Source organism: Rathayibacter sp. AY1F3 (assembly GCF_002931975.1).
GTDB lineage: Bacteria > Actinomycetota > Actinomycetes > Actinomycetales > Microbacteriaceae > Rathayibacter.
The window spans coordinates 1-52,090 of the sequence record NZ_PSVF01000023.1 but is presented as its reverse complement, the minus strand read 5'-3'; the positions used below and the strand labels follow the sequence as shown (position 1 = coordinate 52,090).

Here is a 52,090-nt window from a genome sequence, read left to right as displayed (position 1 = left end):
CCGACCAGTTCGTCATGGCTGCCGGGCGGCCCCTCAAGTGTCGCTGGGCGTGTGGTGGCACCGCGTCCGGACTCCGACCTCCGCCGCGAGCCCGTGTCGCGGAGGTCCGAGTCCGAGCGCGGGTCCACTCCACCCCCGGCCACCCTCGAGGCGTCGACCGGAACGCGTGCCGAGCGTGTCGGACGCGCCGATCGCTCCCCGCTCTCCAAGTACCCGGCCGGTCTCTGAGCCGACCGCGCCACGCCGCGCGGGGAGCGGCGTGGCCGACATCACGCTGAGGTCGCTCTACTTCGCGACCTTCGCCGCGATGTCGCTCCGATACAGCCCGCCGTCGAGGTGGATCAGGTCGAGCGCGCGGTACGCCCGCTCCCGCGCCTCGGCGAAGTCGGCACCGCGTGCGACGACGTTGAGCACGCGGCCGCCGGTGGCGACGAAGCTCCCGTCGACCAGCTGGGTCGCCGCGTGGGCGATGGTGACGCCGGGGACGTCCGCCGCCGCGTCGAGTCCGGTGATGGTCCGTCCGGTGACGGCGTTCTCGGGGTAGCCCTCGCTCGCGAGGACGACGGTGACGGCGACCTCGTCCGTGAACGCGGGCCACGGGACGGAGGCGAGCGCGCCGGTGGCCGCCGCGTGCAGCAGCGCGGACAGCGGGGAGGCGAGGCGGGGGAGGACGACCTGGGTCTCGGGGTCTCCGAAGCGGGCGTTGAACTCGATCACGCGCAGGCCCGCGTCGGTCACGATGAGGCCGCAGTAGAGGAGTCCGACGAAGGGGGTGCGCTCGCGCTCGAGCTGGCGGATGGTCGGGATGGCGACCGTGTCGATCACCTCGTCGACGAAGGCGCGCTCGCTCTCCCAGCGGTCGGCGAGCCAGGGGAGCGGGGAGTAGGCGCCCATGCCGCCGGTGTTCGGCCCCTCGTCGCCGTCGCTCAGGCGCTTGAAGTCCTGCGCGGGGGAGAGGGGGACGACGTCGTGGCCGTCGGAGAGGAGGAAGAGGGAGACCTCCTGGCCGGCGAGGAACTCCTCGATGAGGACGTCGCCGGACTGCAGCCAGAACTCGGCGTGCGCGATCGCGGCGCTGCGCGACTCCGTCACCAGGACGCCCTTGCCCGCGGCGAGGCCGTCGGCCTTGACGACCGAGGGGAGTCCGTACTCGTCGATGGCGCGGGTGGCGTCGACCAGGGTGGAGACGCGGGTCGCGCGGCCGGTGGGCACGCGGGCCATGTCCATCACGCGCTTCGCGAAGGTCTTCGAGCCCTCGAGCGCGGCGGCGGCCCGGTCGGGGCCGAAGGTGGGGATGCGGCGCTTGCGGAGCGCGTCGGCGACTCCGGCGACCAGGGGAGCCTCGGGGCCGATGACGACGAGCTCGATGCCCTGCTCCACCGCGAAGTCGCTGACCAGCCGGGGGCTGTTCGTGTCGAAGTGGATGACCTCGACGTCGCGCGCGATGCCGGCGTTGCCGGGCGCCGCGATGATCTCGTGGTGCTCCTCCTCCGCGAGGAGAGCCGTGATGATGGCGTGCTCACGGGCACCCGAACCGAGGACGAGGATCTTCACCCTGACAGGATAGGGCGCCCCGCGCCGGGGCTGGTCCCTGTGACGTCCTCCTCCGCAGGGCGGCGCTGCGGACGCCGACACGCCGGGCGGAGCCCCGCGGAGGCCTCCGGGAGCGAGCGGCGGCGGCAGGATGGGTGGATGGCCAAGGGCAGGATCGACGAGGCGAGCGGGCAGTCCGCGGTGCGGGCGGCGCTCGCCGGAGGAGCGGACCGGAACACGACGGCGACGGCGGTGCGGTTCCTCCTGCAGATCATCGAGACGAACGTCCCCGGACGCAGCGTCGAGGTGCGCGTTCCGCCGTTCGGCGCGGCCCAGTGCGTCGAGGGACCGGGCCACACCCGCGGGACTCCGCCGAACGTGATCGAGATGGACGCGGCGACCTGGCTGCCGCTCGCGACCGGCTCCCTGCCGTGGAGCGAGGGCCTCGCGAGCGGGCGGATCCACGCCTCCGGAGTGCGCGCGGACCTCACGCCGTTCCTCCCCGTCCTGCGCGTCGGCTGAGCGTCGGCGAGTTAACTTCTCGTAAACGCGGCGGCGAGCCGTCGTCGGATCGTTTGACCTGGGGTCCGCCGTCGGGTTGTCTGGGAATAACCCCCTCACGCGGCACGAATCCTCTCCGGATCCACCGCTCGATGCTTGGAGTCCCCTTCACGATGCGCAGTACTTCCCCGGGCCGACGCGGCCTCACCCGACTCCTCTCCGCGACCGCCGTCGGCGCCGTCGCCGGAGCGGCCCTCCTCGGCGCCACGCCCGCCGTGGCGGCCGAGGGCGATGTCGCCATCGACATCCTCTCGATCAACGACTTCCACGGGCGGCTCGCCGCCGACCGCGCCGTCGCCGGAGCCGCCGTGCTCGCCGGCGCCGTCGACTCCTACCGCGCCGCCAACCCGAACACGCTGTTCGTCTCGGCCGGCGACAACATCGGCGCCTCGACCTTCGTGTCGAAGGTGCAGGGCGACATCCCCACGCTCGACTCGCTCAACGCGATGGGTCTGGACGTCAGCACGCTGGGCAACCACGAGTTCGACCAGGGCCGCGCCGATGTCGACGGCCGCGTCGTGGACGCCTCGGCGTTCCCCTACGTGAACGCGAACCTCTACGACACCGCGACCGGCGAGCGCGCCTACTCCCCGTACGTGATCACCGAGCAGGACGGCGTCTCCGTCGCCTTCATCGGCGCGATCACCGAGGACCTCGGCAAGCTCGTCAGCCCCGCCACGATCTCGACGCTCTCCGTCGAGCCGATCGCCGAGAACGTCAACGAGGTCGCCGCGCAGCTCCAGGACGGCGACGCCGCCAACGACGAGGCCGACGTGGTCGTCCTGCTCCTGCACGAGGGAGCCGACGCCGACGCGGCCGAGCTGAACACTCCGGAGGCGGACCCCAAGTTCGGCGCGATCGTCAACGCGGTCGCCCCGAACGTCGACGCGATCGTCTCGGGCCACAGCCACCAGGAGTACGACGCGGGCATCGACGCGGGCCGGGCCTTCCCGACCGTCGTGTCGCAGACCGGCAGCTACGCCGAGAACATCGGCCGCATGTCCCTGACCGTCGACCCGGCGACCAAGCAGCTCACGTCGCTCACCAGCGAGGTCGTGCCGCTGACGAAGGTCGTCGACGACCCGACCTCCGACGACCCGGCCAAGACGATCGTCGTCGGCGCCTTCGAGCCCGACCCCGAGGTCGAGACCATCGTCGCCGACGCCCAGGCCGTCGCCGTCCGCGAGGGCAGCGTGAAGGTCGGCACCATCACCGAGGACATCTCGCGCGCCTACCGCCCGGACGGCACCACGACCAACCGCGGCTCGGAGTCGACCCTCGGCAACCTCGTCTCGGACGCCCAGCTCTGGGCCACCCGTGAGCTCGGCACGCAGATCGCCTTCTCGAACGCGGGCGGCCTGCGCGACGACCTGTCCTACACCGCGACTCCGGACCAGCCCGGCGACGCGGACGGCGTGGTCACCTACGCCGAGGCCTCCGACGCCCAGCCCTTCGCGAACACCCTGGTGACCCTGCAGCTGACCGGCGAGCAGATCTCCGACCTGCTCGAGGAGCAGTGGGTGGGCAGCTCCAGCCACCCGCAGCTGAACCTCTCCACCTCGAAGGACCTCACCTACGTCTTCGACGCCACGGCGCCCGAGGGCTCGCGCATCTCGCAGGTGTTCTTCCAGAACGAGCCGATCGACCCGGCCGCGACCTTCACCGTCGTGACCAGCAGCTTCCTCGCGAGCGGCGGCGACGGCTTCAGCACCTTCACCGAGGGCACCGGCACGGCCGACTCCGGCCGCATCGACCTGGACGCCTTCGTCGGCTACATCCAGGACCTCGGCACCGTCAGCCCCGACCCCGTTCAGCGCACGATCGGCCTGACCGACAACGTCCCGGACTCGGGCGAGTACGCGGTCGGCGACACCATGACCGTCGACCTCTCCTCGCTCCTGTTCAGCACCGGAGCCGCGGCCGACACCACCGTGACCGCGAGCGTCGACGGCACCGTCGTCGGCACCGCGACGATCGATCCGACCCGGGCCGTCACCGACGACTCGACCGGCCGCGCCTCGTTCTCGGTCCCGATCGACGAGAGCCTGGCGGGCGGCGCGCACACCGCGACGTTCGCGCTCGACACCACCGGCACCGAGATCAGCGTCGGCTTCGCCGTCGCTGCCGGCGCCGGAGCGGGCACCCCGACTCCCGGACCGACCACGGAGCCGACGCCCGCGCCGACCACGCCGCCCACCACGGGCCCCGCGCCGACGCCGACCACTGCTCCGGTCGCCGGCTCGCACCACCTCGCCGAGACCGGAGTGGACGCGACCCCCGCGTTCGCCGCCGGGATCGCCGCTCTGCTGCTCGGTCTGGGCATGACGGTCGCGCGCCTGCGCCGCCGCACCGCCGCGAAGTAGCCGCACCGCGCGCACGACGGGCCCTCGACTCCGGTCGGGGGCCCGTCGTCGTGTGCGGGGCGAGCCGATGGTCGACCCCCGGGAGCCGTGGCGGGCGGGCGCTCCCTGAGGAGCGGCACCAGCCCCCGGAGACGCGAGAACGCCGCCTCCCGGTCGGGAGACGGCGTCGGAACGCGATGAGGTGCTGTCGCGGAGCGGCGGGGCTCAGTGCTGCGCGGGGACCTGACGGTAGCCGTCGCGGCTGGCGACGAGCACCGTCGACACCGTGCCCCATGCGGCGAGGCCACTGAGGACGACGAGGATTGCGATGCTCATGAGTGTTCTGCCTTTCGTTGCGGCGGCTTCTGATCCATCCGCCGGGATGCTGTGTACAACGTCCAGTGTCCGGCCCCGTGTTCCGTAGGACAATCGAACTGTTCTTGCCCTGACGTGTAGTTTCTCTACATGGACGTGCGACGGCTGGAACTGCTCCGCGAGCTCTCGATGCGCCGCTCGATCACGGCCGTGGCGGAGGCGACGCACCGCACGCCCTCCGCGGTCTCGCAGCAGCTCAAGGTGCTCGAGCGCGAGGCCGGCGTGCCGCTGATCGAGCGCTCCGGCCGCGGCGTGGTGCTCACGGCCGCGGGACGCGAGCTCGCCCGGAGCGCCACCGAGATCGCGATCGCGCTCGAGCGGGCCGACGCCGTCTGGCAGACGTTCAAGAACAACCCGATCGGCGAGGTCACCATCGCGACCTTCCCCACTGCGGGCCAGATGCTCCTCCCGAACGCGCTGGTCGCGCTCCGCAGCGTCGAGGGACTCGTCGTGCAGTGCGAGGACGCGGACCCCGGCACCGACGAGTTCGCCGACCTGACCGCCGACTTCGACATCGTGCTCGCCCACTCGCCCACCGGCAGAAGCGCCTGGGCCGGTCGCGGCCTCGCGATGGCGGAGCTGATGATCGAGCCCCTCGACATCGGCCTGCCGGCCGGGCACCGCCTCGCGGACCGGGCGACGGTGTCGGCGGCGGATCTGGTCGGCGAGACCTGGATCGGCGTCCCGGACGGGTTCCCGTTCGAGCGCGTGATGCAGGACATCGAGACCGCGTCCGGCGAGGCGGTGCGGGTGGAGCAGCGCTTCGCGTCGACCCGCGTGACGGAGGCGTTCGTCGCGGCGGGCCTGGGCATCGCGGTGCTCCCGCGCTACACGGCGGGCGGCGCGGGAGTGGTGGTGAAGCCGCTCCGCGGGGTGAACTCCGTGCGGCACATCGTCGCGCTGATGCGGCCGGACCGGGCGGAGCGGCTCTCGGTCCGCACTGTCGTCCGCGAGCTGCGCGCGCAGGCGGGCCGGCTCGTGCACGCGCTCTGAGCGATCACGGTGCCGTGCCCTCGCCCGCGCGGGGGAGAATGGAGGCATGAGCGATCCCGCCCGCCCCGAGGTCACCCGCGAAGAGGTCGACGTCCGCCGCTCCCCGCGCGTCTGGCGCATCCTGACCCTCGGCGTCGGGCTCGGAGCGATCGCGGCCTTCGTGCTGACCTTCGCGCTGCCCGAGACGCAGGGCTTCTCCCGCGGGCAGGTCTTCGGCTTCAGCCTGCTGCTCTTCGTGACGCTGTTCGGCGCTCTCGCGGGGCTCGTCGTGGTGCTGCTCGACCGGGTCGTCGGCCGGAAGGTCGTCCGGACCACCGCCGAGCGGATCGTCGAGCGCGAGGACGCGGCCGAGGAGCCCGTGGCCGAGGAGGCCCTGCCCGACGCGCGGACGACGTCCGACGAGGACGACCCGCAGACGGGGTCCGACCGGGTCTAGCAGGCGGAGGCGGGCCGCCCTGCGGCCGCTGCACTCCGCCCTGCGCTGAGGGTCCCGCCCGCGGCTCGCGCTCGCGGACGGGACCGCGGCGTCAGCGTCCCCGGCGCGACGAGGAGCGGCGGCTGCTGCTCGCGCTGGACGTCGGGCGCTTGGCGGCGGCGCGCTTGGCCTTCTGCGACTTCGAGATCTTCTTGGCCACGAAGGTGAGCAGGAACGGAAGGATTCGGTAGATCACGGGGGACTCCTCGGGTGCATGCGCGCGGGGCCGCGCACCCTCCGATCATGGAGCGGCGCACGGATCCGCGGCACCCGTTGCGCCGCGCCCGGCGCTGTGCAGAGCTCAGCTCAGCTGCGTGCGCTCCACCCAGTCGAGGTACTCCGGGGTGACGGTGCCCGTGACGTACTCGCCGGTGAAGCAGCTGGTCTCGAGGTCGGTGACGTCCGAGCCCTCGAGGATCGCCGCCTTCATGTCGGCGACCTCCTGGTAGATCAGCTGGTCGGCGCCGATCGCCTCCGAGATCTCCGGGATGCGGCGGTTGTGGGCCACGAGCTCCTGGCGCGAGGGCATGTTGATCCCGTACACGTGCGGGTAGCGCACGGGAGGCGCGGCGGACGCGAAGGTGACCGTGTTCGCGCCGGCCGCGCGGGCCATGTCGACGATCTCCTTGGAGGTGGTGCCGCGGACGATCGAGTCGTCGACGATCAGGACGTTCTTGCCCTTGAACTCGCTCGACATCGCGTTGAGCTTCTGCCGCACCGACTTCTTGCGGACCGCCTGCCCGGGCATGATGAACGTCCGGCCGACGTAGCGGTTCTTGTAGAAGCCCTCGCGGTACTCGATCCCGAGCTTCTGCGCGACCTGCATCGCGGCGGGGCGGGAGGAGTCGGGGATCGGCATGACGACGTCGATCGCTCCGCCCGGGGTGTACTGCGCGATGGTGTCGGCGAGGCGGTCGCCCAGGCGCAGGCGCGCCTCGTAGACCGAGATGCCCGACATCACGGAGTCGGGGCGGGCGAGGTAGACGTACTCGAACGAGCACGGGATGAGTCGCGGATCCTTCGCGCACTGGCGGCTGGCCATCCGGCCGTCGGGGGTGATGAAGACCGCCTCGCCGGGAGCGACGTCGCGGACGATCTCGAAGCCCTGCGCCTCGAGCACGAGCGACTCGGAGGCGACGACCCAGTCGTCCGGCGCTCCGGTGTTGCTGCGGCGGCCGACGATGAGCGGGCGGATCCCGAAGGGGTCACGGAACGCCAGCAGCCCGACGCCGGCGATCAGCGCGATGGTGGCGTAGGAGCCCTCGACGCGCTCGTGCACGCGGGCGACGGCGTCGAACACCTCGTCGGCGTCGAGGTCGCGGCCCGACATCGAGGCCTGCAGCTCGTTCGCCAGCACGTTGACCAGCAGCTCCGTGTCGGAGGTGGTGTTGAGGTGGCGGCGGTCGATGCGGAAGAGCTCCTCGGTGAGCTCGCGCGTGTTCGTGAGGTTGCCGTTGTGGACGAGGATGATGCCGTACGGCGCGTTCACGTAGAACGGCTGGGCCTCCTCCTCGCGCTCGGCGTTGCCCTTCGTCGCGTAGCGCACGTGGCCGAGGCCCATGGATCCGAGCAGCGAGCGCATGTCGCGGGTGCGGAACGCCTCGCGGACCTGTCCCGCGGCCTTCTTGATGTGCAGGGTGCTGCCGTCGGCGGTCGCGATGCCGGTCGAGTCCTGGCCGCGGTGCTGCAGGAGGGAGAGGCTGTCGTAGATGGACTGGTTGACCGGTCCGGAGGACACGATCCCAACGATTCCGCACATGCCGGAGGGGCTCCCAAGGGGATAGCAGGGGGGTTTGACGGTCCATCCTGGCACGCGGGGGACTCATCCCCTAATGGTTCGCCGTGGGCGGATCCGTGGTCGCGGGAGTGCTCGGGGTGGCGTCGACCGGCGGATCGGCCGGGCGGAAGATCGGGGCGCCGCGCGGCCCCTCAGCTGCTCGGAGCCGTCCAGGCTCCCGCGAGGCTGCGGTCCAGGACGCGGCGCCAGCCCTGCGGAGCCGCGGACTCGCGGCTGGTCGTGCCCGCCATCCAGAGCAGGGCCATCAGGTCGTCGTGGGTGAAGTCGGGGGAGAGGGATCCGTCGCGGTGGGCGGCCTCGACGAGATCCCGGCCGAGCTCGATCGAGCGGTCGCAGGCCTCGATGAGGGCGACTGCGTCGGGGAAGCGGCGCAGCATCGCGTCGTTGAGGGCGGGGTCCTCCAGCTGGAGGTCGATCATCCCGGAGACGAAGCGCTCCAGGCGTCCGCGGGAGGACCGCTCGGCGAGAGCGCGCTCGGTCAGGCCCTTCAGCTTCTCGCCGGCGACGGCCGGGACGACGGCGTCGATGAGCTCCTCACGGGAGCCGACGCGGTTGTAGAGGGTGCCGATGCTCACGCCGGCGTGACGGGCGATGTCCTCGAGGGGGGCGGCCAGGCCGCGGGAGCCGAAGACCTCGAGGGCGGCGGCGTGCAGCTTCTCGACGTTCCGCTGCGCGTCCCGGCGCAGGGCCTTCTGCTCGTCCACGTGATCCTCCCGATGATCTTGAGGTGCCACTCAACTTATGATCCAATGAGTGTTGAGGCTGACCTCAACTTAGCAGCCCCGCTCATCGCGCCCCGGGGCGCACGACGACAGGACCTCCCATGCCCCTTCTCACCGTCATCGGCGCGGGCCCCGGCCTCGGCCTCGAGATCGCCCGCGTCTTCGGCCGGGCCGGCTTCACCGTCGCCCTCGTCTCGCGGAACCAGGAGAAGCTGGACGGCCTGGCCGCCCGCCTCGCCGAGGAGGGCATCGAGGCGACGGGGTTCGCCGCCGACATCGCGCAGCCCGAGACCCTGACCGCCGCGCTGCGGGCGATCCGTGCCGACCTCGGTCCGATCGACGTCCTCGAGTTCTCCCCCGCCGACTCCGCTCTCACCCCGGTCGGCGTCCTGGACGTCACGCCCGAGAACCTGCAGCCGCAGATCGACTTCTACCTCGGCGGCGCGCTCCGCGCCGTCGGCGAGGTGGTTCCGGACATGATCGCCGCCGGCAGCGGGACGATCCTCGTCACCACCGGCGGCGGCTCCGTCGCCCCGCACGCGGCGCTGGCGAACATCAACATCGCCGCCGCGGGCCTGCGGAACTGGGTCCTCAACCTCCACTCCGCGCTCGAGCCCCGGGGCGTCTACGCCGCCCACGTGGCGATCACCGCGCTCATCGACGGCGGCCACCCGGACGCGGCGGCCGAGGTCATCGCCCGGTCCTACCTCGACCTCCACCGCAGCCGCGACCGCGCCGAGCTGCACTACGTCGCCTGGGACGCGTGACCGCGGGCGCGGAGCGGGAGCCGCCGGTGCGGCGGACCCGGATCCGCGCCGCGGCGGGAGAGGGCAGTCGGTAGGGTCGTCGCGTGAGTGATGAGACGAGCAGCTACGCCCGCGCAGGAGTCGACACGGCGGCGGGGGACCTCGCCGTCGAGCTGATGAAGTCGGCGGTGTCGGCGACGCACGACAGCCGGGTCCTCGGCGGGGTCGGCGGCTTCGCGGGCCTCTACGACGTCTCCTTCCTCCGCGACTTCCGAGCCCCCCTCCTCGCGACCTCGACCGACGGCGTCGGCACCAAGGTCGCGCTCGCCCAGGCGATCGACAAGCACGACACCATCGGGCAGGACCTCGTCGGCATGGTCGTCGACGACATCGTCGTGGTCGGCGCCCGCCCCTTCTTCATGACCGACTACATCGCGTGCGGCAAGGTGGTCCCGGCCCGCATCGCCGACATCGTCGCCGGCATCGCGCGCGCCTGCTCCGAGACGGGCACCGCGCTCGTCGGCGGCGAGACGGCCGAGCACCCGGGCCTGCTCGGACCCGACGACTACGACGTGGCGGGCGCGGCGGTCGGCGCGATCGAGGCCGACCAGGTGCGCGGCGCCGACCGCGTGCGCGACGGCGACGTCGTGGTGGCGATGGCCTCCTCCGGACTGCACTCGAACGGCTACTCGCTCGTGCGCCACATCCTCGCCGAGCGCGGCATCGGCTTCACCGACCGCTCCGAGGAGCTGGGCGGCGTGGTCGGCGAGGTGCTGCTGGAGCCGACCCGCCTCTACACCCGGCCCCTCCTCGACCTGCTCGACGACGCCGAGCTCGGCCCGGCCGTCCACTCCATCAGCCACGTCACCGGCGGCGGGATCGCGGCGAACCTCGCCCGGGTGCTGCCGCGCGGCTCCTGGGTCGAGGTCGAGCGGGCGAGCTGGAGCCCGTCCGACGTGTTCCGCGCGCTCGCCGGGATGTCCGGCGCGACGCTCGAGAGCACCGAGGGCACCTGGAACCTCGGCATCGGCATGTTCGCCGTCGTCGCGGCGGAGGCGGCCGACGGCGTGATCGCGCGCCTCGAGCGCTCGGGCGTCCCGTCGTGGGTCGCGGGCCGCGTCTCGACCGCCGCGCGCGCATTCGAGGGCTTCGAGCAGGGCGCGAAGGGCGTCGACGGCGGAGCGGTCCGCCTGGTCGGGTCCTACGCGGGCTGATCCCCGGAGGCGCCGCGGATCAGCGCGGTGCGGCGTGCGCGCGCTCCCAGGAGTGCTCGTGCCGGGTCAGCAGCCACGAGCCCGCCGCGCAGAGGGCGCAGGCGGCCGCGGTGGCGAGCAGGGCGGTCGCCCAGGTCGGGGCGTCGCGGCTGACGAGCAGGTTCGCGGAGGCGACCAGCACGCCGAGACCGGCGCCCGCGCTGGTGCCGAGCACGAACGGGCCGTCGCGGCGGCTCGCGACGCGCACCGCGACCATGCCGGCGACCGCTCCCGCGCCTCCGACGACTCCGATGCCCGCGCCGGAGGCCGCTCCCATGAGCAGGCCGAAGCTCACCAGCCCGGGCGGTCCGTCGGCGGCGAGGACGCCGGGCAGGTAGAGGACCAGGGCGACGGCGGCGCCGACCGCGCCGCCCACCAGGATCGCGCCGACCAGCAGGGCGGCGGTGACGTAGCCGACCCGCGCGACAGGCCGCGCGGATCCTCCGGGTTCGAACATTCGCGGCTCCATCGACGCGGCCCGCGGGGCAGCGGGCGGTCCTCGGACAGTACGCCCGAACGCCCCTCGGCGGAACCGTCGTCGGGGATCGGCGGGGCTAGCGCCGGAGGGTCTCGCTCGGGAGCTCGCCGAACCGCGTCGCGTAGTGCTGGGCGAAGCGGCCGCCGCTGATGAACCCCCAGCGTGCGGCGACGTCGCCGACCACCAGCGAGCCGATCGATCCGGCCGAGAGCTCCTCGTGCGCGCGCTCGAGGCGGACGTCGCGCAGGTAGTGCCGCGGGGTCTCGCCGAAGGCGCGCTGGAACGCCAGCTGCACGCCGCGGACCGTGAGCCCGGCCGCGTCGGCGATGTCGGCCACTCCGAGGGGCAGGTCGGCATTGGCCTGCACGAACTCCACGGCCCTGCGGAGGCGCCGCGCGCTGACCGAGGGCGGCACGGCCGGCAGCGGGGCGATGCGGTGGGCGAAGGTCTGCAGGGCGGCGAGCGCGGCGATGCGGGCGACGCCGTCGCGCTGCAGCGCGGTGGGCGTGTGCGCGGAGGCGAGGGTGTCGCGCAGGAGGCGGATCGCCGCCCACCAGGCGGTCGTGTCGCGCGCCACGGGGGCGAACCGCAGCGGGCCGGGCTCGGTGCCGTGCAGCTCGGCGGCGATCGCCTCGAGGTGGGCGGCCTCGAAGTGCACGAGCGCGTCGCGGTACTCGAGGGCCTCGAAGCCGAAGGGCCGGCCGCTCGGGAACATGGCCGGGCGCCCGACGACGAGGCGGTGCTCGTCGCGCCCCAGGTCGAGGGAGGCGCGCCCCGCGGTCAGCCAGAGGGCGACGTAGACGTCGCTCGGGGCCACCGTGCCGCGCACCCGGCCGAGGAAGGAGGCGGAGTGGAGGCTCACGGGCCCGGGCCCGGTCGTCGTGTAGCGGAACGCGAACGGCACGACCGAGCGCTCGGCCCGGAAGCCGGAGCCGTTGTACGAGCCGGCGTAGAACTCGCGCGCCTCGTCGAGGTCGCTCCCGCGACGCTCCGACTGCCACACGGGCAGCCGTGCGGGCGGGGAAGTGCTCATCCGGTCAGTGTCCCAGGGGGCACCGACATTCTGCACTCAGTGGCGGAAAGCGGGAGAACGTGCTCAGCCGAGCGACCCGCGCTCCAGGTGGAAGAGGGCGAGCGCGGCCACCGCGGCCGTCTCGACGATCGCCCCGGAGCGGACCATCTCCGCGATCTCCGCATCGGGGAACCACTGCTGCCGCATGTCCTGCTCGGTGTCCTCGCGCTCGTGCTCGCCGTGCTCGAGACCCTCGGCGAGGAAGACGTCCACGGACTGCGCGACGAAGCCGTACGCCTCCGCGAGCCTGCCCAGGTGCGTCAGGCGCTCGGCCCGGAGGCCCGTCTCCTCGCGCAGCTCGGCACGGGCGAGAGCCTCGGGGTCGCCGCCGGCCGAGCCGTGCGGCCAGCCGCCGGCGGGGAACTCCCACGCGCGGCGGCCGATCGGGTACCGGTACTGCTCGACCAGCCAGAACCCGCCGCGCTCCCGCGGGAGCACGAGGGCGTAGTCGTCGCGCTCGACGACCGAGTAGACGCCGCGCGTCCCGCCCGGCCAGAGCACCTCGTCCTCGCGGACGCGGATCCACGGGGTCTCGTAGGCGACCCGCGTCGACAGCTGCCGGACGGCGACGTCGGCGGGGGCTGCGCGGAGCGGCTCCTCGACCTCGGGTCGCTCGCCCGCCGGATCACCGCCCGCACGCGAAACGGGGCCGCCCCGAGGGAGCGGCCCCGATTCACGGGAGGAGTCACGCACGCTTCTGGTGCGGCTCCTCGACGAGGTCCGTGTCGTCGCCGTCGTCCTCGGCGTCGATCCACTTCGAGTAGTCCGGCTCGTCCGGGTGGCTGAGCTCGCGCTCGAGCGCACTGTAATCGACCGCCGGGCTGAACGACTTCAGCTCACGGGCGATCTTGGTGTTCTTCGCCTTCTGACGGCCGCGCCCCATGGGTGACCCCCTCACGATGACAGGCCAGACGGGCAGTGAGCCGGCTGGGGAAAAGAGCAGACAGGGAAAGTTGAAATCTACGCGGTAGTTTAGCAGACGGGGGACACGCCACCCCGGGCCTCGATCTGCCGGACGGCCGCCCATCCTCGACCGCGTCAGGAGCACCGTGGACAGCGTCGCCCCACCGCGTCCCGTCGTGGTGATCGGCGCGGGTCAGGCGGGTCTGTCCGTGGCCTACTACCTGCGCCGTCTCGGCCTCGTCCCCGGGCGCGACCTGATCGTCCTCGACCGCGGTCCGGAGCCCGGCGGGGCCTGGCAGTTCCGCTGGGAGGCCCTGCGGCTCGGCTCCGCGCACCGCGTGCACGATCTCCCGGGCATGGAGCGGATGGGGCTCTCGTTCCGCACGGCCGATCACCGGCGACCGGCACGGGACGTGGTCCGCGAGTACTACGGGCGCTACGAGGAGGAGCTCGGTCTCGAGATCCGCCGTCCGGAGTCGGTGCGGCGCGTCACGAGTGCGACGCCGCACGACACGAGGTCGCCGCTCGTCGTCGAGTCCGACCGCGCGGTCGAGCGCGCGAGTCTGCTCGTCAACGCGACCGGCACCTGGGGATCGCCCTTCGTCCCGCACTACCCCGGGCGCGACCGCTTCCGCGGCGTGCAGATCGACCCGACCGAGTACGTCCGCGCCGAGGACTTCGCCGGGAAGCAGGTGCTCGTGGTCGGCGGCGGCACCTCGGCGATCGGCTTCCTGCTGGAGCTCGAGCGGGTGGCGCGCTCGCTGACGTGGGCGACGCGGCGACCGGTGGTCTACCACGACGGCGAGCAGCTGGCGATGGAGTCGGCGGTGGAGGCGGTGGCCGAGCAGGACCGCGCCGCCCGCGCCGGGCTGCCCCTCCCGAGCATCGTCGGCGGCACGGGCGTGCAGCGCACCCGCCGGGTGGTCGCCGGGATCGAGCGCGGGCTCCTGCACGAGCGGGGCATGTTCTCGTCGATCGAGGAGGAGGGCGTGCGCTGGCCGGACGGCTCCTTCACGCGCGCCGACGCGATCATCTGGGCGACGGGCTTCCGGCCGGAGCTGCGCCACCTCGCTCCGCTCGGGCTGCGCGAGCGCGAGGGCGGCATCGCGGTCGCCGACGGAGCCTCGCTGACGGATCCGCGCGTCTTCTTCGCCGGCTACGGCCCGACGGCCTCGACCATCGGGGCGAACCGCTCGGGCCGGCGCATCGCGCGCGCGGTCGTGGCGCGTCTGCCCTGAGCGCGCCTGCCCTGAGCCGGCCTGATCTGAGCCGGTCCGCCCTGAGCGGCGCGGCGCCTCAGATCCTGCCGTCCCAGTCCACCGGCACGACGGAGCCGCGGTAGCGGATCCCGTCCACGCGGATCGGCCCGGCGAGCGCGGGCGAGAGCGGCGCGACGACCAGGGTGTCGCCTCCGGGAGCGAGCCCCAGCGCCGCCGACAGCACGGCGACGGAGGCGGCCGCCGACCAGGCCTGCGGTCGGCAGGCCGCCGGGTACGGCACCGGCGCGTGCACCTCGGCGGCGGGGTCGCCCGAGTGCAGCTCGGGCATCCGGTAGCCGAAGCCCTCGGCCGCGGCGATCAGTCCGCGCGAGAGGGTCGTCGCCTCCGCCCCGAAGCCCTCCCGGGCGAGCCCGGTGACGGCGATCGCGGTGTCGTGGGCCCAGACGGAGCCGCCGTGGTACGACAGCGGCCAGTAGCCGCCCGAGCCGGTGTCCAGGGTGCGCAGGCCGAAGCCCGAGTCGAGCCCGGGGGAGACCAGCAGCTCGGCGACCCGGGCGGCGTGCTCGGGGGAGAGGATGCCGGTGCCGAGGAGGTGGCCGAGGTTGCTGGTGATCGTGTCGACCGGGCGCCCGGCCGCGTCGAGCGCGATCGCCGGGTAGCCGCCGTCGGCGTCGTCGATCCAGAACGCCTCCGCGAAGCGCGCCTTCAGCGTCGACGCCGCCTCGCGCCACTCCGAGCCGTCACGGCCGAGGTGCTCGAGCAGCGCCGCTCCGCCGACCATGGCCTCGTGGGCGTAGGCCTGCACCTCGCAGAGCGCGATCGGACCCTCCGCGAGCGTGCCGTCGCGCCACTGGATCGAGTCGCCCGAGTCCTTCCAGCCCTGGTTGGCGAGGCCGTGCCCCGTGGTGTCGACGTACTCGAGGAACCCGTCGCCGTCGGAGTCGCCGTCGTCGCGGAGCCAGCGCAGCGCCGCCTCCAGAGCGGGCAGCAGCTCCTCGACCTCGTCGTCCGGGAGCCCCCAGCGCCAGGCGTCGTGGAGGAGGCAGACCCAGAGCGCGGTGGCGTCGACCGTGCCGAAGTAGAGCGGGGGCAGCGAGACGCCCTCGCCGGGGATCTCGAGGGTCGTGGCGCGCAGCTCGTGCATGATCCTGCCCGGCTGCTCGGCGGTGTCCGCGACGTGGCGGGTGCCCTGCAGGCCGGCCAGGACGCGGAGGGTGGAGGCGGCGATCCCGGTCCCGAGGGGGAGGAGCATCCGCGCCGCCCAGATCGAGTCGCGGCCGAAGAGGGTGAAGAACCACGGCGCTCCCGCGGCGAGGAACGGCTCGCCGGGGCGCTCCACGGTGACCATGCGCAGGGCGTCGAGGTCGTCGAGCGCGGCGCGGCACCAGGAGGCGAGGCGGGAGTCGCCGGTCTCGAGCGCGGTCCCCGCCCATTCGGCCGGTCCGGACGCGGCGGCGACCACGGCGGAGGCGTCCTCCGCGGCGACGCTCCACACGACCTCGACGCTCCCGCGGGCCGGGACCACGACGCTCCAGGTGAGCACCGTGCCCGAGATCGAGGCGCCGGGCGCGCGCAGCTCGGCGCGGACCCGGCCGTGGGTCCAGTCGAGGCCCCCGTCCACCGGTGCGGTCGCGAAGGAGGGCTCGTCGCGGAGCCCCGCCTTCACCACGTGCACGAGCGAGAAGTCGGGGTCGAGGGTCAGCTCGACGGTGGTCGCGACCTCGTCGGGCAGCGCCGACTCGAGGCGGATGCTCTCGCGGACGCCGCCGGCGGAGACCTCCCGCGAGCGGACCACGCGGATCCGCGGGTCCGCGGCGGCGTCGTCGAGATGGCGGGCGAGCGCGGTGAAGCGGGCGGAGGAGGCGCCGTCGCGGCCGGTCGCGATCGCCTCGAGCGCCGCGCCGCCCACCCGGAGGGAGGCGCCCGCGAGCACGCGCACGTCGCCGAGGTAGAGCCCGTGCACGGGGCGGGAGCCGACCTCGCCCGCCTCGTCCGACCACAGCTGCACGGGTGCGCGGAGCAGGACGAGGGAGTCGTGGAGGAGGGGCTGGCGGGGCGGGGTCTGTCGGTCGTCGCGCTCGGTCGTCACGGTCGACTCCTCACTGGATCGTCGGTGCTGGGGGCGTGCCGCCGATCGTCCTCCGCCGGCCCCGGGAGTGCCGGAGCGTGGCGGACGGTTGACAGCGGCGTCGTCGGAGGTAACCTTACCGAAGGATTTGATCGATCAAACCGGTATATTCCGCCGGGTTGGAACGATCAAGAGCACGTCGAGGAGGACGCATGGCACTGCCGACCGTCGAGGACGTCGCCCGTGCCGCCGGCGTCTCGCGCCAGACCGTGTCGAACGTGCTCAACAGCCCGCACATCGTCCGTGACAGCACCCGCGAGCGCGTCGAGAAGGCGATCGGCGACCTCAACTACCGGCCGCACGCCTCCGCCCGCCGCCTCCGCACCCGCAAGTCCGGGACCATCGGCGTCCGGATGGACCGCGTGCTCGACGGCATCTCCGGCAGCCTGCTCGACCGCTTCCTCCACGCCGTCACCGAGCAGGCCGACGCGCGGGGCATGCGCATCCTCCTCTACACGGCGAAGAGCCCGGAGGAGGAGATCGAGCGGATCGGGCGCCTCCGCGACGGAGCCGACGTCGACGCCTTCGTGCTCACCTCCACCTTCTACGGCGACCCCCGGACCGCCTGGCTGATCGAGCAGGCCGTGCCCTTCGTCACCTTCGGCCGTCCCTGGGGCGTCGACGACCGCAACGACCCGCAGCACCTCTGGGTCGACGTCGACGGCGCCGCTGGGCTCGCCCAGGCCACGGCGCACCTCGCCGACAGCGGCTGCTCCCGCATCGGCTTCCTCGGCTGGCCGAGCGGATCCGCGACCGGCGATGACCGCCGCAGCGGCTGGGAGCGGGTGCACCGCGAGCGGTTCCGCGACGCGCCACTGCTCGCCGCCTCCTCCGAGGACGACGTCCAGCAGGCCCGGATCGCGGCCATCGAGTTCCTCCGCGCGACCCCGGAGCTCGACGGGCTGGTCTGCGTCTCCGACTCGCTCGCGCTCGGCGCCTCGATGGCCGCCGTGGCCGTCGGCCGGCCCTCCCTCCCGATCGTCGGCTTCGACAACACCCCCGTCGCCGCGGCCGTCGGCCTGCCGAGCATCGAGCAGGACCTCGACGCGGTGGCCGCGGGCGCGCTCGAGCTCCTGCTGGGCGAGCGCGGCGACGACGTCGTCCACCGCTCGCTCGCGCCGGGCGAGGCCCACCGCCTGATCGAGCCCCACCTCGTGCTCCGCACACCGCTCCACCACCCCGCCGACTGAGGCGCCGTCACTCCGACCGGCGCCCCTCCCCACGAAAGGCCAGACCATGACACCCACCCACCGCGCGGCACGCTGGGGTGCCGCGATCCTCGCCGGAGGCCTGCTGCTCCCGCTCGCCGCCTGCTCGAGCGGCTCCGACTCCGGTGACGCGGGCGGCGACTCCGCCCTCACCGTGATGATCGGCTCGTCCGGCGACGCCGAGACGACCGCCGTCACCGACGCCGTGAACGCCTGGGGCGAGCAGAACAGCACAACGGTCGACGTGGTCGCCGCCAGCGACCTGACGCAGCAGCTCGGCCAGGGCTTCTCCGGCGGCAACCCGCCCGACCTCTTCTACATGAGCTGGGACCAGTTCCAGACCTACGCGAGCAACCGCTACCTGGAGCCGTACGCCCAGGACGCCGGGAACGCCGACGCCTTCTACCCGGCGCTGCGCGACGCGTTCAGCTACGACGACCGGTTCTACTGCGAGCCCAAGGACTTCTCCACGCTCGGCCTCGTGATCAACACGGACCTCTGGGCGGCGGCCGGCCTCACCGACGCGGACGTCCCCACCGATTGGGCCTCGCTCGAGTCGGCGGCGACGAAGCTGACCGCGAACGGAGTGACCGGGCTCTCCTTCGGCGCCGAGTACGCGCGCATCGGCACCTTCATGAACCAGGCCGGCGGATCGCTCCTCTCGGAGGACGGCACCACCGTCACCGCGGACACCCCTGAGAACGTCGCGGGCCTGACCGAGGTGAAGACGCTGCTCACCGACGGCGTGCTGAAGTTCCCGGCCGCGCTCGACTCCGGCTGGTCCGGCGAGGCGTTCGGCAAGGGCGCGGCGGCGATGGTCATCGAGGGCCCGTGGATCAACGGAGCGCTCGCGGCCGACTACCCCGACGTGAACTACCGCGTCGCCGAGCTCCCCGCCGGCCCCGGCGGGAAGTCGACTTTCACCTTCAGCAACTGCTGGGGCATCCCCGTCGGCAGCGCCACGGCCGAGAAGACGGAGTCGCTCGTGTCGGCCCTGACCTCGGACGAGCAGCAGCTCGCCTTCTCGGACGCCTTCGGAGTCATCCCCTCCACCGAGACCGGAGCCGCCGAGTACGCGACGAAGTACCCCGAGAACGCCGCCTTCGTCTCCGGCAACGACTACGCGGTGAGCCCGGTGGCCTTCGCCGGCGCGGCGACCGTCATCACCGACTTCAACTCGGCGCTCGAGGGCCTCGCGACCGGCGACCCGGAGTCGATCCTCGGCGACCTGCAGACCAACCTGCAGGACGCGCTCGACACCGCGAACGCGAAGTAGCCCGGCCGGGAGGCGGCGGACCCGACCGCCGCCTCCCCGTGCCCGACCGGCACGCCCCACCCCGCGCACGTGAGTCGAAGGAGACGCATCGATGAGCACCACCGCCGCCCCCCGGAGCCGCCGCTCCGGCATCCGCGGGCACGAGGCCCGCTACGGCTGGCTCTTCACCCTCCCGGCGATCGTCGTGATCGGCGTGTTCCTCGTCGTCCCGATCGGCCTCGCCCTCTGGGTCAGCGTCAGCAACTGGAACGGGCTCGGCTCGCCCCTCGGGCCGACCGCGCAGTTCGTCGGAGCCGACAACTACCGCGCGGTGCTCACCGACTCCGGCCTGGCGCAGAAGGACTTCGGCACCGCGATCCGCAACAACGTCTACTACGTGCTGCTCGTGGTGCCGCTGCAGACCGCGCTCGCGCTCTTCCTCGCCGTGCAGGTGAACCGGCGGATCCTGCGGGGCCGGGGCTTCTTCCGCACCGCCTTCTACTTCCCCTCCGTCACCTCCTCGATCGCGATCACCGTGATCTTCCTGTTCCTCTTCTCCGCCTCGGGCGTCGTCAACGCGGTGCTCGGCTGGTTCGGCGCCGACGGGCCGACCTGGATGGCCGACCCGACCGGTGTCCTGCACTCGCTCCTGGGCGCCGTCGGCGTCGACGGCTCCGGGCCGCTGGCCGCGGGCGCCCCGCTCGGCCTCACCTGGTGGGACTGGCTGTCCGGCCCGTCCGTCGCGATGTGCGTGCTGATCACGATGGCTATCTTCACCACCTCGGGCACGTTCATGCTGCTGTTCCTCGCGGCGCTGCAGAACATCGGCGCCGAGATCGACGAGGCGGCGCTCATGGACGGCGCCGGCCCGCTCCGGAAGTTCTTCTCGGTCACCCTGCCGATGCTCAAGCCCACGCTCTTCACCGTGCTGACCCTCGGACTGATCGGCACCTGGCAGGTGTTCGACCAGATCTACCTCACCGGAGGAGGGGCGCCGGGCAAGACGCTGCTCACCCCGGCGTACCTCGCCTACGAGTCCTCGTTCACGGACCTCCGCTGGGGACAGGGCGCCGCGATCGCCTTCATCCTCTTCTTCATCATCGTCGTGCTGACGCTCCTGCAGCGGGCGCTCCTCCGCGAGAAGGGGGAGCCGCGCCGGCGCCCCCGCCGCGCCGCCCGCGCCGACGCCGCGACGACCCTCACCACGGGAGGCATCCGATGAGCAGGCTGACCGAGCCCGGCACCCGCGCCCCCGAGAGCCCCGAGCCCGCCGCGCCGGTCCCGCACCGCCGCATCCGCCTCGGCGCCCGCGGCCGCGCGTCGCTGATCGGCGGCTACCTGCTGCTGATCGCGCTGGCGCTGGTGTACATCTACCCGTTCCTGATCTCGGTCGCCTCGTCGTTCAAGTCGGACGCCGACGCCACCGCGAACCCGCTGTCGCTGCTGCCCGCGACCTGGTCGTTCGCCTCCTACGAGCGTCTGTTCACCGACGTGCCGCTGCCGCTGTGGACGCTCAACTCGGTGATCGTCACCGTGTTCGTCACGGTCGGCCGGGTCTTCTTCGACTCGCTGGCCGGCTACGCGCTGTCGCGGCTGCGCTTCCGCGGACGGGGCCTGCTGTTCGCGCTGTTCATCGGAGTGATGAGCGTGCCCGCGGTGGTGCTGCTGATCCCGCGGTTCCTGATCCTCAAGCAGCTCGGCCTCTACGACAGCTACGCGGGGATGATCGTCCCGCTGATCGTGGACGCGGCGGGGATCTTCATCATGAAGCAGTTCTTCGATTCGATCCCGCTCTCCATCGAGGAGGCCGCGCGGATCGACGGGGCCGGGGTGTTTCGGACCTTCCGCTCGATCGTGGTGCCGATGGCGCGTCCGGCGATCGTGACGCTGTTCATCCTGTCGTTCCAGGGCTCGTGGAACGAGTTCTCGCACTTCGTGGTGTCTCGGCAGTCGCCGGAGCTCAACACGCTGACGACCGGAGTCGCGTCGCTCGTGTCGGGGCAGCTGGGTACCGGCAACCAGTACCCGCTGCAGCTCGCGGCCGCGGTGCTGATGTCGATCCCGGTGGCCGTGCTGTTCTTCGTCTTCCAGCGGCGGATCATGAACACGACCGAGGGCGCGGAGAAGGGCTGACGCGGGGGCTCCGGAGAAGCGTCTGCGGACCATGCTGAGCGAGCAGCGCACAGGGCGCGTATCGAGATCCGTGTCCGTGCGACGGGTCTCGATACGCCCCTGCCGGGCTGCTCGACCAGCATGCGGGAGTGCCGCCGCTACTTCGCGAGGAACTCCAGGACGACGCGGTTCCACTCCTCCGGGTGGCTCACGGTCACTCCGTGCGGGGCGCCGTGGACGACGTGCAGCTCGGAGCCGGGGATCGCCGTGTGGGTGCGGGCGCCGGAGCCCTCGAACGGAACCGTGCCGTCGCCGTCGCCGTGGATGACGAGCGCGGGCACCGACACGTTCGGCAGGTCCTCGCGGAAGTCGGTGGTCGCGAACGCCGTCATGCAGGCGAGTGCCGCGTGCTTGGCCGACTGCTTCGCCAGGGCGATCGCCTCCTGGCGCTGCTCCTCCGTCACCTTCAGCACGCCGTCGACCGAGAAGAAGTCGGTGGTGAACCGGTCGTAGAAGTCGTCCTCGCTCTTCGTGAGGCCCGCGGTCATCTGCGCGGCCTGCGCCTTCTCGAGCGGGCCGTCCGGGTTGTCGTCCGTCTTCATCAGGTACGGCGGGACGGCCGAGGCGAAGACGACGCTGTGCAGGCGATCGGCGCCGTACTTCGTGAAGTAGCGGGCGACCTCGCCGCCGCCCATCGAGAAGCCGACCAGGGTGACGTCCTGCAGGTCGAGCTCGGTGAGGAGGGTGTGCAGGTCCTCGGTGAGCGTGTCGTAGCTGTAGCCGGTGAGCGGCTTGTCGCTGCGCCCGAAGCCGCGGCGGTCGTAGGTGACGACGCGGTAGCCGGCCTCGGCGAACGCGGGGATCTGCTCCTTCCACGACTCGCCCGAGAGGGGCCAGCCGTGGATGAGGACCACGGGGCGGCCCGATCCGCCGGTGTCGTCGACGTGCAGGTCCGTGTCCTTGAAGAGTCCGTGGTGGGCGGTGATCTCGGCCATGGCGAGTGCTCCTTCCGGCGCCGACGATCGGCGTCACTCGATGTTCGAGGACGTCCCTGCGAGCGGATGGCCGGGGCGGGGAGGGTTGACAGCTCCCGTCAGTCCGCGACGACGGCCGCGGCGAGGCCCCGCAGCGCGGTGTGCAGCCCGGGGCTCATGGGCAGCCCGGCCTCGAGCACGGCGTTCGCGGCGGCGACCAGCACCGGTGCCGCGGGGGAGGAGACCACGGTGAGGCCGACGGGCGGATCCGTGTCGCCCGAGGGCCGCACGACCAGGACGAGCCGGGAGCTGGGAGCGCTCGTGCTGATCGTCGCTCCCGATCGGGCGGGCAGCACCGCGAGGGTGCCGCGGCCGACGAACTCGCGCTCCTCCCGACTGGCGACGGTGAACGCGCCCTCGAGCGGGAGCAGGAGCACCACCGACCCCGGGTCGGCGCGGGGGCTCGGGCGGAAGTCGATCGTGCCGGCCGTGTGCCAGATCCGCCGGAGGAGCACGCCCTCGGCGGCCGCCTCCTGCCCGGTGACGGCGAACGCGGGGTCGGGCCCGGCCTCGGCGTGGCGGGCCCGCAGCCAGTGCCGGGCGGAGTCGCCGCGGAGGGGCATCGGGCGGATCAGCGGATCGGACACGGCGGCTCCCGAGGAACGCGGACCTGAATCGGCCGAGACAGTGAGGAACCATCATCCTAGGAGCGGCGGGAGGAGTGGTCTCCGGAGTGGCGCGTCCTCACATGCCGATGCCGCCCCGGCCGCGCTGAGCGCGACGCCGGAGCGGCATCCGAAGGGTGGTGCGGACTACTGGAATCCGCCGCCGCGGTCCTCCGGGTCCTCGATCGGGTCGGAGTCGGGAGTGTCGATCGAGTAGGTCACGTGGACCGCCTCGCCGACCTCCTTCGCGGAGACGGCGTTGTACACGAGGTGCGTCTCCTGGCCGTCGACGGCGGCGTAGACGTCGACCTCCTTCTCGTAGCCCCCCTCGGTGCTGACGCGGTTCTCGGTCTGGCCGTCGAACGGCCCGCCCTGGAAGAAGGCGAGGTAGCTCTCGCCCTCGGCGAGTGCGCGGATGTCGTTGCTCATGCCCCCAGGTCTACCACTCGGCGCCTCCCCGCCGCTCGGCCTTGCGCTCGGCGGGCGGAGGAGGGCCGGGAGCGGCGGCGGCCGTGCCGCGAGGTGGCACTGCTCGACGGGATCTCTCCGCACGCGCCGTCAGGGCACGAGCCGCTGCGTGATCGAGGCCGTCGGCCCGCTCAGCGCGATCTCGGCGAGCGCGCCGTTGACCAGGGGCATCTGCGGCGGCTGGTGCCCGGTGTCGACGTCGAGGATCACCGGCACGCCGAGATCGCCGAGAGCGCGCCGCACCGCGTCCTCCTGGCTCAGCTCGGGCAGGGACGCGCCCGCGGTCCGGCCGATCAGGACGCCGGTCGCCTGCTCGAACCAGCCCGCGAGGCGGAGGGAGGTGAGCATCCGGAGCACCGAGACGGAGTCGGACCCGGCCGCCTCCAAGTAGACGACAGTCCCCTCCGGCGCGTAGCGGCGAGCGAAGCCCGGCGCGTCGCCGTAGGGCGTGCCCGCGAGCAGGGACACCGTCTCGAGGCATCCGCCGATCAAGCGGCAGCGCCGACTCGGTTCGGCGGGCTACGACGTCCGCCTCCGGCCGCACGCCCTGAGTGCTCGCCATCCGACGACGCTAACGCCGCTCGCGGCGACCGGCTTCGGATGCCCGGTCCGGCGAGTACCTCCGCGCCCCTCCTGCCCCGAATTGTCGGCCGGCCGCCGAGCGCGATCGCGAGGAGGGTCAGCGCGAGTGCCGCGCCGCCCACCCACTCGTGCGCAGCGCCGCCCGCCGGGAAGAAAGATGGGGCCAGGAGGCGCACCGGAACGTGACGTCCCGGTCTCGCGCAGGCGTCTCGGCTCCGCTGCTGCCTGCGGCGATCAGCGCCACGCGGCGCCTTCAGCTCGTGAGGCGGCCGATCTCGTCCTCGGAGAGGAGGCGGTCGGAGTAGAGCACGATGCGAGCCGCGGGGTCAGGGCTGTGCGCGTCGGGGCCCGCCCACCTCCGTTCGAGACCGAGTCGAGCGACCGTGCGGTGCGATCGCTCGTTCCGTTCCGCGACGACCGCGGTCACGGGGAGCTCCGGCCGGAGCCGCCGCGCCCGAGCGATCCCTGCGGAGGCGACCTCCTTGGCGTACCCCCTGCCCCAGTGGTCCGGATGGACGGTGAACGCGACGTTCCAGGCCGTGTCGGTGAGGAGGGTGCATCCGCCGATCCCGATCGCACCGTCCGAGCCGCCCTCGGGACTCCGCAGCCGGACGACCCAGCTGCTGAGGTCGTCCCGTTCCCACTGCGCCGTTCGGCGGGCGAGCACCGCCCGGGTCTGCTCGACGGAGCCGTGTCGGAGGAGGGGGTCGCCCGCCGCGATCCGCTCGTCGGAGTACAGCCGCCACAGCTCGTCCAGATCGCTCTCGGCGGGACGGAACAGCCGGAGCCGCTCGGTCGTCTCGTCGGGGCGATCACCGGCGCCGATGCTGCTGCCGATCGCTCGAGGCGGGACTCGGGGCCATCGGGGCGGTCGCCGAGGAGTGAGGCGAGCGCGGTGACCGCGCCTGGACGTCCACCTGCTCAGCCCGTGATCAGGCCGGTGAGGCGGTCGGCGGCGGCTCCGATGGTCGAGACCGCGCTGACCGTGAAGAGGCACGCGACGCCCCAGAACCAGGTGCGACCGGGTGCCCCGGCGCTGCGCCGCTCGAAGGCGAGCCACCAGGCGCCGACCACCGAGACGCACGCCGCGACCACCGAGCCGAGCGCCATGCGGACGTACTCCTCCGGACCGGGGGAGGACCAGGCCGTGGTCGCGAGGACGATCAGCAGCGGGACCACGATCATGCCCAGCGCGCCGAGCAGCACCGCGTGGAGGTGAATGCGGGGAGGGGCCCCGGCCGTCGTCGTCGCGGTCCGCGTCCGTGTCGTGTCCATGCCGCGTCCCCCGTCGCCGCGGTCCGGTCCGCGCTGCCCCGACGCTATCCGCTCGCCGTCCCGCCGTCACCCCGCACCTCCGAGCGGGCCGCGTGCCCGGTGGCGTCAGCCACGCCGCCCGCGCCGCCCCGGCCGAACGCCGAGAACGTAGGATGTCCGGGATGACGATCGGACGCCGCCTCTTCCTCTCGGGAGCCGCCACGGGAGTCGGGCTCCTGGCCCTCGCGGGCTGCACGCCGTCGCGTCCGACGCCGACCCGCTCGGTCACGAAGGCCCCCGTGCCCACGCCGAGCACCACCGCCGTCCCCGCGCCGGCCGCCTTCGTGCGCTCCGCCTGGGCCGAGGATCCGTACGCGCTCGGCTCCGTCTCGTACCTGCCCGTCGGCGCGACGCCGCAGAACCGCACCGACCTGGGCACCGCGGTCCTCGACCGCGTCTTCCTCGCGGGCGAGGCCACCGACACGGAGGCGCCCGGCACGCTCCAGGGCGCCTGGAACTCCGGGGTCCGCGCGGCCGCCGAGATCAGCGCCGTCGCCGACGAGGGCGAGCGGATCGCGATCATCGGGGCCGGTCTCGCCGGAGCGGTCGCCGCGCGGCGCCTGTCCGACGCGGGCTTCGACGTCACCGTGGTCGAGGCGCGCGAGCGCACCGGCGGCCGCATCGCCACCGCGACTCCGGACGGCTGGCCGATCGCCGTCGAGACTGGAGCCTGGGCCCTCACCGGCGCGGGAGCCGCCCTGCGCGAGAGCATCGCGGACGCGGGCGTGGTCACGACCGCGGTCGACCTCGCCGACGTCCGCTCGAGCGACGCCGACGGCGCGGCTCTCGACACCGGCACCACGGGCGCCGACGCCCTGACCCGTGCTCTCGAGTGGGGAGCGGAGCAGCCGGAGGACCTGGCGCTCGCCGAGTCGTTCGCCGGCTCCGGAGCGCCCGACCCCGCCGAGGCCGAGCCGGGCTCCGGCGACGGCGACGCCGCCCGCGTGGCGGCGCACCTCGCCGGGACGACCGCGCTGCGCACCGGCGCCGCTCCCGAGGAGCTCTCCTCCTGGTACGGACTGGGAGACGCCTCCGCCGCCACGACCGCGGAGGAGCTGAGCGACGACTCCGGCGACGCGCTGCTGACCGACGGGCTCGCGCCTCTGGTCGACACCTTGCTCGCCGACGTCGAGGTCTCGCTGCGCGCCGTGGTGAGCGGCATCGGCTACACGGACACCGGCGTCAGCATCCGCCTGGGCACCGGCGAGTCGTTCACAGCGGACCGGGTGCTGGTCACCGTGCCGATCGGGGTGCTCCAGACGGACGCGATCGCCTTCGACCCGCCGCTCCCGTTCGCGCAGCGCGCGGCCGTCGCGGCCCTCGGCTCCGGCGTCGTCGAGACGCTGTGGCTGCGCTTCGACGAGGCGTTCTGGGACGCCGGCGCCCCCGCGCGCTGGTCGCTCGTCGGCTCCGAGGCGGGCATCACCGAGTGGCTCAATCTTCAGCCGTCGACCGGCGAGGCGGTGCTCGTCGGGCTGGTCGGAGCGGATCAGGCCCTCTCGCTGCAGGACCTCAGCGACGACGAGCTGGTCACCCTCGCGCAGACGGCGCTCGAGCCGTTCGCCGTCGTCCCCGGCTGACGAGCTCGCGGAGCCGCGCCAGCGGCCCCCGCCACTCCGACGCGTGCGCCGCCCCGAGCGGCCGCACCCGGCTGAGCGCGAGGACGAACGCGGCGATGCCGGAGATCAGGCTCAGCACGATCACGTCGTAGAGCACGAACATCACGGGTCCGTCGACCTGGCCGGGGTCGAGGAAGAAGTACGGGTACCAGCCGATGAGGGCCCCGCGGACCAGGGTGATGACGCCCCAGACGATCGGGAAGCCGAGCACGGTCAGCGCCCCGCGCCAGGCGACCGGGCGGCGGCCGGGTCCGAGGATCCAGTCGAGGATCGCGAGCGTCGGTATCACGAAGTGCAGGAGCGCGCTCGACCAGGGCACGTCGACCCGCACGCCGCGGTTGTTGGCCTCGACCGCGATCAGCCCGAAGACGATCCCCGACACGACCATGTAGGTGAGCACGAGCGCCCGCACGGTGCTGAGCCAGCGCGGCTCCCGCTCGCGCGCGAGGGCGACCAGGCCGGACAGGCCCAGCACCACGACCCCGGCCATGTTCGACTGCGTCGTGAAGTAGGCGAAGAAGTTGTCGATCTGGAACGCGCGGAAGCCCAGCGTGTAGAAGAAGTCGCCGACGAGTCCGACCGCGCCCAGCCCGGCGAGGGCCAGGCGGAGGATCGCGAACGCCTTCCGCACACCCGCTCCGATCCGTCGCCGCTGGGCCCGGAGGGCCGGACTTCCGGACGATTCTACGGTCGCAGCGCTCGGAGCTCCCCGAGCGCGCGGCTCCGCCGGACGGGGGAGGCGGGCCTCGCGGAGGCGATCTAGCGTGGAGGGATGGTGCGCGCACAGGACGGGAAGGGTTCGGGTCGGATGTCGTCGGAGGAGGCGTCCCGGCGCTGGAACGCGGTCACGGGTCCGCTGTTCCTCGCGGCGGGAGCGGTCTTCGCGGTCCTAGGGAATCCGGTCTGGCCGGTGTTCCTCGTCCTGGGGATCACGTTCCTCGGGCTGACCGCCGGCCCCGGGAGGCCGACGAGCCGGAGTGGGGCGCAGGAGCCGGACCGCGATCGGTGACGCGCGCTTCGCGACGCGGACACTCGCCGGTCGCGTTGCCGGGATAGCGTGCGTGTCATGCCCTTCACGCCGAGCCACGCCGTCGTCGCGCTCGCGTTCTCGAACGGCCGGATCCCCGCCGCGGCCGTGGCCATCGGCGCGATGGTCCCGGACATCGGCATGTACCTCCCGATCGCCGTCGCCCGCGAGTCCACCCACTCCCTCCTCGGCGTCGTCACCGTCGACCTGCTGCTCGGAATGCTCGGCCTCGCGCTGTGGAGCGCGGTCGTCGCTCCGGCCTGGCGCGACCTCGCGCCCGCGCTGGTCCGCTCGCGCCTGCGTCCCCGGCGCTCGCCGCTCCGCGGGGCCGCCGAGTGGATCCGCGTGCTCGTCTTCGCGGCCGCCGGCATCGCCATCGGAGCCGCCAGCCACGTGATGTGGGACGGCTTCACCCACAGGGGCGGCCTCTTCGTCTCGGCGATCCCGCTGCTGCAGCAGGAGCTCGGGCCCTTCCCCGGCTTCCGATGGGCGCAGTACGCGAGCGGCGTGCTCGGGCTGCTCGGGCTCGGGATCGGCGCGGTGGTCTGGTACGTCGGCCGCCGTCCCCGGAAGCTCCGCTCCGACGGCCGGCAGCCGGTGCGCATCGCGGCCGCGGCCGTGGTGCTCGCGGCCGCGGTGGTTCCCGCCGGGATCGTGCTGGCGGGGGCGGGCATCGATCCGCTCGACGCCGCCTACCGGGCGCACGTGGTGCGGGCGGCGATCCTGCTCGTGGGAGGCGGCGCTACGGCCGCGGTCGCCGTCGCGGCGGTCTGGTGGCTCACCGGCCGAGGGGTGCGCGGGGCCGTCGTCTGAGACGACGGAGGACGAGCCTGTCGTCTCAAGGGAGCACGGGCATCCGTCGCGAGGAGGATGCGCCGGTGCATAGCCCACCGATAGCGTCGGACACGGCCCGTTGGGGCGGGCCGCCTTCGGGGGAAGGCACTAAGGGGAAATCGGGGGCTCGCGGCACACGCCGCGGGCCCTCTACCCGTTTCCGGGCCCCCGCCGCCTCAGCGCCGCTTCGAGCGCGGCCGGTTCTGCGCGGCCGGGCGCTGCGGGATGCGCGGAGCGCCCTCGCCGGCGGCCCCCTGGGGGAGCGAGGACGCGGGCGGGATCGGGCGGCGGGTCACCGGGCGCACAGGCTCGCCGCGGCGCGTCTGGCCGGGGATCGGCCGCGAGCGGCGTCCGTAGATCAGCTCGGACGAGTCGAGCAGCCACGGCACCAGCGCCACCGTCACTCCGTGCACCAGCAGGAGCTTCTGGCGGATCCGCCGCGACTTGTGGTTGTGGAGGAACGCCTCCCACCAGTGCCCGACGATGTACTGCGGCATGTAGACCGTCGTGATCTCGGAGCCGTGCTCGAGGCGGTGGGCCTTGATGTACTTGATCAGCGGGTACGAGATGTCGCGGTAGGGAGAGGCCACGCAGCGCAGCGGCACCTCGATGTCCATCTGCGCCCAGTCGGCCTTGAGCTGCGCGGTCTGCGCGTCGTCGATGGAGGAGTGCACCGCCTCCAGCGTCTCGTGCCGCGCCGCGATGGCGTAGTCGAGCGCCTTCAGCGTGGGCTTGTTCATCCGGCCCACCAGCACGATCGCGTGGTCGCCGTTGGCGCCGAAGGTCGTGGTCGGGTCGACCTCGATCTCCTTCTCGACGTCGCGGTAGTAGCGGTAGACGCCGGCCATCAGGACGCCGAGGATCGGCATCACCAGGTAGACGAGCCAGGCGCCGTGGGTGAACTTCGTGATCGTGACGACGACGAGCACCGCGAACGTCAGCGTCGCGCCGAACAGGTTGATGGCCAGGCTCGTGTAGACGGTGCGCGAGCCCTCGCCGTTGCGGATCATCCGCACCCAGTGCTTGACCATGCCCGACTGCCCGAGCGTGAACGAGACGAAGACGCCGATGATGTACAGCTGCACGAGGCTCGTGAGCGAGGCCTGGTAGACGAGCAGGATGATCGCGGCGACGAGCGCCAGGATGATCACTCCGTTGGAGTAGATGAGGCGGTCGCCGCGGGTGTTCAGCGACTTGGGCGCGTAGCCGTCGCGGGCCAGCACGGAGCCCAGCAGCGGGAAGCCGTTGAACGCGGTGTTCGCCGCGAGGAGCAGGACGGCGGCGGTCGCGGCCTGGATGATGAAGAACAGGATCGTGTTGTTGCCGAACGTGGCGGCGGCGACCTGCGCGATCACGGAGCGCTGCGGGGTCGTGGCGCAGTCGGCGAAGCCCACCAGGTGGCAGGCGTTCTCGGCGTAGTGCACGTTCGAGAGCAGGGCGAGGGCGGTCAGGCCGACGAAGAGCACGATCGCGATCGTGCCCATCGCGACGAGGGTGCGCTGGGCGTTCCTGACCTTCGGGGCGCGGAACGCGGGCACGCCGTTCGAGATCGCCTCGACGCCCGTGAGCGCCGCGCAGCCGCTGGCGAAGGAGCGCAGCAGCAGGAGGACGACGGCCGCCTGCGTGAGCTGCTCGCCCTGCACGGTGAAGCCCGCCGACTCCGCGACCGGGGTGTCGCCGAAGGCGGTGCGGACCAGGCCGACGACGACCATCACGAAGACGCTCGCGACGAAGAGGTACGTCGGGACGGCGAAGGCGCGGCTCGACTCCGAGACGCCGCGGAGGTTCACGGCCGCCAGCAGCACGACGAAGAGGATCGCCAGCTCGACCCGCAGCGGCGCCAGCTCGGGCACCGCGGAGATGATGTTGTCGACTCCGGAGGCGACCGACACGGCCACGGTGAGCACGTAGTCCACGAGGAGGGCGGCGGCGACCGTGAGGCCCGCCGTCTCGCCCAGGTTGGTGCGGGCGACCTCGTAGTCGCCGCCGCCGGACGGGTACGCCCGGATCAGCTGGCGGTAGCTCAGCACCACCACGACCAAAAGGACGACCACGCATGCGGCCACCCAGGGGGCGAAGGTGAGGAAGGAGAGCCCGCCGAGCAGCAGGATCATCAGCAGCTCCTGCGGCGCGTAGGCCACGGAGGAGAGCGGGTCGCTGGCGAAGATGGGGAGCGCGAGCCGCTTCTGCAGCAGCTGTCCCTCGAGCTTGTCGCTGGGGAGCGGCTCGCCGATGAAGAAGTGCTTGGCGGTGCGCAGCTCGGTCGCGTCGGCCGATGATCCGTCCGCGGCGGACGGGGGGCCCTCGTGTGTCACGAGCGATGACACTACTCCGTACGAGGGGGCAGTCAAGACGGCCGGGAGCGGGCCGAGCGGAGGCTGATCTCGCGCTGTGACCGGGAGTTTCCCGGTGCGGCGGGGAGCGGCGGCCGGCGTGCTCGCGGCCGGCGCCCCGAGCGGGGGGTCAGCGGCCGTCGCGGGTCGCGGCTCCGATCAGGCCGGTGAGGCTGTCGCGGAGCGCGGTGAGCTCCTCGAGGGGGACGTCGAGCCGCTCCACGATCTGCGGAGGAACCTGCAGGGCCTGCTCGCGGAGGGCCGCTCCGGAGGGGGTCAGCGCGACGTCGAGGCGGCGCTCGTCGTCGCTGCTCCGGGCGCGCGTGACGTGGCCGCTCGCCTCCAGGCGCTTCACGAGCGGGCTGAGCGTGGCCGGCTCGAGGCGGAGGGCGGAGCCGAGGTCGGCGAGCGAGCGGGGGCTGCGCTCCCAGAGCGCGAGCATCACGAGGTACTGCGGGTGCGTGAGCCCGAGCGGCTCGAGCACGGGGCGGTACAGCCCGATGACGGTGCGCGCCGCGACGGCGAGGGAGAAGCAGACCTGGTTCTGGAGGGCGAGCGGGTCGGTTTCCACGGCGTCATCCTCTCATCGTGCCCTGATGGTTAGTACACTAAGGATATGACGCGGAAGAAGACCGGCTCCCTCTACCAGCGCTTCAACGCGCGGCTGTTCCCCTGGATCGGCCCGCCGCCGCTCGGCCCGTACGACCAGCCCGAGCAGGAGGCGCCGGCGGGGCAGGCGTGCCCGCTCTGCGGCCGGCCGATGTCCGAGCACGTCATCGACCGCTCCGGTCCGCGCACCCAGCTGTACTGCCCGAGCGACCCCTCCTGAGTCGCACGCCCCCGTTCGGGGGCCGGGGGCTTCGGGCGGCGGGGGCGGATGATGAGCGCATGTCCCGTCTGAGCCCCACCGCCGCCCGCGTCGTCCAGTACAGCCGTTTCGGCGACGCGGACGTCCTCGAGATCGCCGAGGTCGAGCGGCCGAAGCCCGGGGCGGGCGAGGTGCTGGTCGAGGTGCTCTCCGCCGGGGTGAACCACATGGAGGCGTTCATCCGGCAGGGCCAGTTCGACTCCGACCACTCCGCCGCCTTCCCGATGCGCCAGGGCACCGACTTCTCGGGCGTCGTCGTCGCCCTCGGCGAGGGCGTCACCGACATCAGGCTCCGCAGCGACGTGGTCGGCCACGCGCTCGTCGGCTCGCACGCGACCCACGTCGTGGTGCCGCGCCGCAACCTCGTCGCCAAGCCCGCCTCCGTGAGCTGGGAGGTCGGCGGCGCGCTGTTCCTCGCCGGAGTGACCGCGTGGCGTGCGCTCGAGGCCACGCACGTCGGACCGGACGACACCGTCCTCGTCTCCGCCGCGGCCGGAGGAGTGGGCAGCCTCGAGATCCAGCTGGCGAAGCTCCGCGGCGCGACGGTGATCGGCACCTGCGGCGAGCGCAACTTCGACTACCTCCGCCAGATCGGCGTGAAGCCGGTGGTCTACGGCGACGGGATCGCCGACCGCATCCGGGCGGCGGCGCCCGGCGGGGTCACGGTGTTCCTCGACAACTTCGGCGGGGAGAACGACGCCCTCGCCGACGAGCTCGGCATCGCGGCGGGCCGCTTCCACTCCAGCGACGACCGCAAGGAGATCGAGCTGCGCGCCGTCTGGCCCGACGCCGAGACCGCCCAGCGCGACACCGAGATCCTCGGCGAGCTGGTCGGCCTCGTCGGCGAGCAGAAGCTGCGGGTGCTCGTCTCGGGCTTCTACCCCTTCGACCAGGTGCAGGACGCCTTCGACGACCTCGAGAAGCGGCACTCGCGCGGCAAGATCGTCCTCGGCATGAACCCGGTGGACCCGGCGAAGGTCACCAAGGCGCGCGACATCCACGAGGCCGGCCGCTAGCCGCACCCTCCCGGCGGCTGTCCGGGCTGCTCTCCGGGCGGCCACAATGGGGCCGTGGCGCGCGGACGCCCGGGAGGAGTGACGCGATGGAGGAGCCCGTCGTCGCGATCGTCTGGATCGTCTCGTTCGTGGTGGTGACCGTCCTGGTCACCGGGCTGTCGGGGCGGGTGAACTGGTCCGCTCCCGTGGCGCTCGTCGCCGTCGGAGCCCTCGCCTCCTTCGTGCCCGGGATCCCGGAGGTGGTGGTCGAGCCGGACGTGGTGCTGTTCGGGATCCTGCCGCCGCTGCTCTACGCGGCGGCGATCCGCACCTCCGTCCTCGACGTCCGCGCCCGCGGCGACAGCATCCTCCTGCTGTCGGTCGGGCTCGTCGTCTTCACGGTCGCGGTGGTCGGCGCGGTGGCCTGGATGGTCGTCCCGGCGATCACGGTCGCCGCGGCTCTCGCGTTCGGCGCGATCGTGGCGCCCACGGACGCGGTGGCGGTCACGGCGATCGCGGGGCGGCTCCGCCTGCCGCGGCGCATGCTCACGGTGCTCGAGGGCGAGAGCCTCCTCAACGACGCGACCGCGCTGGTGGCGCTGAACGCCTCCCTCCTGGCGATCGTCAGCACGGTGACTCCCGGGCGCATCGCGCTCGACTTCGTGCTGGCCGTGGCGGTGGGCGGCGGGGTCGGGATCGGCATCGCCGTGCTGCTCGGGTTCGTGCGCAAGCAGGTGCAGTCGTCCGTCCTGGACACGAGCCTCTCGCTGGTGACGCCCTACGTCGCGTTCATCCCGGCGCAGCTGCTGCACGGCTCCGGGGTGCTGGCGGTCGTGGTAGCGGGGCTCTACCTGGGCTACCGGGCGCCGGTCATCCAGTCGGCGCAGGCGCGGATCGCGGAGTCGCTCAACTGGCGGACGATCCAGTTCCTGCTCGAGAACGCGGTGTTCCTCTTCATCGGGCTGAGCCTGTCGTCGGTGGTGGAGGCGACGGCCGACTCGGGCATCGGGGTCTGGCAGACGGTCGGCATCGGCGCGGCCGTGCTCGCGGCGCTGGTCGGGAGCCGCGTGGCCTGGATGTGCATGACGACGCTGCTGTTCCGGCACGGTCCGCGCCGGCTGCAGCAGCGCGGGTGGACCTGGCCGACCGCGATCGGGGTGTCGTTCGCGGGCATCCGCGGCGTGGTCACCCTCGCCGCCGCGTTCCTCCTGCCCGCGGAGACGCCGCAGCGCGCGTTCCTGCAGTTCCTCGCCTTCATCGTGGTGGCGGGGACGCTCGTCGAGGGGCTCGCGCTCCCGCGGCTCGTCCGCGCCCTGAAGCTCCCGGCCCCGAACGAGATGCAGGAGCACGTCGAGAAGCAGATGCTGCTCGCCGAGGCGCAGGCCGCCGGCCTCGCCCGGCTCGACGCGGAGCCGCAGGACGGAGTGGAGGACCGCGTTCTCGACCGGCTGCGGCGGAACGCGACGTTCCTCGCCGACGCCCTGGAGAACCCTCCGGAGGGCGAGGGCGTGGAGCCGCTCCCGCAGGCCTACAACCGGCTCCGGCGCGTGATGATCGCGGCCGAGCGGGAGGCGGTGCTCCGCGCGCGCTCCGAGGGGCGGTACCAGGAGCCGGCGGTGGTGAGCGCTCTGGCGTTCCTCGACGTGGAGGAGGAGGCGCTGGCGGTCGGGCGGCAGTAGCGCCAGGAGGGCGGGGACCCCGGGCGGGATCCCCGCCCTCCCGGCGGTGCGGTGTCCGGGCTCAGCCCAGGGTGGAGCGGACCGAGGCGCGGGCCTCGTCGAGCGCGGCGCGCAGGGCGTCGACGCTCGCGGTCGTCACCGATCCCGAGGAGGCGGCGGTGCGCAGCTCCGCGCGCAGCTCGTCGCGGAACTCGGTGAGCAGCACCTCGGCGTCGCGCAGGGCGATCCGCGAGGCGGTGCGCGCGTCGGGCGAGGCCGGCGCGGCCTGCTCCGGCGCGGGCTGCTCGGAGGGGGTGCCGGACGTGTCCTGCGGGCGCGGCTCCTCGGCGGAGTGCTCCGGTCGGCGTCCGGGCTCCCGCGAGTCGCGGGCGGCGCTGGCCAGGTCGGCGCGGAGGCTCTTCATCGCCTCCGCGACGCCGAGGCGGACCTCGTCGGCGAGCCGGCGGACGGAGTCGGTGAGCTCCTCCTCGATGTCGCCCAGGTCGGTCGCGCGGTTCGCGAGCTCGGCGCGGCCGGCGTCGGTGATGGAGTAGACGGTCTTGCGGCCGTCGGCCTCCTTCGTGACGAGTCCCTCCTCCTCGAGCTTCGCGAGGCGCGGGTAGACCGTTCCGGCGCTGGGCGCGTAGGTGCCGCCGAAGCGCTCGCTGAGCGCCTGGATCAGCTCGTAGCCGTGGCGCGGCGACTCGGCGAGGAGGTTGAGCAGGTAGAGGCGCAGGCGGCCGTGCGCGAAGACGGGGCTCACAGCGAGCTCCCGTCCATCGGGCGGCGGCCGTCGGCGGGGCCGGCGCCGGGAGAGCCCCAGCCCTCGCCCACCGAGGCGGAGGAGGCGGTGACGGACCGGCGGACGACGACCACGTCTCCCGAGACGGAGTTGGCGGCGACGTCGACCCACTTCGAGTCGAGCGATCCCGTGGTCGAGGTGAAGCCCCGGCCGAAGGTGCCCTTGACGACGGAGCCGTCGAGCTGGAGTGTGCCCGAGACGGTGTTGATGCGGTAGCGGGCGCCGAGGCCCTCGTCGACGCGGATCGTGAGGTCGCCGCTGACGGTGTTGGCCTGGATCCGGTCGGGGGTGCCCTCGGCGTCGACGAACACGCTGCCCGAGACGCCGTCGACGGTGAAGCGGGTGAGCTCGCCGGTCGCGGTGACGTCGCCGGAGACGGTGCGCGCGGTGACGCGGCCGGTGTGGCTGCGGACCGAGAGCTCGCCGTGGACGGTGTTCACCTCGATGTCGCCGTGCAGGCCGTCGACGACGATGTCGCCGCCGACGGTCGAGACGCGGGCGTCGCTGTGGAGGCCCGAGACCAGGCCGTCGGCCGAGACGGTGTCGAACTTGAGGTCGACGCCGCGGGGGACGAGGAGGCTGATGTCGGCGCGGTCGCCGCGGCGGCCGAGGCCCTTCACGACGTCGACGATGGTGTCCCAGCGGAGCTGGACGTGGTCGATCTCGAGGCGGTCGCCGTCCATCGAGACCTTGAGCGGGCGGCCGTCGACGCTGTGGACCTCCACGCGAGCGGTCGGCTCGTCGTGGGCGATGACGTCGATCTGGCCGCCGACGAGGGCGACCTTGACCGAGCGGACGACGTCGAGGTCGATGACCTTCGTCTCGCCGGCCTGTACGAGCCATTTCTCGAGGGACATGAGCTCCTCCTCCTGCACCGGAGTGCCTTTCTGAAACGCGATACATCGCGAGTGGACGAGAGTCACGATATATCTCGATCGCTGCGGCCGGCAACGGGGCTCGGCCGGTTCCCAGCGTCGAGGGGCCGGGACCGGGGCGGGGCCGAGGCGGGATGAGGCCGGGGGCCGGAGCCGAGGCCGCCGTCGAGGGGGTGAGGCCGCGGCGGGCGCCGTGGTAGACCGGGCGCATGGACCCGATCGCGGCACTCGAGGAGATCGCAGCACTGCTCGAGCGGGAGCGGGCCTCCCGCTACCGGGCGAAGGCGTTCCGCCGGGCGGCCGCGGTGCTGGAGGGGATGGCGTCCGCCGAGCGGGACGACCTCGCCCTCGTGCGGCGGGCCTCCGGGATCGGCGACACGACCTTCACGGTGATCGAGCAGGCGCGGTCGGGCCGGGTGCCCGACTACCTCGCGGAGCTGCGCGGGTCGGCTCCTCCGCCCGCGAGCGCGCTGCGGGGACGGCTGCGCGGCGACCTCCACAGTCACAGCGAGTGGTCCGACGGGGCGACGCCCGTCCTCGCGATGGTGGACGCGGCCCGCGCGCTCGGCCACGAGTACCTGGCGCTCACCGACCACTCGCCGCGGCTCAGGGTCGCCCACGGTCTCAGCGCGGAGCGGCTGGAGGAGCAGCTCGCCCATCTCGCGGGCCTCGACACCGGGCCCCTGCGGCTGCTCAGCGGGATCGAGGTCGACGTCCTCGAGGACGGCGCGCTCGACCAGACGGACGAGCTGCTGGACCGCCTCGACGTGGTCGTCGCGAGCGCCCACTCGAAGCTGCGGCTGCCCTCCCGTGAGATGACGGCCCGGCTGGTCGCGGCGGCCTCGGATCCGCGGACCGACGTCCTCGGCCATGTCACGGGGCGGCTGGTGTCGGGCGAGCGCGGCACCCGCCCGCCGTCGACCTTCGACGCCCGGGCCGTGTTCCGCGCGTGCGCCGACCACTCCACCGCGGTCGAGATCAACGCCCGCCCCGAGCGCGAGGACCCGCCGGACGAGCTGATCGCGCTCGCGCTCGAGGAGGGCTGCCTGTTCTCGATCGACAGCGACGCGCATGCTCCGGGTCAGCTGGGCCTGCTCGACTACGGGGCGGAGCGGGCGGAGCGGCTCGGCGTCCCGGAGGAGCGGATCGTGACCACCTGGCCGGTCGAGCGGCTCCTGGAGTGGACCCGCGGCTGAGGATCCTCGCGCGTTGCGCAAACGAACTGCGGCCATCACCCCCTTGACAGGAGGCCGTACCGCGGGAGGAGATCCGACGCAAGTGGCGAAATCTCAGCCGCCCACGCGGCATGCTCGGTACCGGTCCGCTCCTCCCGGGCCGCTCCAGCGGTCGGGAGTCGCGCTCCGTCGTACTCTCCACTCCGACAGACCAGGTGAACCATGGCCACGCAGACCGCTCTCGACGCCGTGCGCGCCGCTCCCACTCTGCTCGAGGCCGTCCGGATGGCCGATGAGCTGACGGTCGCCGCGGTGAGCGACGGCGGCGGCCGCGCGGTGCGCCTGCTCACCCGCGCCGCTCTGGACCCCTCGGACCAGCTCACCGCGATCGCGGCCGTGCACTCGCTCGCGCAGGTCTTCGACGAGGAGGCCGACCTCGCGCTGCTGATGCTGCTCGAGGACGAGCGCCCGTACCTCCGCGAGCACGCCGCCTGGGCCTTCGGCGGGCGCCTGCCCCGCCCCGCTGCGCTCGGACCGCTGCTGCGCCTGGTCCGCGACGGCGGCTTCTCCGGCATGCTCGCGCAGCGCACCGTCCTGCTCTGGGCCTCCTCGACCCCCGACCTCGTCGCCGTCGCGCTCGAGGGCGCGCTGCTCGGCGAGCGCGAAGCGGCGGCCCGGGCACGGCTCGTCGAGACCCTGGGCCTCGTGCCCGGCGCGATCGCCGAGCGCACCCTCCTGCACGTGGCCGCGGATCGCGCGGAGGGGCTGGAGGCGCGGGCCGCCGCGACGGACGCGCTCGGCGAGCGCGGCTCCGACGACGCCGAGCTCCTGCTCACCGGCCTGGCCGAGGAGGCGGCGCCGATCGGGCCCCTCGCTCGGCTCGCCCTCGGCGACCTCGCCCCCGCACCGGCCGTGGAGGCAGGGCCGACGGTCGCGCAGCTCTTCGTCCACGCCGACATCGACGGCACCCTGACGCGGGTGGGCGCCGGCGACAACGGCGGCATCGCGACCCTGCTGGTGCGACTGGGCGACTCGCTCGTCGAGCAGGAGGGCATCGACCGGGTGCTCACGCTCTCGCGCGGGACCCCGGCCGAGGCCGAGCGCGCGCTCGGCGAGCTGCCCGACTCCGGCCACGGCTTCGCTCCGGTCCCGTTCGTGGGGCCGCCCGTCGCCATGCCCCAGGCGTGGAGCCGCCGCATCGCCGCCGAGCGCGGCATCCGCCGGATCCTGCGCGCGGCCGGTCGGGTCGACGTGCTGCACCTGCGGATGGCGGACGTCGGATCCCTCGCGGCGGCCGCGGTCGCCCGGGAGCTCGAGATCCCCGTCGTGTTCACCCTCGCTCCGGACCCGCACGCCCTGATCGCGGGCCTGGACGCCTCCGGCGCCCTCACCCGCGCGGACTTCGGCGAGCGCGACGCCGCCGAGCACTTCTGGTTCCGCGTGCGCCTGGTGCAGCGCCTGGCCGCCGACGCCGCGCACACCGTCCTGTTCCCGCGGGAGGAGCTGGCGGCGACCATCCGCGAGCTGATCGGCGTCGACATCACCGCGCACCCGGAGCGGCACACGATCGTCCCGGAGGGGATCGACGTCGGCCTGGTCGAGCGCGGCGAGGCGGCCGCACGGGCCTCCGCCGCCGGTGAGCCGGTCGCGCTGGACGAGGGCGGCGACCTGGCCTCGCTCGACCTCCTGCTGGAGGAGCTGCCCGAGCACCGCCGCGGCCTCCCGCTGCTGCTCAGCGTGGGCCGCCTGCACCGGGTGAAGGGGATGGCGGCGCTCGCCGAGGCCTGGGCGTCCGACCCCTCGCTCCGGGAGCGCGCCAACCTGCTCCTGGTCGGCGGGGACCTCGCCGACCCGAGTCCCGACGAGCGCGAGCAGCTCGACCGCATCCAGGCCGTCGCGTCCGACGGGCTGCTCCTGGCCGGCCACCGCCCGAACGGGACCGTGGCCCGCTGGCTCGGCGCGATCCGGCACGGCCGACCGGGGCTCTCGGCTCCGGGAGGCGCGTACGTCTGCGCGAGCGTCAAGGAGGAGTTCGGCATCGCCCTCCTCGAGGCGCTCTCCGCGGGACTGGTCGTCGTCGCTCCGGCGACAGGCGGGCCCGCGACCTACGTCGAGGAGGGGGAGACCGGCTTCCTGGTCGACACCGCCGACCCCGCGGCACTCGCCGCCGGCGCCGCCTCCGCACTGGATCTCGCAGGAGGGCCTCTCGGCGAGCACGCCGCGGCCCGCGGGCGTGCGATGGTCGCCGAGCGCTACACGGTGCAGGCCATGGCTCATGCCCTCTCGGGCGTCTACGCGCACGCGACCGCGGACCAGGAGCGTCCTCTCCGCTCGCCGCTCGTGCTGGGGGCCTCGTGACCCTGCTGATCATCAGCCCCGACTACGCGTCGCACCTGCTGCCGCTGGCGACCCTCGGCACGGCGTGGCAGGAGGCGGGCGAGCGCGTCGTCGTGGCCACCGGCGACGCGACGCGCTCCATCGTGGACGGCTTCGGATTCGAGCACGTCGCGCTCCGGCTGGGGCGCGGCTCCAACCCGGGCACGATCCGCGCGGAGGAGCAGGCGCCCGACGAGGGCGCGTCCCTCCGCGGCTTCTTCGACGCCACCCGGCGCGGGATGGTCCCCACTCTCGCCTACCAGGCACGGGAGCGGCTCACCGACCTGCTCTGGGATCCGGCCGGCGTCGCCGCGCGCCTGCGCGTGATCCTCGACGAGGTGCAGCCCGACGCGATCGTGGTCGACCACCTCGCCTTCACCGCGCGCGTGGCGCTGAAGGCACTCCGCGTGCCCTACGGCGACGTCGTGCTCGGCCACCCCAGCGCGCTCACGGTGCCCGGCGAGGTCTACGGCTTCCCTCCGGTCTGGCCGGACGCCTTCGCTCCGGAGCCGGACGACCTCGATGCGCTCCGCGCCCTCTGCGAGCAGGTGCGCGACTCCTTCACCGCGGAGTGGAACGCCGCCCTCACCACCCTCGACCCCGGGGCGGCGCCCAGCGCCGACGCCTTCGCCGAGAGCGGCGACGTCCTGCTGCTCAACTATCCGGGCGAGCTCCACGACTCGGCCCGCACCGCTCAGCTGCCGCCGCACGCGTTCCTCGGCTCCGCCGTCCGCGAGGAGCCCGACGACGCGGAGGTCGAGGAGTGGCTCGCCGCGTCCGAGGATCCGGTCGTCTACGTGAGCTTCGGCAGCTTCCTCTCGGTGCGCGACGACGTGCTCGCCCGGGTCGTCGAGGCCCTGGCCGGCGTCGAGGTCGGGGGCAGGCCCGTCCGGGTGGCTCTCGCCTCCGGCGCGACCGAGCGCTCGGCCCTGGGCGAGGTCCCCGAGGGCTGGCTGGTCCGCGGCTTCCTGCCGCAGGTCGCGCTCCTGCGCCGGGCCGCGCTGGCGGTCAGCCACGGCGGCAACAACAGCGTCACGGAGGCGATGACCGCGGGCGTGCCGCTCGTCGTCCTGCCGTTCTCGACGGACCAGTTCGCGGGGGCGGCCGCACTCGAGGACGCCGGGTTCGCCGCCGTGCTCGACCCCAACGCCGCCTCCGCGCGACAGCTCGCGGAGGCTGCGCGGCGAATGCTCGCACTCGACGATCCCGCCCGGGAACGGCTGGCGGCGCTCGCCGAGGGCCTCGCCCGCGAGACGGGGCCGCAGCGGGCCCTCTTCGCCCTGAGCGGAGCGACCGTCCAGCGCTGGCCTGGGCCGATGGTCGAGCCGACACCCCGGGACGCGCCGCTGCGTGCCGAGCGGAACGCCGCGCGGGCGGAGCCGATGCTGGCTGCTCTCGGCGCGTTCGGGCGCTTCGAGGGGATCGTCCCTCCGCTGTTCGAGGCGGCCGTGCGGATCCTGCACCCCTCCGACGACCCGCCCCGGCGCTGGCGCGAGGTCGCCGAGCGGGAGGGGACGCTCCTGCATCCGCTCGCGCAGTGGGACTCGCTCACCGGCGAGCATCCCGACGAGTACGCGGAGCCCCGCCTCGGAGTGCTCCCGCTCGACGAGCTCGCGGCCGTCGCCGCCGTGCTCGCGGAGCACACGAGCACCCCCGACGACTGCCTCGCCGTGTTCTGGGAGGGGTTCGGCGTGCTGAGCGGCGGGTCGCGGATCCTGATCTCCCGCGCGGACGCCTCGGAGGAGCTGCCCGAGTGGATGAGCGACACCCGGCCGACCGGCTGGGAGCACCCCGAGACCGCCGCCGCGGCGACGGTCGAGCTGCCGGGGCGGGAGGGGCCTCTGCTCTCGCTCGACGTCAGGGTGCTCGAGGACACCGCGTGGGCGCGCGCGGCGGGCTTCGCCGACGCCTCCGGGCTCGTCGTGCAGACTCCGCTCGCGCTCTGGCCGGAGGACCGGGCCTGGTACCTCGCGAGCGAGGTCGACTTCGACTCGACGCTGATCGGCGGCTCGCGCGCCCTCGTCGACGACCTGCTGCGGGTCTCCTCCACCGGGCGGATCGAGGCGCTCCTGCTGCCGGAGCAGGTGGACCTCACGAGCACCGGTGACCGGCTCAACCCGAGGCGGCGGTGACGGGGTGAGCCACGAGGACGAGCGCTGGCTCGTGGTGAAGGGCCGCCGGTGGCGGCGCACCGACCCCTCTCTGCCGGAGGACGTGGTCGCCGGCCTCACCTCGCACCTCGGGCGCGGGCGCTCGGGAGTGCGCTCCGCCAGGATGCACGAGGACGCGGAGGCGGAGGCGCTGGCGCGCAGGAGGGTCGGGCTCGCCAAGCACGGGCTGGGCGAGCGCGGACCGGCATGGTGGGACGAGCCCGAGGCCGATCGGCTCGAGCGCGCCCGCGAGGCGCTGCGGGCGCTCGAGGAGCTCGACGCTCCGGAGGACTGACTCGGCTTCTGCATCCCCCGAGCGTGCTCGTCGGGCGAGGCGGGCGGGGAGTGCCCGAGCGGATCCGGGGAGAGCGCGCGGAACCGCGGCCTGTGGAGGACGCCCGCCCCCGCGGAGGCCTCCGCCGAGGCCGCCCGCCGAGCCCGCCCGCCCCTAGCGGAACCTCACCACGAAGCCGTCCTCCGGCCCGGTCGGGAAGCTCTGCAGGCTCACGCGCAGATCCTGCCCGTCCTCGACGTCGTACGGGTGCCCCGCGGCCAGGAGCTCCAGCGCCGCGGACAGCAGGTCGACGGTCGCCGGCTCGCCCGGGCACCGGTGGTCGCCTCCGTAGTGCCCGCCGCCCTGGGCGATGAAGCCGTTGCGGTCGACCGGCGACCGGAACCGCTCCGGATCGAAGCGGCCCGGCGCCTCCCAGTGCAAGCCGTGGTCCGTCGCGTAGAGGTCGAGCAGCATCCACTGCCCCGCGGGAAGCGTCTCGCCGCGGAAGTCCAGCTCCCGGCGGGCCCTTCCTCCGACCATCGGGAAGAACGGGTAGAAGCGCCGCACCTCGTTCGCGAACGCGACGCGCTCCTCCTGGTCGGCGAGCCGCTCCCGCCACTCCGGATGCCGGTGCAGCGCGAGCGCCGCCAGCACCACGAAGCGCCCCACCGCGACCGTGGGCCGCAGCACGTTGATCAGCTCCACCGCGGCGACCTCGACGGGCAGGAGGCCGCCGTCCTCCTTCTCGTGCGCGATCCGGTGCAGGGGGGTCGGGGAGGGTCCGGCCGTCCGGCTCGCCTCGATCAGGCCGCGCGCCCACCGCTCGGTCGAGCGGCGGCGGAGTCGTGCGGCCCAGTTGGGCGGGCCGAAGCGCCCGGCGTTGTCGATCATCGCCCGGAGCTCGTCCGTGCGCCGCAGCACCTCCTCCTCGTCGGCCTCGATGCCGGCCCACGACAGGACCGCGCGGCCCAGGACCTCCGCGGCGACGTCCTGGAGGCGGACCCGCTCGCCGGTCAGCCGGGCGGCGGACGCCTGCCACTCCCGCGCGAAGGCCGAGACCAGCCTCGACCGCTGCTCGGGCGCCTCCACCAGATCCAGGAACATCCGCTTCCGCCGCCGGTGCGGCTCGTCCTCGAGGGTCTGCACGCTGCCCTCGTCCTGCAGGAGGTGCAGCACCGAGCCGGGCAGCGCGCCCTCGCGGTCGAAGCGCCCGCCCTCGTAGAAGAAGCGCGCCGCCTCGATGCCGCGCGCCATGATCACGGGGCGTCCGAGGATCCGGGTGCGGAACGCGTCCGCGCCCACGTCGTCGAAGCGCCGCGTCCCGAAGAGGTAGCCGTCGGCGAGGACGGCCGCGCTGCTGTCAACGGCGGGGAGGACGGGGATCGAGGCGGCGATCAGCCGGCCGATCCCTCGGTGTCGTCGCCCTCGGCCTGAGAGGGCTTGTCGACGCCCGCGTCGTCGACGTGGTCGTGGTTCTGCGGGTTCTCCTGCGGCTGCTCGGTCCGGTCGGTCATGGTGCTCCTCTCGCGTCGGCGCGGTGCGCGCCTCGCGGCCACGGTAGGAAGAGCGTGGCGGACCCGGGTACCCCGTTGACTCGCGGGGGAGGGGCGGGCAGACTCCGCCGCCCTCAGCGCCTCCGCAGGAGGACCGGCGCGGTCGCCCAGACCACGGCGAGCAGCAGCAGCACGCCTCCGCCCGCCCAGAGGCCCGCCGGCCCGCCCAGCACGACGTCGAACACGAAGCCCACGACTCCGACGAACAGCAGCGATCCCGCCGCGAGGCACACCGTGACCACCCGGTTGCCGAACCGCACCAGCTCGGCCTTCCTCCGCCGCTGGAACAGCAGCCGGTGGGCGATGACGGGCGCCAGCGCCAGGATCGTGACGCACGCGGCGAGCAGGACGAGCACGAGGTAGAGCGCCACGTCCGGCGGCGCGAGGTCGGCGAAGCGCTGCTGGAAGCACAGCGTCAGCAGGAAGCCGCCCAGGATCTGCGTGCCGGTCTGCACGACCCGCAGCTCCTGCAGGATCTCGTTCCAGTTGCGGTCGGATCGCTCCTCCACCGTCTCGTCGCGACCGGAGTCGGGGGCGGAGGGGTCGACGGGTCGCTCGCTCATGGAACGAGGGTAGGGCTCAGCCGAGCAGGGACTCCGCCAGCGAGATCGCCCCGCGCACCCCGGACTCGTCGCCGAGCGCCGGGCGCACGATGCGGATCCGTCCGCCGCCCGTCCCCGTCGCTCCGGGCGCGCCCATCAGCCGCTCGACCTCGGCCTCGACCGCGGGGACGAGCCCCGGCGTCTTCGACACGCCTCCGCCGACGACCGCGAGCCGCACGCCCGCGACGTAGGCGAGCGTCGTGACGAGCTGCGCGAGGTAGTAGGAGCTGAAGCGGAGATTGGCGGCCGCCTCCTCGGGGCCGAGGCGGGAGCCGTCGACGCCCCAGCGCGCCGAGATCGCGGGACCGGCGACCAGGCCCTCGAGGCAGTCGCCGTGGAACGGGCAGGTGCCGGCGAAGCCGTCCTCGGGGTGGCGGCGGGGCAGCAGGTGCGCGACCTCGGGCCAGCCGCTGCCGGCGAGGAGCCGTCCGCCCGCGATCACGCCGCCCCCGACTCCGGTGCCGACGGTCAGGTAGACGAAGTCGTCGACTCCGGCTCCGGCGCCCCAGCGGGCCTCGCCCAGGGCGGCTCCGTTGACGTCGGTGACCAGCGCGAGTCGGGCGCCCGGTGCGGCCGCGCCGATCGGGCCGAGCACGTCGGTGCCCTCCCAGCCGAGCTTCGGCGTAGAGGTGAGGTGCCCGTAGGTCGGCGAGCCGGGGTCGATGTCGAGCGGGCCGAAGGAGGCGACGCCGACCGCGGCGACGGTGCCGTCGACTCCGTGGCCGCTGACGAAGCCGGCCAGATCGGCGAGCGTCGCGGCGGGCCCGCGGGTCGGAAGGGTCGTCGTCGCGAGGATCCGCTCGGGATCAGCGGCGTCGGCGACCGCCGCGACGACCTTCGTGCCTCCGGTCTCGATGCCGACGAGGAGGGGACGGTCGGCGGTGGCGCTCATGGATCTCCAGGGCTCGTGCGGTGCGTCTCGGGCCTCAGCAGGCGGACAGCGAGCGCACCTGCGCCGACAGGGTCAGGGGGCTGCCGAGGAGCAGCACCTGATCGAGGTCGTGGCCCTGCATCTTCACACGGGTGCTGCGCGGCAGGCAGGTCGGCTCGCTGAGGTAGAGCGGGGCGCCCTGCTTCGCGGCGACCGGGCCGACGGCCAGCGCGTCGGCGAAGCCGGTGGCGGTCGCGAGATAGACGGTGTCGCCCAGCTCGGACGGCGGGAAGACGTCGTTGAGGCGTCGGCTGGTGTCGTGGCGGTCCGTCCCGGCGATGCGCGACACGGTGCCGGCGATCTTCGCGGCGCGCAGGTCGGCCTCCACGGCGGTCGAGATCGACGGCGCACCGCCGAGCAGCTGCACGGAGGAGGGGTCGAGTCCGGCGAGGGTGTCCCGGGTCGGCTGGTCGAGGCGCGACCGGGCGCCGTCGACGAGGAGGACGGGCTCGGCGCGGCGGCCGGCGATCGGCGCGACCGAGAGGGCGTCCGGGAAGTTGGTGCCGGTCGCGACGAAGACGTTCTCGTAGCTGCCGTCGGGGAAGGCGTCCTCGACGATCCGGCGCGAGGTGTCGTAGCGGTCGACGCCCTCGATGCGCTCGGTCGGGATCCCGAGGGCCTTCACCTGCTGGAGCACCGACTCGCTCACGGAGAGGGCGCTGCCGACCACGACGATCCGCTGCGGGGCGAGGCGGCGCAGCTCGTCCGCCACCACGGCGGGCAGGACGCTCGGGTCGGTGAGCAGGAGCGCGCCGCGCTGCTTCGCGGCGGCGGGGCCGGCGCTCAGCGCGTCCGGCCAGTTCGCTCCGCTGGCGAGGTAGACGACGGGGGCGCCGTCGGCGAATCCGGAGGCGGTCACCGCGACGGCGGTCGCGTACCGGTCGGTCCCGGCGAGGCGGGCGACGTCGGAGGAGTAGGCCGACGGGAAGAAGTCGATGCCGCTGCGGCCGCCCGGCGGCACGGAGACGACCGCGCGCTCGTCGAGGCGGGCCAGGCGGGAGAAGTACTGGTCGTCGTAGGCGGGGTACCCCGGCTCCACGAGGCGCAGGAGGTAGTCGCCGGCGGGCAGGGCGAGGTCGCTCGTGTCCCACGCACGGGCGGCGCCGGGGGCTCCGGTGACGGGGACGGTGTCGAGGAGCGAGTACGTCCCTCCGTCGACCCACCAGGCCTGCACGTCGAAGGAGGGGGAGGAGACGCCCGGGACCACGTCGGCGGTGATCGATCCGGACAGCTCGGCGGTGCGCAGGAGGGAGATGGCGACGGACTCGTCGGTCCCCCGGGTCGTCCTCGCGGCCTCGGCGACCGGGGTGTCACCGAACCAGGTCGGGTACCAGTCGTCGCTGCCGATCAGGTTCGCGCGGACGGTGAGGGGCTCGCCGCTGGGAACGGGGAGGGAGAAGTCGGCGCCCGTGTTCACCTCGGCGACCACGTCCCCCTCGGCGTTCTGGACCTGGACGTAGAAGTACGGGTTCGCGGGGGCGGGGTGCTCCTCGTCGACGTCGCGGAGCGCGATGGTGCCGGAGAGGACGACCTCGGCGGCCGCCTCCTGCGCGGCGCTCGCGCCCGGGAGATCGGGGGCGGCGACGGCCGGACCGGCCGCGAGGCCGGCCAGCAGGAGAGCGGAGACGCCGATCGCGGCGAGGGAGCGTGCGGGCACGGCGGGCCTTTCGGCAGGATCCGCGGGAGGCCGCGGCGGACACGGTGTCTGAATGCTAGCCGCCGCCCGCCTCCGGGCGAGGGCGGGTGTCGGCGGGATGGGCCCCCGTCCGGGGGACGATGGTGGTGGATTCCCGGGGCCGCCGGAGGAGTCCGCGCGAGCAGGCTCGCCCCGGCGACCCGGGTCGGATCCCCTACTTGACGACCGCTGCGGTGGCGACGGAGGTGCGCGTCGCCGTCGTGTAGTCGGCCTTCTTGCCGGTGACGGTCACCGTGATCTTCTTCCCCACCGTGGCGCTGGTCGGCTTGTAGGTGGCGGAGGTCGCCCCGGAGATCGCGGTGCCGTTCGCCTTCCACTGGTAGGTGAGGGCCACCGGCGAGGGACCCCAGGTGCCCGGCTTGGCGGTCAGGGTGGAGCCGACCTTCGCGGTGCCGGTGATCGTCGGGGTCGCGGCGGAGAGGGTGCCCGCCACCACGGCGCTCGTCTTCGCGGAGGTCTTCGTCACGGCGGTGAATCCGGACTTCGACCCCGTGACCGTCACGGTGATCGTCTTGCCGAGAGTGGCGCCGGTCGGCGTGTACGTCGCAGACGTCGCCCCGCTCAGAGTGGTGCCGTTCGCCTTCCACTGGTAGGCGAGGGCGACGGGGGAGGGGCCCCAGGTGCCGGGCTTCGCGGTGAGGGTCGAGCCGACCTTCGCTGTGCCGCCGATGGTCGGCGTCGCGGCGGTGATCGCGCCGCCGGTCACGGCAGCGGTCCCGGAGGAGACGCGTGTCGTCGAGACGTAGCCCGACTTCGAGCCCGTGACGGCGACGGTGATCACCCTGCCCGCGTCGGCCGCGACCGGACGGTACGTGGTGCCGGTCGCCCCGCTGATCGCGGTGCCGTTCGCACGCCACTGGTAGGCGAGGGCGACGGGGGAGGGACCCCAGGCGCCGGCGCTCGCCGTGAGCGTCGAGCCGACCGCGGCGGTGCCGGTGACGGTCGGAGTCGCGGCGGTGAGGGCGGTGCCGCCGATGCGCACGACGGTCGAGATCGCCTCGCTCTCGCCTCCGGCGTTGATCGCGCTGACGCTCATCGTGTAGGCCGCGCCCGCAGCGAGATGCGTGAACGTGAAGGAGCGGGCTGTGGCGGCAACGGTCGTCGACCACGGTCCGGCTCCCGCGTTGTCCACGCCGTTGCGCGAGACGCGGTAGCCGGTGACGCCCGGGTTGCCGGGCCAGGTTGGAGGTGTCCACGAGATGGTCGCGGATCGCTCGCTGTCGTTTGTTGAGCCGGTGACGCGGGTGGGGGCGGACGGAGCTACATACGGGTCGGCGGTCTGAACGAAGGTCGTCGGGGAACTGCTGCCGAGCGCGTTGATGGCCTGGACGGTGAAGGAGTAGGACGTATTGGGCCGGAGGTTCGTGAAGGTCTGCGAGCGGCGGTCGGCCGAGACGACGGTCGACCAGGGGCCGCTACCGGACGCGTCGGTGCCGCCACGGCCTACTCGGTAGCCGGTGATGGCGCTGCCCCCGTCGTAGTACGGTGCGTTCCACTCGATCGTGATGGACGTTCCAGTGGAGTAGGCGTCACGTCCGCTGGGCGAGTTCGGTGCGGAGATCTCGGCTCCGAAGGTGGCGCAGGACGCGGGGGAGTCGGAGTATGTGCCGTACTCCGACTCGTAGCTCCTCTCACTCTCTGACGAGGCCCAGACGCAGAAGACATAGCGATGGATGGGCAGGTACGGGAAGTTGAACGCTGTGTCCGTCGATGCGAGGTGCCCGTCGAAGCGGCCTTCGTCAGAGGGGTCGTCTGATGACTCCAGATCGTCGATCGTGTAGTGGTATCCGTCGAAGTTGCAGGTTTCGCCGCGAGCAGACGGCCGCTCCCACCGGGCGGTAGCGAGGTAGGCGGACGGGTCCGCCGCGACCCGCAGAGCCCCTGGGGCCGGGACGTCCCAGAAGTGGAGGAACGAGGTCTCGCTCGGCGCGCTCTGAGTGGACGATGCTGCAAGCGCAACGCCGTCGGAGCCGCCGATGAAAGGGGCCCGGAGATCAGAGACGCTGGATACCTGGAAGAGGTACTCGTCCTGACCCCGAGGAATGTCGATCGTGGTGGACGCGGTCTTCCCCGTCTCAACGAGTCTCACTGAATAGTAATTCCCGTAGTTCTCCTGGTCGTAGTAGTTCGTGTAGCGGCCGTACACGTGGATCCGATATCCGGCCGTCGCCGACGCGGACGGCGTCCAGGAGACGGTGACCGCATCGGTGCAGTCGTTGTCGGTCACGGTCACGTTCGTCGGCGCCGCCGGCGAGCCCGCGGCCTGGGCCGGGGTCGCGACGAAGAGGGAGAGGAGCAGGGCGAGGAAAAGGGAGACGCTGAGGGTCTTCGTTCGCATGGAGGAGAGCATCCGGATTCGTCGGAGCGAGAAGGCCGACGACTGTCGGACCGGAGGGATCGTCCCATGCCGCTTATCGCTGTACTAAGTCCCCCATTCAGGGCAGAATTCGGCGGATTCCACAGATGTCATCTGCGCGATGACAAGCGAGGGATAAGGCTCTTCCTCCGAGAGGCGCCGCGTCATCCCTCCGGAAGCCGCCTCAAGGCGAGAGTCGCGGCGGCATAACAGCGCCCCGCGGAAGACCGGTGGTGATTTCCCGCGCCGCGCCCACCGTTCACGCGCGTTCCGTGCGCCCCACGGCGAGAACCGCACGATCGGCGCGTGCAAGACTGGGCGCGAGCGTGCTCCATCCCGCTGCGTCATGCGCGGGGCACGGAGCCACTGGACCCGGTCCGCTCATCCGCATCCTTTCGCAGGAGGACTCGAATGACCGATACCGCCGTGCTCGCCGAGGCACCCGCCCGAACCGCCGTCGCGAAGACGATCCTGATGTGCCGTCCCGAGCACTTCACCGTCGTCTACCGCATCAATCCGTGGATGGACCCGCAGGTCCCCACCGACACCTCCCTCGCCGTCCGGCAGTGGCAGACCCTCTACGACACCTACGCCGACCTCGGCTTCACGATCGAGCTGATCGAGCCCGAGGCCGGACTGCCGGACATGGTCTACGCGGCCAACGGCGGATTCGTGATCGACGGCATCGCCTACGGTGCCTCCTTCACCTACCCCGAGCGCCAGCCCGAGGGCCCGGCCTACATGGACTGGTTCCGCTCGGCCGGCTTCGACGTCCGCGTCCCCGAGGAGGTCAACGAGGGCGAGGGCGACTTCCTCCTCGTCGGCGAGCGGATCCTCGCCGGCACGGGCTTCCGCTCCGCCTCCGACTCGCACGCCGAGGTCGCCCGCGTCTTCGGCCGCGAGGTCGTCACGCTCGAGCTCGTGAACCCGTCGTTCTACCACCTCGACACCGCGATCGCCGTGCTCGACGACACGAACATCGCCTACCTTCCGAGCGCGTTCAGCGAGGAGGGCAACCGCACCCTCCGCGAGCTCTACCCCGACGCGATCCTCGTCTCGGAGGAGGACGCGTCCGTGCTCGGGCTGAACTCCTTCTCCGACGGCCTCAACGTCGTCATCGCGTCCCGTGCGACGGGCTTCGAGCGCCAGCTGCGCGAGCGCGGCTACAACCCGATCGGCGTCGACCTGTCCGAGCTGCTGCTCGGCGGCGGCGGCGTGAAGTGCTGCACGCTCGAGCTGCGCCGCTGACCCACTCCCCGTGGTCGGCGACCCGCAGCGCCGACCCACCCTCCACTGTCCACGATCCGTCGCACTCGACGCCGAGTGCGACGACTCCTGGAGAGTCGATCGTCCCCTCAGGAGGAACGACATGAGCATCACCGACACCGACACCGCCCGCTCCGCCGCCCTCATCGCCGCGGAGGAGGAGCACGCCGCCCACAACTACCACCCGCTGCCCGTCGTCGCGGCCACCGGCGAGGGCGCCTGGATCACCGACGTCGAGGGCGTCCGCTACCTCGACTGCCTCGCCGCCTACTCCGCCGTGAACTTCGGCCACTCGCACCCGGTGCTTCTGGAGGCGGCCCGCGAGCAGCTCGGCCGCGTCACCCTCACCAGCCGCGCGTTCCACAACGACCGCCTCGGCCCGTTCGTCACGGCGCTCGCCGCGCTCGCCGGCAAGGACATGGTCCTGCCGATGAACACGGGCGCGGAGGCGGTCGAGTCGGGCATCAAGGTCGCCCGCGCCTGGGGCTACCGGGTCAAGGGCGTCGCTCCGGGCCGGGCGAACATCATCGTCGCGGCGGGCAACTTCCACGGCCGCACGACCACGATCATCTCGTTCAGCGACGACGCGGAGGCGCGCGACGGCTTCGCCCCGTTCACGCCCGGATTCCGCACGGTCCCGTTCGGGGACGCGGAGGCACTCGAGGCCGCGATCGACGACGACACCGTCGCCGTGCTGATCGAGCCGATCCAGGGTGAGGCGGGCATCGTCGTGCCGCCGGCCGACTACCTCCCGGCCGTCCGCGAGATCACCGCGCGCCGCAACGTCCTCTTCATCGCCGACGAGATCCAGTCCGGCCTCGGCCGCACCGGCGCCACCTTCGCCTGCGACCTGGTCGGAGTCGTCCCCGACGTCTACCTGCTCGGCAAGGCGCTCGGCGGCGGCATCGTCCCCGTCTCGGCCGTGGTCGCGGACGCCGATGTGCTCGGCGTCCTGCAGCCGGGCCAGCACGGCTCCACCTTCGGCGGCAACCCGCTCGCCGCGGCCGTCGGCCTCGCCGTCGTCGAGATGCTCGCGACCGGCGAGTACCAGGCCCTCGCCCGCGAGCGCGGCGCCCAGCTGCACGCCCGCCTCGAGGCGTTGATCGGCCGCGGAGTGGTCGCCGTCCGCGGCGCCGGACTCTGGGCGGGAATCGACATCGACCCGCGGCTCGCCTCGGGCCGCGCCGTCTGCGAGGCCCTGATGGCCCGCGGAGTGCTGGCCAAGGACACGCACGGCTCGACGATCCGCCTGGCGCCGCCGCTGGTGGTCACCGCCGCCGAGATCGACTTCGCCGTGGACGAGCTGGAGGCCGCGCTCGAGTCGCTGCGATGAGGCGCACCGTCCTCTCCCCGCCAGATGCCGCTCCGGTCCGCGACACGCCGTGTCCTGCGTGCCCGAACGGCATCCCGCGGGAGGGGGAGGGACGTGTTGAGACGGGACGTCTCGATGTCGCGGCAGGCCGTCGCCGCTCTGCGATACTCGCGCGATGAGCACACCTCTCCCGCCGGAGAACACCCCGCCC

General features: G+C 73.3%; 48 protein-coding genes. 23 read left to right on the top strand and 25 right to left on the bottom strand.

What is annotated here, in order from left to right:
• Positions 1–285: 285 nt before the first annotated feature.
• A complete protein-coding gene (gene purD, locus C5C39_RS13320) occupies positions 286–1,554 on the bottom strand; it encodes a phosphoribosylamine--glycine ligase (RefSeq protein WP_104233829.1) in 1,269 nt (422 codons plus the stop codon).
• A gap of 138 nt (positions 1,555–1,692) precedes the next feature.
• Here purD and C5C39_RS13315 point away from each other — a divergent pair, with 138 nt between their 5' ends.
• The 4 genes from C5C39_RS13315 to C5C39_RS13300 all read left to right on the top strand — a co-directional run bounded on the left by C5C39_RS13315 (position 1,693) and on the right by C5C39_RS13300 (position 6,240).
• On the top strand, positions 1,693–2,055 hold the full coding sequence (locus tag C5C39_RS13315) for a sterol carrier family protein (protein ID WP_104277062.1): 363 nt from the start codon (positions 1,693–1,695) through the stop codon (positions 2,053–2,055).
• A 152-nt stretch (positions 2,056–2,207) separates the two neighbouring features.
• Positions 2,208–4,457, top strand: a complete 2,250-nt coding sequence (locus C5C39_RS13310; RefSeq protein ID WP_181136386.1) for a bifunctional UDP-sugar hydrolase/5'-nucleotidase — start codon at positions 2,208–2,210, stop codon at positions 4,455–4,457.
• A 444-nt stretch (positions 4,458–4,901) separates the two neighbouring features.
• The gene (locus C5C39_RS13305) at positions 4,902–5,804 is read left to right on the top strand and encodes a LysR family transcriptional regulator (RefSeq protein WP_104223768.1); all 903 of its coding nucleotides are present in this window, start codon (positions 4,902–4,904) and stop codon (positions 5,802–5,804) included.
• A gap of 46 nt (positions 5,805–5,850) precedes the next feature.
• Entirely contained in the window at positions 5,851–6,240 is a 390-nt protein-coding gene (locus tag C5C39_RS13300; RefSeq protein ID WP_104250788.1) for a hypothetical protein, read from the top strand.
• Between the two features lie 91 nt (positions 6,241–6,331).
• Here C5C39_RS13300 and C5C39_RS17590 read toward each other — a convergent pair whose 3' ends face one another.
• From C5C39_RS17590 to C5C39_RS13290, 3 genes are all read right to left on the bottom strand, one after another.
• Entirely contained in the window at positions 6,332–6,475 is a 144-nt protein-coding gene (locus C5C39_RS17590) for a hypothetical protein (RefSeq protein WP_181028791.1), read from the bottom strand.
• A gap of 105 nt (positions 6,476–6,580) precedes the next feature.
• On the bottom strand, positions 6,581–8,038 hold the full coding sequence (purF, locus tag C5C39_RS13295) for an amidophosphoribosyltransferase (protein WP_104223766.1): 1,458 nt from the start codon (positions 8,036–8,038) through the stop codon (positions 6,581–6,583).
• Between the two features lie 170 nt (positions 8,039–8,208).
• Positions 8,209–8,781 (bottom strand): TetR/AcrR family transcriptional regulator, encoded by a 573-nt coding sequence (locus C5C39_RS13290; protein ID WP_104282655.1) that lies wholly within the window; start codon positions 8,779–8,781, stop codon positions 8,209–8,211.
• Positions 8,782–8,900: 119 nt separating this feature from the next.
• Between C5C39_RS13290 and C5C39_RS13285 the strand changes: the two genes are divergently transcribed.
• A complete protein-coding gene (locus C5C39_RS13285; protein WP_104282654.1) occupies positions 8,901–9,566 on the top strand; it encodes an SDR family NAD(P)-dependent oxidoreductase in 666 nt (221 codons plus the stop codon).
• An 83-nt stretch (positions 9,567–9,649) separates the two neighbouring features.
• Positions 9,650–10,759, top strand: coding sequence for a phosphoribosylformylglycinamidine cyclo-ligase (gene purM / locus C5C39_RS13280; RefSeq protein WP_104260846.1), 1,110 nt, complete (start codon positions 9,650–9,652; stop codon positions 10,757–10,759).
• 19 nt (positions 10,760–10,778) lie between these two features.
• On the opposite strand, the gene C5C39_RS13275 is transcribed toward purM, so the two are convergent.
• The 4 genes from C5C39_RS13275 to C5C39_RS13260 form a co-directional block, all read right to left on the bottom strand.
• Positions 10,779–11,255, bottom strand: a complete 477-nt coding sequence (locus C5C39_RS13275) for a hypothetical protein (protein WP_104226816.1) — start codon at positions 11,253–11,255, stop codon at positions 10,779–10,781.
• Between the two features lie 97 nt (positions 11,256–11,352).
• Positions 11,353–12,309 (bottom strand): helix-turn-helix transcriptional regulator, encoded by a 957-nt coding sequence (locus C5C39_RS13270; protein WP_104353585.1) that lies wholly within the window; start codon positions 12,307–12,309, stop codon positions 11,353–11,355.
• A gap of 63 nt (positions 12,310–12,372) precedes the next feature.
• The gene (locus C5C39_RS13265; protein ID WP_258068456.1) at positions 12,373–13,041 is read right to left on the bottom strand and encodes an NUDIX hydrolase; all 669 of its coding nucleotides are present in this window, start codon (positions 13,039–13,041) and stop codon (positions 12,373–12,375) included.
• Positions 13,034–13,231, bottom strand: coding sequence for a DUF3073 domain-containing protein (locus C5C39_RS13260; RefSeq protein ID WP_097167615.1), 198 nt, complete (start codon positions 13,229–13,231; stop codon positions 13,034–13,036). The genes C5C39_RS13265 and C5C39_RS13260 overlap by 8 nt, the downstream gene beginning before the upstream one ends.
• Positions 13,232–13,397: 166 nt before the next feature.
• Here C5C39_RS13260 and C5C39_RS13255 point away from each other — a divergent pair, with 166 nt between their 5' ends.
• Complete coding sequence (locus C5C39_RS13255) at positions 13,398–14,489, top strand: FAD-dependent oxidoreductase (RefSeq protein ID WP_104346232.1); 1,092 nt, start codon at positions 13,398–13,400, stop codon at positions 14,487–14,489.
• Positions 14,490–14,547: 58 nt separating this feature from the next.
• On the opposite strand, the gene C5C39_RS13250 is transcribed toward C5C39_RS13255, so the two are convergent.
• A complete protein-coding gene (locus C5C39_RS13250) occupies positions 14,548–16,560 on the bottom strand; it encodes a glycogen debranching N-terminal domain-containing protein (RefSeq protein ID WP_104353584.1) in 2,013 nt (670 codons plus the stop codon).
• Positions 16,561–16,751: 191 nt separating this feature from the next.
• Here C5C39_RS13250 and C5C39_RS13245 point away from each other — a divergent pair, with 191 nt between their 5' ends.
• The 4 genes from C5C39_RS13245 to C5C39_RS13230 all read left to right on the top strand — a co-directional run bounded on the left by C5C39_RS13245 (position 16,752) and on the right by C5C39_RS13230 (position 21,195).
• Positions 16,752–17,789: a LacI family DNA-binding transcriptional regulator gene (locus C5C39_RS13245; RefSeq protein WP_104353583.1), complete on the top strand. Its 1,038-nt coding sequence runs from the start codon at positions 16,752–16,754 to the stop codon at positions 17,787–17,789.
• 46 nt (positions 17,790–17,835) lie between these two features.
• Entirely contained in the window at positions 17,836–19,083 is a 1,248-nt protein-coding gene (locus C5C39_RS13240) for an extracellular solute-binding protein (protein WP_104282650.1), read from the top strand.
• A gap of 91 nt (positions 19,084–19,174) precedes the next feature.
• Entirely contained in the window at positions 19,175–20,284 is a 1,110-nt protein-coding gene (locus C5C39_RS13235; protein ID WP_104238714.1) for a carbohydrate ABC transporter permease, read from the top strand.
• A complete protein-coding gene (locus C5C39_RS13230) occupies positions 20,281–21,195 on the top strand; it encodes a carbohydrate ABC transporter permease (protein WP_104353582.1) in 915 nt (304 codons plus the stop codon). The genes C5C39_RS13235 and C5C39_RS13230 overlap by 4 nt, the downstream gene beginning before the upstream one ends.
• 137 nt (positions 21,196–21,332) lie before the next feature.
• Here the strand turns inward: C5C39_RS13230 and C5C39_RS13225 are convergent, their stop codons facing one another.
• From C5C39_RS13225 to C5C39_RS17580, 6 genes are all read right to left on the bottom strand, one after another.
• Positions 21,333–22,169 carry an alpha/beta fold hydrolase gene (locus tag C5C39_RS13225; protein WP_104353581.1) on the bottom strand — a complete coding sequence of 279 codons (837 nt, stop codon included), beginning with the start codon at positions 22,167–22,169 and terminating at the stop codon, positions 21,333–21,335.
• A gap of 98 nt (positions 22,170–22,267) precedes the next feature.
• Positions 22,268–22,795 (bottom strand): hypothetical protein, encoded by a 528-nt coding sequence (locus tag C5C39_RS13220; protein WP_104353580.1) that lies wholly within the window; start codon positions 22,793–22,795, stop codon positions 22,268–22,270.
• A gap of 165 nt (positions 22,796–22,960) precedes the next feature.
• Complete coding sequence (locus C5C39_RS13215) at positions 22,961–23,242, bottom strand: oligoribonuclease (protein WP_104223758.1); 282 nt, start codon at positions 23,240–23,242, stop codon at positions 22,961–22,963.
• Between the two features lie 129 nt (positions 23,243–23,371).
• On the bottom strand, positions 23,372–23,773 hold the full coding sequence (locus tag C5C39_RS13210; RefSeq protein ID WP_104353579.1) for a hypothetical protein: 402 nt from the start codon (positions 23,771–23,773) through the stop codon (positions 23,372–23,374).
• Positions 23,774–24,116: 343 nt separating this feature from the next.
• Positions 24,117–24,860, bottom strand: a complete 744-nt coding sequence (locus C5C39_RS17585; RefSeq protein ID WP_181136385.1) for a GNAT family N-acetyltransferase — start codon at positions 24,858–24,860, stop codon at positions 24,117–24,119.
• Complete coding sequence (locus tag C5C39_RS17580) at positions 24,785–25,138, bottom strand: hypothetical protein (protein ID WP_181136384.1); 354 nt, start codon at positions 25,136–25,138, stop codon at positions 24,785–24,787. The genes C5C39_RS17585 and C5C39_RS17580 overlap by 76 nt, the downstream gene beginning before the upstream one ends.
• A gap of 161 nt (positions 25,139–25,299) precedes the next feature.
• Between C5C39_RS17580 and C5C39_RS13200 the strand changes: the two genes are divergently transcribed.
• Positions 25,300–26,757 carry an NAD(P)/FAD-dependent oxidoreductase gene (locus C5C39_RS13200; RefSeq protein WP_181136383.1) on the top strand — a complete coding sequence of 486 codons (1,458 nt, stop codon included), beginning with the start codon at positions 25,300–25,302 and terminating at the stop codon, positions 26,755–26,757.
• Here the strand turns inward: C5C39_RS13200 and C5C39_RS13195 are convergent.
• Positions 26,708–27,427, bottom strand: a complete 720-nt coding sequence (locus C5C39_RS13195; RefSeq protein ID WP_104233845.1) for a Pr6Pr family membrane protein — start codon at positions 27,425–27,427, stop codon at positions 26,708–26,710. The two genes, C5C39_RS13200 and C5C39_RS13195, sit on opposite strands and share 50 nt — an antisense overlap.
• A 141-nt stretch (positions 27,428–27,568) precedes the next feature.
• On the opposite strand from C5C39_RS13195, the gene C5C39_RS13190 reads away from it, so the two are divergent.
• Positions 27,569–27,805, top strand: a complete 237-nt coding sequence (locus tag C5C39_RS13190) for an SdpI family protein (protein ID WP_104353577.1) — start codon at positions 27,569–27,571, stop codon at positions 27,803–27,805.
• 57 nt (positions 27,806–27,862) lie between these two features.
• The gene (locus tag C5C39_RS13185; RefSeq protein WP_104353576.1) at positions 27,863–28,636 is read left to right on the top strand and encodes a DUF4184 family protein; all 774 of its coding nucleotides are present in this window, start codon (positions 27,863–27,865) and stop codon (positions 28,634–28,636) included.
• 197 nt (positions 28,637–28,833) lie between these two features.
• On the opposite strand, the gene C5C39_RS13180 is transcribed toward C5C39_RS13185, so the two are convergent.
• On the bottom strand, positions 28,834–30,915 hold the full coding sequence (locus C5C39_RS13180) for an APC family permease (RefSeq protein ID WP_104353588.1): 2,082 nt from the start codon (positions 30,913–30,915) through the stop codon (positions 28,834–28,836).
• 205 nt (positions 30,916–31,120) lie between these two features.
• Positions 31,121–31,561: a MarR family winged helix-turn-helix transcriptional regulator gene (locus C5C39_RS13175; RefSeq protein WP_104223751.1), complete on the bottom strand. Its 441-nt coding sequence runs from the start codon at positions 31,559–31,561 to the stop codon at positions 31,121–31,123.
• A 45-nt stretch (positions 31,562–31,606) separates the two neighbouring features.
• Between C5C39_RS13175 and C5C39_RS13170 the strand changes: the two genes are divergently transcribed.
• From C5C39_RS13170 to C5C39_RS13160, 3 genes are all read left to right on the top strand, one after another.
• Entirely contained in the window at positions 31,607–31,819 is a 213-nt protein-coding gene (locus C5C39_RS13170) for a hypothetical protein (protein ID WP_104223750.1), read from the top strand.
• Between the two features lie 59 nt (positions 31,820–31,878).
• Complete coding sequence (locus C5C39_RS13165) at positions 31,879–32,874, top strand: NADP-dependent oxidoreductase (RefSeq protein ID WP_104353575.1); 996 nt, start codon at positions 31,879–31,881, stop codon at positions 32,872–32,874.
• 86 nt (positions 32,875–32,960) lie between these two features.
• Positions 32,961–34,532 (top strand): sodium:proton antiporter, encoded by a 1,572-nt coding sequence (locus tag C5C39_RS13160; protein ID WP_104223748.1) that lies wholly within the window; start codon positions 32,961–32,963, stop codon positions 34,530–34,532.
• Between the two features lie 61 nt (positions 34,533–34,593).
• On the opposite strand, the gene C5C39_RS13155 is transcribed toward C5C39_RS13160, so the two are convergent.
• Entirely contained in the window at positions 34,594–35,274 is a 681-nt protein-coding gene (locus C5C39_RS13155) for a PadR family transcriptional regulator (protein WP_104267862.1), read from the bottom strand.
• Entirely contained in the window at positions 35,271–36,170 is a 900-nt protein-coding gene (locus C5C39_RS13150; protein WP_258075839.1) for a hypothetical protein, read from the bottom strand. The genes C5C39_RS13155 and C5C39_RS13150 overlap by 4 nt, the downstream gene beginning before the upstream one ends.
• A 227-nt stretch (positions 36,171–36,397) precedes the next feature.
• Here C5C39_RS13150 and C5C39_RS13145 point away from each other — a divergent pair, with 227 nt between their 5' ends.
• The 4 genes from C5C39_RS13145 to C5C39_RS13130 all read left to right on the top strand — a co-directional run bounded on the left by C5C39_RS13145 (position 36,398) and on the right by C5C39_RS13130 (position 42,184).
• Entirely contained in the window at positions 36,398–37,384 is a 987-nt protein-coding gene (locus tag C5C39_RS13145) for a PHP domain-containing protein (RefSeq protein WP_104282642.1), read from the top strand.
• A gap of 201 nt (positions 37,385–37,585) precedes the next feature.
• On the top strand, positions 37,586–39,721 hold the full coding sequence (locus C5C39_RS13140; protein ID WP_104353574.1) for a glycosyltransferase: 2,136 nt from the start codon (positions 37,586–37,588) through the stop codon (positions 39,719–39,721).
• The gene (locus C5C39_RS13135; protein ID WP_104353573.1) at positions 39,718–41,871 is read left to right on the top strand and encodes a glycosyltransferase; all 2,154 of its coding nucleotides are present in this window, start codon (positions 39,718–39,720) and stop codon (positions 41,869–41,871) included. Before C5C39_RS13140 ends, C5C39_RS13135 begins: the two co-directional genes overlap by 4 nt.
• A gap of 4 nt (positions 41,872–41,875) precedes the next feature.
• On the top strand, positions 41,876–42,184 hold the full coding sequence (locus tag C5C39_RS13130; RefSeq protein ID WP_104353572.1) for a biopolymer transporter Tol: 309 nt from the start codon (positions 41,876–41,878) through the stop codon (positions 42,182–42,184).
• A 153-nt stretch (positions 42,185–42,337) separates the two neighbouring features.
• On the opposite strand, the gene C5C39_RS13125 is transcribed toward C5C39_RS13130, so the two are convergent.
• From C5C39_RS13125 to C5C39_RS13105, 5 genes are all read right to left on the bottom strand, one after another.
• Positions 42,338–43,465, bottom strand: coding sequence for a cytochrome P450 (locus C5C39_RS13125; protein WP_219813340.1), 1,128 nt, complete (start codon positions 43,463–43,465; stop codon positions 42,338–42,340).
• A 325-nt stretch (positions 43,466–43,790) separates the two neighbouring features.
• Positions 43,791–44,279, bottom strand: coding sequence for a DUF6328 family protein (locus C5C39_RS13120; RefSeq protein ID WP_104256068.1), 489 nt, complete (start codon positions 44,277–44,279; stop codon positions 43,791–43,793).
• 16 nt (positions 44,280–44,295) lie between these two features.
• Positions 44,296–45,210 carry an ROK family protein gene (locus C5C39_RS13115; protein ID WP_104256069.1) on the bottom strand — a complete coding sequence of 305 codons (915 nt, stop codon included), beginning with the start codon at positions 45,208–45,210 and terminating at the stop codon, positions 44,296–44,298.
• A 34-nt stretch (positions 45,211–45,244) separates the two neighbouring features.
• Positions 45,245–46,906, bottom strand: a complete 1,662-nt coding sequence (locus tag C5C39_RS13110) for a cell wall-binding repeat-containing protein (RefSeq protein ID WP_104353570.1) — start codon at positions 46,904–46,906, stop codon at positions 45,245–45,247.
• A 193-nt stretch (positions 46,907–47,099) separates the two neighbouring features.
• Positions 47,100–49,283, bottom strand: coding sequence for a fibronectin type III domain-containing protein (locus tag C5C39_RS13105; RefSeq protein ID WP_181136382.1), 2,184 nt, complete (start codon positions 49,281–49,283; stop codon positions 47,100–47,102).
• 429 nt (positions 49,284–49,712) lie between these two features.
• Between C5C39_RS13105 and ddaH the strand changes: the two genes are divergently transcribed.
• Positions 49,713–50,549, top strand: a complete 837-nt coding sequence (ddaH, locus tag C5C39_RS13100; protein ID WP_104256072.1) for a dimethylargininase — start codon at positions 49,713–49,715, stop codon at positions 50,547–50,549.
• Positions 50,550–50,670: 121 nt separating this feature from the next.
• The gene (gene rocD / locus C5C39_RS13095; RefSeq protein ID WP_181136381.1) at positions 50,671–51,900 is read left to right on the top strand and encodes an ornithine--oxo-acid transaminase; all 1,230 of its coding nucleotides are present in this window, start codon (positions 50,671–50,673) and stop codon (positions 51,898–51,900) included.
• Positions 51,901–52,090: the final 190 nt, after the last annotated feature.

Bases quoted from the DNA above. Each gene is read 5' to 3' on its own strand.
- purF (WP_104223766.1), bottom strand. From the start codon at position 8,038: ATGTGCGGAATCGTTGGGATCGTGTCCTCCGGACCGGTCAACCAGTCC.
- C5C39_RS13305 (WP_104223768.1), top strand. From the start codon at position 4,902: ATGGACGTGCGACGGCTGGAACTGCTCCGCGAGCTCTCGATGCGCCGC.
- C5C39_RS13260 (WP_097167615.1), bottom strand. From the start codon at position 13,231: ATGGGGCGCGGCCGTCAGAAGGCGAAGAACACCAAGATCGCCCGTGAG.
- C5C39_RS13215 (WP_104223758.1), bottom strand. From the start codon at position 23,242: ATGAGCAACGACATCCGCGCACTCGCCGAGGGCGAGAGCTACCTCGCC.
- C5C39_RS13300 (WP_104250788.1), top strand. From the start codon at position 5,851: ATGAGCGATCCCGCCCGCCCCGAGGTCACCCGCGAAGAGGTCGACGTC.
- C5C39_RS13200 (WP_181136383.1), top strand. From the start codon at position 25,300: ATGACGATCGGACGCCGCCTCTTCCTCTCGGGAGCCGCCACGGGAGTC.
- C5C39_RS13270 (WP_104353585.1), bottom strand. From the start codon at position 12,309: ATGAGCACTTCCCCGCCCGCACGGCTGCCCGTGTGGCAGTCGGAGCGT.
- C5C39_RS17580 (WP_181136384.1), bottom strand. From the start codon at position 25,138: ATGGACACGACACGGACGCGGACCGCGACGACGACGGCCGGGGCCCCT.
- C5C39_RS13115 (WP_104256069.1), bottom strand. From the start codon at position 45,210: ATGAGCGCCACCGCCGACCGTCCCCTCCTCGTCGGCATCGAGACCGGA.
- C5C39_RS13245 (WP_104353583.1), top strand. From the start codon at position 16,752: ATGGCACTGCCGACCGTCGAGGACGTCGCCCGTGCCGCCGGCGTCTCG.
- C5C39_RS13105 (WP_181136382.1), bottom strand. From the start codon at position 49,283: ATGCGAACGAAGACCCTCAGCGTCTCCCTTTTCCTCGCCCTGCTCCTC.
- C5C39_RS13310 (WP_181136386.1), top strand. From the start codon at position 2,208: ATGCGCAGTACTTCCCCGGGCCGACGCGGCCTCACCCGACTCCTCTCC.
- C5C39_RS13185 (WP_104353576.1), top strand. From the start codon at position 27,863: ATGCCCTTCACGCCGAGCCACGCCGTCGTCGCGCTCGCGTTCTCGAAC.
- C5C39_RS13240 (WP_104282650.1), top strand. From the start codon at position 17,836: ATGACACCCACCCACCGCGCGGCACGCTGGGGTGCCGCGATCCTCGCC.
- C5C39_RS13150 (WP_258075839.1), bottom strand. From the start codon at position 36,170: ATGTCCCTCGAGAAATGGCTCGTACAGGCCGGCGAGACGAAGGTCATC.
- C5C39_RS13120 (WP_104256068.1), bottom strand. From the start codon at position 44,279: ATGAGCGAGCGACCCGTCGACCCCTCCGCCCCCGACTCCGGTCGCGAC.
- C5C39_RS13285 (WP_104282654.1), top strand. From the start codon at position 8,901: ATGCCCCTTCTCACCGTCATCGGCGCGGGCCCCGGCCTCGGCCTCGAG.
- ddaH (WP_104256072.1), top strand. From the start codon at position 49,713: ATGACCGATACCGCCGTGCTCGCCGAGGCACCCGCCCGAACCGCCGTC.
- C5C39_RS13315 (WP_104277062.1), top strand. From the start codon at position 1,693: ATGGCCAAGGGCAGGATCGACGAGGCGAGCGGGCAGTCCGCGGTGCGG.
- C5C39_RS13145 (WP_104282642.1), top strand. From the start codon at position 36,398: ATGGACCCGATCGCGGCACTCGAGGAGATCGCAGCACTGCTCGAGCGG.
- C5C39_RS13160 (WP_104223748.1), top strand. From the start codon at position 32,961: ATGGAGGAGCCCGTCGTCGCGATCGTCTGGATCGTCTCGTTCGTGGTG.
- C5C39_RS13275 (WP_104226816.1), bottom strand. From the start codon at position 11,255: ATGTTCGAACCCGGAGGATCCGCGCGGCCTGTCGCGCGGGTCGGCTAC.
- C5C39_RS13165 (WP_104353575.1), top strand. From the start codon at position 31,879: ATGTCCCGTCTGAGCCCCACCGCCGCCCGCGTCGTCCAGTACAGCCGT.
- C5C39_RS13190 (WP_104353577.1), top strand. From the start codon at position 27,569: ATGGTGCGCGCACAGGACGGGAAGGGTTCGGGTCGGATGTCGTCGGAG.
- C5C39_RS13140 (WP_104353574.1), top strand. From the start codon at position 37,586: ATGGCCACGCAGACCGCTCTCGACGCCGTGCGCGCCGCTCCCACTCTG.
- C5C39_RS13235 (WP_104238714.1), top strand. From the start codon at position 19,175: ATGAGCACCACCGCCGCCCCCCGGAGCCGCCGCTCCGGCATCCGCGGG.
- C5C39_RS13170 (WP_104223750.1), top strand. From the start codon at position 31,607: ATGACGCGGAAGAAGACCGGCTCCCTCTACCAGCGCTTCAACGCGCGG.
- rocD (WP_181136381.1), top strand. From the start codon at position 50,671: ATGAGCATCACCGACACCGACACCGCCCGCTCCGCCGCCCTCATCGCC.
- C5C39_RS13225 (WP_104353581.1), bottom strand. From the start codon at position 22,169: ATGGCCGAGATCACCGCCCACCACGGACTCTTCAAGGACACGGACCTG.
- C5C39_RS13230 (WP_104353582.1), top strand. From the start codon at position 20,281: ATGAGCAGGCTGACCGAGCCCGGCACCCGCGCCCCCGAGAGCCCCGAG.